Source organism: Streptomyces sp. NPDC052042, assembly GCF_044548345.1.
GTDB lineage: Bacteria > Actinomycetota > Actinomycetes > Streptomycetales > Streptomycetaceae > Streptomyces.
The window spans coordinates 115,343-173,013 of the sequence record NZ_JBIUBU010000005.1; the positions used below are offsets into that span (position 1 = coordinate 115,343).

The window sequence follows — 57,671 nt, forward strand, 5'->3', positions numbered from 1 at the left end:
CGGTCGCTTCCTGCCCGCTTCCTCGCTGGCGGCCCGCTTCGCCGGACTCGGCGCCGACCGGGCGTCCGAAGTGGGCGTCTACTGCGGCTCCGGTGTCTCGGGTGCCCATGAGGTACTGGCCCTGGCCGTCGCCGGGATTCCGGCGGCGCTCTACGCGGGCTCCTGGTCCGAATGGACCGCCGACGGAACCCGCCCGGTCGCCACGGGGCCCCAGCCCCTGTGATGCGAGGCGCACCGGCCTGAACGGTGGCAGCGGCCGGGGCGCCTCCCGGCCGCACGCGTCCCCCGGCCCGCAGGCGGGACATACGGCACGGGGGCCCGCACGCTGCGGCGTACGGGCCCCCGTCATCTGCGGTCGCCCCGCTCAGTCCTGTTTCTTCCGGCGCGTGCCGAAGACGATCTCGTCCCAGCTCGGCACCGCGGCCCGACGGCCCGGCCGGACGCCGTCCGCCTCGGCCTGGCGATCCGTGGTCCCGATCAGCCGGTCGCGGTGTCCGGCGACCGCACGCGGCATCAGCACGTCCGCATAGGCGGAACCGGCCCCCGCGGAGGCGGCAGCGGCGGGCGACTCGTCCGCCTCCGGTTCCAGGGCGGCCGGTTCCGGAACGGAGGGCTCGGGCCGCTCCGGGACGACCATGTCGCCGCGGAAGCTGGGAACCGCCTCCAGCAGGCTGGTCAGCGAATCGCGTTCGCCGGCCGAGACGCCGCCTGTGTGCTCGTCGGGGTCGGGCACGGGCGTCGGGGCGGACGGGCGGTCCAGGGAGCGGTCCAGCGGCCGGTCACGGGGCAGCCGGGCGATCCGGGGCACGAACGGGAAGGGCGGCTCGGGCGCGGCGACGTCGTCGGTCTCGCCGATCAGTGAACGTGCCTCGTCGTCCACGGCCTGGACCAAACGGCGCGGCGCGTCGTACGTCCAGCTCGCCGAGTGGGGCTCGCCCGCGACCCGGTAGACCAGCAGGACCTCCCAGGTGCCGTCGTCCCGGCGCCAGGAGTCCCACTGGACGGTCTCCTTGTCGGCGCCGCGCAGCAGCAGCCGCTCCTGCACCGCTTCGCCGAGCAGGGGGCCGGTGTTCTCGCCGGGACGGCGTACGGGGGTCTTCCGGGCGCGTTCGGCCATGAAGGCGCGCTCCGCGAGTACGGGGCCCTCGAAGCGGCGGACACGGTCGACCGGGATCCCGGCGAACTGGGCGACCTCCTCCGCGGAGGCGCCGGCCCGTATGCGCGCCTGGATGTCGCGGGGTCGGAGGTGGCTCTCCACCTCGATCTCGATCTGGCCGAGCCGGGCGCGGTCATTGCGCACGGCGGCTCGCAGCCGCTCGTCGATAGGAAGCGTGTACTCCGTGTTGTCCGCAGCCTTGAGCACCAGTCGTGTGCCGTCGTTGGAGACGGCCACGACACGGAGTTCGGGCATGGGGACCTCCCGGGTGGTGCCTGCCGACGTCACGTGCGTCGCTGCTTCCGCTAGTCGAGTGTGGCCTGCCCGGGTGCAGCCTGCCACAACATTGCCGTGTTGCCCGGTGTGTCGAGCGTGAGCCCTTGACCGCCGGTATGACACGGTGACCCATTGTGCAGCATGAAGCGACTTTTGGTCACATCATGTAGCCGGTCTCCATGCGATGCCGCGGCGCCGCCGGTCGAGTGCCTCCTGGTGGCCCCCTTCTCGAAGATCCCGGACACCCGTGCGGGGATCCGGGCCAGGGCTCGTCACAGTACTCCATTCGGGCCACGTGGGTGGACCGCCGCGCCGCCGAAGTTGTCGCCGACTGTGGCGGTTGAGCTACCCAGTTGGGCGCCGCGTGCCCCTCGCGCGTGTCTTGCTTCACAGAATCTCCCGAAGCGGAACTAATCGCTTCGCTCATATGTCCCTTCCTGATGGATGGTGGGAGAGATGTCAATCAAGGGCTGGAAATGGTGCAGAAGCCGGAAAGTGACACGGATCCCAAGGAAAAGCGCATAGACCTGAGCCTGCCGCAGGTGGCGGGCAGCGCCGTGGCGGCGGTCGCGGCGGCGGTGGCGGCTTCCCAGCTGGGCGTCTACGGGACGATCCTGGGCGCCGGGGTGATGAGCGTCGTCGCCACCTGTGGCGGTTCGGTCTTCCAGCACTTCTTCCGTCGCACGGGGGAGCAGCTCCGTGACGCCACGGTCCAGAAGAAGTATCAGGGCCGGGAGACGGCGGCACACGACCGGGGAACGGGAGGCGCGCGCGCCTCGCGGGGCGAACGGCGCGCGCCGGCCCCGGTTCCCGACGGAGCCGTGGACGCCACGACGGTGCTGCCCGCCGTGGACCCCACGACCGTGCAGCCCGCCGCCGACGCCACGACTGTGCTGCGCGCCGTGGGAGCCGATCAGGACCTCACCCGGTCGACGTCGGCGGAGCCGCTCGACGCGACCCGCCCGCTCGCGGCGGTCCACCCGGGTCGGGCCGGGGTGCTCGACGGAGCGTTCTCCGAGGCCACCACGCACGGCACCCGGCTCCGGGGCTGGAAGCGGTCCGCGGCAGGGGCGGCCGTGGTCTTCGCCGTGGCGATGGCCGGGATCACCACGTACGAACTGGTCTCCGGCGGTGACCTGAGCGGCGGCCGGGGAACCACCGTCGGCTCCGTCGTTCGCGGTGGCGGGCACGACTCCGGAACGGACGATCCCGCGCCGTCGATCAGCACCGACCCGGGCCGGGACCGGGCGCCGGGGGAGAAGAGCGGCCCGACCTCCGGCACGCTCCCGGGCGGCGGACAGAGCCGGGACCCCGGCTCCGGCCAGGGCGGCCGTGCTCCGGTCGACCCGGCACCCAGCCCCACGCGGCCCGGCGGCAGCGGCGACCGGACCGGCCCGTCCCCCGCGGCCACACCCGCCCCGTCGGCCCCCGGCGACGGCGGCGTCGCCCCGCAGCCCACGGGCGCCGGGGAGGCCCCGGCGCAGGGCGGGCAGGCCACCGCCGACACGGACACCGGCCCCTGAGGCCGAGGGGCGGCGCCGTCCGGCGCCGCCCCTTCCGGCGGGCGGAATCCGCTCGGAGCCGGCCACTGGTGCCGCTCCCGGCAACGGTTGCCCGTCGCGGCGCTCGGCACTTCCCCAGGCTCTCGGCCCCACCCGGGCAGGGGAGCCCCCATGGCTCGCCGCGTCGGCCGAAGGCCCGCGCAGCCCTTCCCCGGGCTTTCGGCTTCGTTCGAGCGGGGGAGACCCCGTCCGAGGGCCTCCGGCCGCCGTGCGGTCGCACGCACCGGACGACGCTCCTGCCGGGCGGACATCGCCGGTCACGGCACTACGTAAGGACTGTCCCGTAATCGCTGGCGGGCGCGGCGTCAGCTGCGGCGCCTCGCCGCGTTGTCGGAACGTCCGCATACGTCCAGCATGCGGACGGACCTCCGCCTTGCGATGCGCCGCATCCGACGCCGCGCGCTGATCCACTGGGGATTGCGGGACAGCCCTCAGTCGCCCAGCACCCGGCGCAGATAGGCGTTGCCGAACAACCGGTCCGGGTCCAGCCGGTCACGTACGGCGGTGAACTCGCCGAAGCGCGGGTACGCCTCGGCGAAGTACTCCGCGTCGCGGGTGTGGACCTTGCCCCAGTGCGGGCGTCCGGCATGGGCGGTCATGATCCGCTCGACGGCCGTGAAGTAGGACTGGTAGGGCGTGCCCCGGTACATGTGGACGGCGATGTACGCGCAGTCCCGTCCCGAAGCCGTGGAGAGCGCGATGTCGTCGGCGGGGGCGGTGCGCACCTCCACCGGGAAGCTGATCCGCAGCGGAGAGCGCTCGACCATCGCCCTGACCTCCCGCAGCACCTCCACGGCGGCCTCGCGCGGCACGGCGTACTCCATCTCCACGAAGCGGACCCGGCGGGGACTGGTGAAGACTTGGTAAGGAATGTCGGTGTACGTGCGGGCCGAGAGCGCGCGGCTGGAGACCTTGGCGATCGACGGGATGGCCGCGGGGAACGCCCGGCCGACCGAACAGGCCACCTGGAACACCCCGTTGGAGAGGAGTTCGTCCTCGATCCAGCCGCTGACCTTCCCGGGCGGCGCGGCCGGTCCCGCGCTGCGGTTGTTGCGCTTGGTGCTGCAGTTGCCGGTGTGCGGGAACCAGTAGAACTCGAAGTGCTCGTTCTCGGCGACCAGCCCATCGAAGTCCGCCATGATCCGGTCGAAGCCCATCGGCTCCTCGCGGGCCGTCAGCAGGAAGATCGGCTCGACGGCGAAGGTGATCGCCGTGACGACGCCCAGCGCGCCGAGCCCGATCCGGGCGACGGCGAAGACGTCGGCGTTCTCCTTCTCCGAGCAGGTCAGCACCCGTCCGTCGGCGGTGACCAGTTCGAGGGCGCGGATCTGCGCGGATATCGACCCCGAGTCGCGGCCGGTGCCGTGAGTGCCCGTCGATGTGGCACCCGCGACCGTCTGCTTCATGATGTCGCCCATGTTGGTGAGCGACAGGCCCTCCCGCGCCAGGACGGCGTTCAGCCGCTCCAGCGTGGTGCCGGCCCCGACCGTCACCGTCATCGCCTCGCGGTCGATCTCCCGGATGCCGGTGAGCAGGTCGGGCCGGATCAGCAGACCGTCGGTGGCCGCGACCGAGGTGAAGGAGTGTCCGGAACCGACCGCCTTCACCCGCAGACCGTCCTCGGAGGCCCGGCGCAGCGCCTCGGCCAGCTCGGGCACGGAGGCGGGGGTCACGGCCCGTCGCGGTTGTGCCGTGACGTTCCCCGCCCAGTTACGCCACGCGCTCGTCCTCCGCGCACCGGTTCCGGTCATCTTCCCCACGCCCTCCCGCAGCAGCCGGCACGCTGAGCCGGCGGTACCCCAGGAACGCCACCGCGGCCGCGAGCGCTCCCGCCACGGCGGGCACCGCGTACCCCGTCGCGGCCCCGAAGACGTCGACCGACCAGCCGGCGGCCGAGGAGCCGAGTGCCACGCCGACGGCGAGCCCGGTGCTGGTCCAGGTCATGCCTTCGGTCAGTGCGGTGCGCGGTACGTGCTGTTCCACGAGGGCCATGGTGGTGACCATCGTCGGTGCGATGGCGAGGCCCGCGACGAAGAGCGCCACGGCCAGGAACGGCAGGCTCCCGGCCAGTTGGAGGGGGATCATACTCACGGCCATCGCGCACACCCCCAGCAGCCACCGGACGGACGGCTTCCCGCCCAGCCGCAGCAGCCCGAAGACGGCCCCCGACACGCAGGACCCCAGGGCGTACACGGCCAGGACGAGGCTCGCCGCCGCCTTGTGCCCCTGCTCCTCGGCGAAGGCCACCGTCACCACGTCGATCGCCCCGAAGATCGCCCCGGTCGCCGTGAACGTCACCACGAGCACCCGGAGGCCCGGCGAGCGCAGCGCGGAGCCGCGGGTGTGCTGCTCGCGCGGATGCGGGACCGGTTCGGTGGCACGCTGTGCGGTCAACCAGTACACGCCGACCAGCAGGAACACGGCCGCGAGCAGCGGTCCCGCCTCCGGGAACCAGGACGTGGACAGGCCGATCGAGATGATCGGCCCGAAGATGAAGCACACCTCGTCGACGATCGACTCCCACGAGTACGCGGTGTGCAGCCGCTGCGGAGTGCCGCGGTAGATCTCCGCCCAGCGGGCCCGGATCATCGAACCCACGCTGGGCACGCAGCCGGCGCCCGCCGCGAAGACGAAGAGCGTCCAGTCCGGCATCCGCTGCTGGACGCAGACCAGGAGACCGGCCACCGCCGCGAGCGCGACGAGGGTGGCGGGCCGCAGCACCCGGCGCTGCCCGTGGCGGTCCACGAGCCGGGCGATCTGCGGTCCGATCACCGCCGCCGACATCGCCAGCGTCGCGGAGAGCGCCCCGGCGAGCCCGTAGCGGCCGGTGAGCTGGGAGACCATGGTCACGATGCCGATGCCCATCATGGACAGCGGCATCCGGCCGACGAATCCGGCCGCTGAGAACCCCTTGGTGCCGGGGGCGGCGAAGATCGCGCGGTAGGGACTGGGCAAGGAGGGCTCCGGAGCGGCGTGAGCGAGCGTGGCTGTCGGTGGGCGAGCGTGCCTGTCGCGCATGCATCGTCAATATGGCCGGTACAGCTTATGGCCGGATGACGGGTGGGGAACGGACCGGTACCGGCCGAGTGACCGGAACGGCCGCCGGGCCGTGGCAGGGTTCCCCCGGCGGGCGGTACCGGGCGCATGCCGCGCCGGGCCGGTGCCCGGTGGGACGTCGGTGGAGGCGCCGCCGGAGGCGAGTGGCAGGATCGGAGGCATGTCCGATCTGAGTGACCCCGCTCCCTACGACGCCCTGCTCCTGCTCTCCTTCGGCGGTCCCGAAGGCCCGGACGACGTGGTCCCGTTCCTGGCGAACGTGACCCGCGGCCGCGGCATCCCCGAAGAGCGGCTGAAAGAGGTCGGCAAGCACTACTTCCTGTTCGGGGGCGTCAGCCCGATCAACGCCCAGAACAGGGCACTGCTGGGGGCCCTGCGCGCGGACTTCGCGGAACACGGTCTGAACCTGCCGGTGTACTGGGGCAACCGCAACTGGGCGCCGTACCTCACCGACACCCTGCGCGAGATGGTCGCGGACGGCCGCCGTCGCATCGCCGTCCTCGCCACCAGCGCCTACGCCTCCTACTCCGGCTGCCGGCAGTACCGCGAGAACCTCGCCGAGTCGCTGGCCGCCCTGGAGGCCGAGGGGCTGCCGGTGCCCCGCGTCGACAAGCTTCGGCACTTCTTCAACCACCCCGGGTTCGTACGGCCCATGGTGGACGGCGTCCTCGCCTCCCTGGCCGACCTGCCCGAGGACGTGCGCTCCGGGGCGCACCTGGCCTTCAGCACGCACTCCATCCCGGTCTCCGCCGCCGACACCTCCGGCCCTGTCGAGGGGCACGGCGACGGCGGCGCCTACGTCGCCGCGCATCTCGATGTCGCGCGCCTGATCGTCGACGCGGTGCGCGAGGAGACCGGCGTCGAACACCCCTGGCGGCTCGTCTACCAGTCCCGCAGCGGCGCCCCGCACATCCCGTGGCTGGAACCGGACATCTGCGACCACCTGGAGGACTTGCACGGCGAGGGCGTCCCCGCCGTGGTCATGGCACCCATCGGGTTCGTCTCGGACCACATGGAGGTGCTGTACGACCTCGACACGGAGGCCGCCGCGAAGGCCGCCGAACTCGGGCTCCCGGTCCGCCGGTCCACGACCGTGGGCGCCGACCCGCGGTTCGCGGCGGCCGTGCGCGAACTGGTGCTGGAGCGCGCCGCCACCGAGCGGGGGTGCGCCCCGGAACGCTGCGCCCTGGGCGCGCTCGGCCCGAGCCACGACCTCTGCCCCGTCGGGTGCTGCCCCGCCCGGGCGCCCAAACCCGCCGCCGCGGGCGCCGACAGCCCCAGCTAGTGCCGCATCAGGCAACGTTCGCCCCGTCGCGACGTCCGGCACGCCCTCTCGCTGCACCCACCGAAAACCCGAGTACGTCCAGTATGAGGGTTTCCGGCCGGCACACCGAGAGCACGCACCGGACGCGCTCCTTGACGGGCAAACGTTGCCTGCCGCGGCACTAGTGCGGCACTGGTGCCGTGTCTGTCGAACCGGCGTCGTCCGGCCGGAGGCCGCGCGCCTCGCCCTTGCGGGCGAACGGCGCAATGTGCCGGACAGCGCCGTTCGGAGGGGCCTGTGACGGCGCCGTCGCTCCCGCCTTCCCCGGCCCGGTCCGAGGGGCCCGTCGTGGCCCATGCCGCCCCTGCAACCCCCGTAGTCCGCCGAGAACTGGAGAGCCGTGACCGACCCGACCCTGTCCGAACTGCTCGACCTCGCCCTGGAAGCCGCCCGTCGCGCCGGTGAGCTGCTGCGCGACGGCCGGCCGGCCGATCTGGGGGTGGCCGCGACCAAGTCCAGCCCGGTCGACATCGTCACCGAGATGGACATGGCCGCCGAGAAACTGATCACCGGTTTCCTCGCCGAGCGCCGACCCCGGGACGGCTTCCTCGGCGAGGAGGGCGCGAGCACACCGGGGAGCAGCGGCGTCCGCTGGGTCATCGACCCGCTCGACGGCACCGTGAACTACCTGTACGGCCTGCCCACGTGGGCCGTCTCCATCGCCGCCGAACGGGACGGCCAACGGGTCGTGGGCGTGGTGGAGGCCCCGATGCGCCGTGAGACGTACCGGGCGGTGCTCGGCGGCGGCGCGTATGCCGTCGGCGGGGCGTACGGCGAGAGCACCGCTCTGCGCTGCCGGCCCGCGCCGCCGCTCGACCAGGCACTCGTCTCGACCGGTTTCAACTACGTCGGCGAGGTGCGCGCGCATCAGGCGGAGGTGGCCCGGAAACTGATTCCGCAGTTGCGCGACATCCGGCGCGGCGGCTCCGCGGCCGTGGACCTGTGCGACGTGGCGGCGGGCCGCCTCGACGGCTACTTCGAGCGCGGGCTGCACCCGTGGGACCTGGCGGCCGGCGACCTCATCGCCCGCGAGGCGGGCGCGTACACCGGAGGCCGCCCCGGGCTGCCGGCCGACGGGGATCTGACGGTCGCCGCGACGCCGGGCGTCTTCGAACCGCTGCAGGCTCTCCTGGAGGAGTACGGCGCCTGGCACGACTGAGCCCTGTCCGGCACCTCCCGGTGGGCGCGAGGGCCCGCGAGGGGCTTGGGCGACAGAAGGGCCCCGACCGCCGTGACCCGGCGGCCGGGGCCCTTCCGCGACGGTTCAGGCGCCGGCGGTGCTGATCTTGACGCCGTGCTCGGCGGCGAGACGGTGCAGGTCGTCCAGTTCGCTCTGCTCGACGTCCGCGAGGAACTCGTCGCCTGTCTCCCGAGCCCTTGTGAGGTCGGATTCGGTCGTCCTGATCCGCTGCAGCAGACCTGCGGTGAAAGCGTCCATGATGCGCCCCCTGATCGTGGGTCGGTGGCACGGGGGTGTGCCCGGGGTTTCCCTCCGCACGGTGGCGGTAGGGCGGTGATCACGCGCTCTCCGGGGACGGAGTGGCCTGTGGCACACCACATTCGAGGCGTGATCTCGGGTGTGAATGCGTCCTCCCCGGCCCGAATCTCGAAGAAACCTCAACTGCCGCGGAAATCCGATGAATTCCTCGGTGGTGCTGGGCGGCGAGCGCCGTCTTACCGCCGGTTTATACGCGTTGCGGGCAGGATGGAGCAGCGCATGACCGTATCGATGAGCGCGCCCCTACACGCATCGTGGGCGCGTCGACACGTTCTGCGATTCCCTTGTGAAGTTCCGACTGTGAAGTCTTTGAGGAAGGACAGCGCCGTGCGCGTACTCGTCGTGGAGGACGAGCAGCTGCTCGCCGATGCGGTGGCCACCGGATTGCGCCGAGAGGCCATGGCCGTCGATGTCGTGTACGACGGCGCGGCGGCCGTGGAGCGCATCGAGGTCAACGACTACGACGTCGTGGTGCTGGACCGGGACCTTCCCCTGGTGCACGGCGACGACGTCTGCCGCCGGGTCGTCGAGCTGGGCGTCCCCACGCGGGTGCTCATGCTCACCGCGTCCGGGGACGTGAGCGACCGGGTGGAGGGGCTGGAACTGGGCGCCGACGACTACCTGCCCAAGCCGTTCGCGTTCAGCGAGCTCACCGCCCGCGTGCGGGCCCTGGGCCGGCGCACGACGGTGGCGCTGCCGCCCGTCCTGGAGCGGGCGGGCATCAAGCTGGACCCCAACCGCCGCGAGGTGTTCCGGGGCGGGAGCGAGATCCAGCTCGCGCCGAAGGAGTTCGCCGTGCTGGAGGTCCTGATGCGCAGCGAGGGCGCGGTCGTCTCGGCCGAGCAGCTGCTGGAGAAGGCGTGGGACGAGAACACCGACCCGTTCACCAACGTCGTCCGGGTGACCGTCATGACGCTGCGCCGCAAGCTCGGCGAGCCCCCGGTGATCGTCACCGTGCCCGGCTCCGGCTACCGGATCTGAGCGCCGATGCCCAGCGTCCCGGCGCCCCCGACGGCGCCCCCCAAGCCCACCTGGGAGCCGAAACAGCCGGAGCCGGCCTACTGGCTGCGTCCCACCATCCGCATACGGCTCACCCTGCTCTACGGCGGCATGTTCCTGATCGCGGGCATCCTGCTGCTCTCGATCATCTACATGCTCGCCGCCCAGGCGCTGCACGTGGGCAGCGAGCTGCCGTTCAGGATCGTGAGCGGCCGGATCGTCAGCGACGTGTGCAACTTCGGTACGAACCCCACGCCGGACGCCATCAACGCGGCGATGAACTCCTGCGTCAACCATCAGCGGCAGCAGGCGCTGGACACGCTGCTGAACCGGTCGCTGCTGGCCCTGGTGGGCCTCAGCGTGATCGCGTTCGCCTTCGGCTACGCCATGGCGGGCCGGGTGCTCTCCCCGCTGGGCCGGATCACCCGGACGGCCCGCCGGGTGGCCGGAACGGACCTGTCCCGCCGGATCGAGCTGGACGGCCCGGACGACGAGCTGAAGGAGCTCGCCGACACCTTCGACGAGATGCTCGACCGTCTGGAGCGCGCCTTCACGGCCCAGCAGCGCTTCGTCGGGAACGCGTCGCACGAGCTGCGCACGCCGCTCGCGATCAACCGCACGCTGCTGGAGGTGCACCTCTCCGACCCCCAGGCGCCGCCGGAGCTCAAACAGCTGGGGAAGACGCTGCTGGCCACCAATGAGCGCAGCGAACAGCTGGTGGAGGGCCTGCTGCTGCTCGCCCGCAGCGACAACCAGATCGTCGAGCGCAAGCCGGTCGACCTGGCCGAGGTCGCCTCGCGCGCCATCGACCAGACGCGCGCCGAGGCGGAGGAGCTGGCCGTGGAGATCCGCGGCGAGCGGTCCCCGGTCGTCGTCCAGGGCAACGGCGTTCTGCTGGAGCGGATCGCGTTGAACCTCGTGCAGAACGCCGTGCGCTACAACGTGCCGGAGCACGGCTGGGTGGAGGTCACCACCGCACTGCAGTCCGGGCACGCCGTGCTGGTGGTCTCGAACACGGGGCCGGTGGTACCCGCGTACGAGATCGACAACCTCTTCGAGCCCTTCAGACGGCTGCGTACGGAGCGGACGGGCAGTGACAAGGGGGTCGGTCTCGGACTGTCGATCGCGAGGTCCGTGGCACGCGCTCACGGCGGCCGTATTGTAGCGGAACCCCGTGAGGGAGGTGGCCTTGTGATGCGCGTCTCACTGCCCGTCTGAGTGGACGGGGCATCGCGGGCGGGTCCTGGGTTTTGTTCGCTTTGAGCGGAATTTTCAGGACCTGTGACCAAGGCATCCATGTGTGATCGATCACAGCGTCGAATTTCACCGCGTCAACGCTCCGTGATCGGCGCCCATGAGGGAAATCCCGCAAAAGCCGGGGTTTTCGGGGCCTGATATCACGGGAAGTACACGGGATGGCGCCCGTGAGGCGCCACGCGGGGGCAGTGTACGGTCCCCATCGCCACCCAGGCCGATCACTACCGAGCGGTCCTTTTGGGTGTCGATTGAGTAACAGACCTTGATGTGAGGCAAAATCTCCGCCTCGGGCCGGGCACAAGTCCGGCCTCTCACGCGTTACGTGCGCTGAGACACCGCAGACACCCAGAGGGGGAGAGCGACATGGCAACCGATTACGACACTCCACGCAAGACCGACGACGACGTCGACCAGGACAGTCTCGAAGAGCTCAAGGCGCGCCGGAGCGACAAGACGGCGTCCGCCGTCGACGTCGACGAGTTCGACGCCGCCGAGGGCCTGGAGCTGCCCGGCGCGGACCTGTCCAACGAGGAACTGGCCGTCCGGGTCCTGCCGAAGCAGGCCGACGAGTTCACGTGCATGAGCTGCTTCCTCGTGCACCACAGGAGTCAGCTGGCACGCGAGAAGAACGGCCAGCCGATCTGCCGCGACTGCGACTAGCCGAGTCGGCCGTGACAGGCGACAAACCGTTCCGGAAGCGAAGCTTGCGGCGCAAGAAGTCGTCGGAGGCGAACCAGGGCGGCACAGGCCCGGCGAAGGGCGCGACGGCGCCCGCCGAGCGGGCCGCCCTGTCCCCCTCCCCGGGCGAGCGGTATGACGAGCGAGGCCGAACGGCCTCGCTCGAAGCAGCCGCGGCATCCGAAGCGGTGACCGCGGACGCGGAACACGAAGGAGCCGGACCGGCCCACGGGGCCGGACAGCTCGACAGGAAGGGGCCCGCGAACGGAGCGGGCCGTCTGAGCGTGGTGAAACGGGGTGTGCGCAAGGGTGGAGAGAGCGCCAGAGCCGCGATCGGCCGCATCGTCGACCTGATCATCGAGTCCGCTCCCCGCATCCCCGTACGCGACCTCCCGACGCTGCGCAAGCAGTTCCCGGGCCTCGGGCCCGAAGAGATCGCCGACAAGCTCGTCGCCGGTGCGAGCAGGGCGAGCGCCACCGTCGGCGCCGGTATCGGCGCGGCGGCCATGCTGCCGGTGCCGCCCGCGCTGTTCACGGAACTGACGGCGGAGATCACCGGCGTGGCGGCGATCGAGCTGAAGCTCGTCGCCGAACTGTACGAGGTCTACGGGCTGCGCCCGCCGGGCGGACCCACCCAGCGCTCCGCGGCCTACCTCACGTCGTGGACGGAGGAACGCGGCATCGACATCATCCACCCGGCGACGATCAGCGCCGCGCTCGGCGGACCGGTGAAGCGCGAGCTGCGCCAGCAGATCGTGAAGCGCTCGGCGCGCGATCTGCCGATCCTGATCCCCTTCATGGTCGGTGCCGCCGTCGGCGCGGTGATGAACCGGCGGGACACCCGGAAGCTCGCCGAGAAGATCAGGAAGGACCTGCGCGGGTGTCAGGTTCCCTGGGACCGGCTGCCGGAACTGCCGCCTCTGGAACGGGCGCCCGGCCCACTTCCCGGACCGTCGGAGAACGTGCTCCCGGGATCGCCGGAGGAGCGGGAGAGCTGACCCGCGGCCCAACGGTCCCGTGCCCAGCCCGAGCCCTCTGGCCGGGAGCGGGAAGCCGCGGACCGGACCACCGCGCGGTCCCCGCGGACGGAACCGCCGGAGCCCCGGGTCAGGAACGCGCCGCGCCCAGGGCCGCCACCAGAGCCTCCGGCTCCCGGGTCGAGAGGTAGACGTACGGAGTGGGGTCCTGCGGGTCGGTGACCTCCACCCGCACCGCCGTCGGGATGTAGCTGCGCAGCAGCATGAACGCGCGGGGATCGGCCTTGTGCGAGCGCCACGCGCGCGCCTCCTCGGCCTCCAGCGCCTCGGCCTCGCCCAGCGCCGAGACCGGAATCCGCGCGTCCCCGGCCACCAGGGCGCCGGCCACCACCCGGATCCTGGCCGAGCCGTACGAACTCACCGCGATCGCCGACAGTGCCGTACCGCCCGCCAGACCGGCCAGCAGCGGCACGGTGCCGAGCGGCAGCAGCATCAGCGCGCAGGCGATGCCGACCAGAAGGGCGATGAGCCACCAGGAACGGGGCGCGGTGAGACGTTCGTCGAAGGGCTGGGCCGAAGGCTGCATGCGTCCAAGCTTGGCACGGTGCGCCCCCGCGTCGGCCGCGCGGGTAAGGTCTGCGCCTGTGAGTGGAACATCTGCGGCTCTGAATCCCCCCGCCGACGCGGTGAGACCGGTCCGGCACCCCGAGGCCCCGGCCCCCGGGGAGCTCCTCGGCGCGCACTACGACCACTGTTTCGGCTGCGGTGGGGCGCAGGCACACGGGCTGCACCTTCAGGCACGGGCCGGCGAGGGGGTGCGCGTCACCGCCGAGTTCACCGTGCAGGCGGCCCATCAGGGCGCCCCGGGCCTGGCACACGGAGGCGTCCTGACCACCGCCCTGGACGAGACGCTGGGCTCGCTGAACTGGCTGCTGCGGGTGATCGCGGTGACCGGGCGGCTGGAGACCGACTTCCTGTGCCCGGTGCCGGTGGGCACCGTGCTGTTCCTCGACGCCGAGGTCACCGCCGTGCACGGCCGGAAGATCTTCTCGCGGGCGACCGGTCGGACAGGCGGCCCGGACGGGCCGGTGGCGGTCCGTGCCGAGGCCGTCTTCATCGAGGTGGAGGTCGACCACTTCATCGAGAACGGCCGCCCGGCCGAGATCCGCGCCGCCATGGCCGATCCGGACCAGGTCCGGCGCGCCCGCGCGTTCGAGGTGAACCCCTGATGCGCCGGCCCGTGGACGTGCTGATCCGCCGCGTCGACCCGGAGGTGCCGATCCCGGCCTATGGGCACCCCGGTGACGCCGGAGTCGATCTGGTGACCACCGAGCCCGCCGAGCTCGCCCCCGGCGAGCGGGCGGTGCTGCCCACCGGGGTGTCCATCGCACTGCCCGACGGATACGCCGCGTTCGTGCACCCGCGCTCGGGCCTTGCCGCGCGCTGCGGCGTCGCACTCGTGAATGCCCCGGGGACGGTCGATGCCGGGTACCGTGGAGAGATCAAGGTGATCGTCATCAATCTCGATCCCCGCGAACCCGTGCAGTTCGACCGTTTCGACCGGATCGCTCAGCTGGTCGTGCAGCAGGTCGAGAAGGTGCGCTTCCACGAGGTGACCGAGCTTCCCGGCTCGGCCCGCGGCGAGGGAGGCTTCGGCTCCACCGGAGGCCATGCTTCCGGTGGAGCGGGTGGTGTCGGGGACGGGATCAACCGGGGCGGGAGCAGCTACGCTTCGGTCGTATCCGACCGGGAAGGACAATGACGTGTTCGGACGTCGCAAGAAGAGTGGTTCCGCCGAGGACGTGGCGGACGAAGCGCGCGAGGCCGAGCAGGTCGTCGACGAGCTCGATGGCACCGAAGCGGCCGACGGCCCGCGCCGGGTGAATCTCCCGCCGGCCCCGCGGCCGGACGGACCGTGGGACATCAGCGAGGTCTCCCGGCCCGGCGAGGGACGGGTCGATCTGGGCGGTGTGTTCGTGCCCGGTGTCGAGGGCATGGAACTGCGCGTCGAGGTGGCCGGTGACGCGATCGTCGCCGCGACGGTGGTGCTGCGCGACAGCGCGATCCAGCTCCAGGCGTTCGCCGCCCCCAAGAAGGAGGGCATCTGGGGCGAGGTCCGCGCGGAGATCGCCACGGGCATCACGCAACAGGGCGGGATCATCGACGAGGTCGAGGGCCCGCTGGGCTGGGAGCTTCGCGCCCAGGTCCCCGTACAGCTTCCGGACGGCACGAGCGGTGCGCAGCTGGTGCGCTTCGTCGGCGTCGACGGCCCGCGCTGGTTCCTGCGCGGCGTGATCTCCGGCCAGGGCGCCGTGCAGCCGGAGGCCGCAGGGCTGCTGGAGACGGTCTTCCGGGACACCGTGGTCGTCCGCGGCGAGGGGCCGATGGCACCCCGTGACCCGATCGTCCTCAAGCTTCCCAATGACGCCCAGATGGTGCCCGAGGGCGTCCAGCAGGAGGACCAGGAGACGTCCAGGTTCTCCGGTGGCATGGGTCAGCTCCAGCGCGGCCCGGAGATCACCGAGGTGCGCTGAGCGGTCGGCGTCGTACGGGCCGAGGCCCGGTTCGACCGAGTGCCGGTGGGCCGTCCCCCTTCGAGAGGGGGACGGCCCACCGGCTTTTCCGCGTTCTGGAGGCGAATTCCGGAACCGGGCGCGGAGAACCGTGGGGTGCGAGCCAGGCCCAGGGGGCGCACGAGGGGCGCGCGTCGGGGGCGCGTATGGGACACGTATATGCACCATCAAAGGCCACCCGAACGCCGTAAGGAAGCCATCAACGCACCGGGCAACGGCGTCGGTGCCGGGTTGGCTCAGGGGGTCAGGGAATCCGTACCTCATCCAGGAGCACTCACGATGGCTGATCTGGCCTTCGTCGTCGCCACGATCGCGGTGTTCGCGCTGGTGGCCCTCGTCGCCAAGGGGGTGGCCAGGCTGTGAGCGCAGAGAACGTCGTGGGCCTCGTCGTGGCCGTCGCCCTGCTGGGCTATCTCGTCCTCGCCCTGCTGTACCCGGAGAGGTTCTGAGCCCGATATGAGTCCCGTCCTCTCCGGAGTGCTCCAGGTCCTCGCGCTCATGGTGGCGCTGGGCCTGGTGTACCGCCCCCTGGGCGACTACATGGCCCGTGTCTACTCCTCCCGGAATCATCTCCGGGCCGAGAAGTGGATCTACCGGGCCATCAGCGTGAATCCGGACACCGAGATGCGCTGGCCCGCCTATCTGCGCGGAGTGCTCGCCTTCTCCGCGGTGAGTGTCCTCTTCCTCTACCTCCTCCAGCGGCTCCAGGGCGCTCTGCCCGGATCGCCCGGCTTCGCCTCGATCGATCCGGACCAGGCGTTCAACACCGCCGCGTCCTTCGTCACCAACACCAACTGGCAGTCGTACGCGGGCGAACAGGCCATGGGCCACGTCGTCCAGACCGGCGGCCTCGCGGTGCAGAACTTCGTCTCCGCAGCCGTCGGCATCGCCGTCGCGGTCGCCCTCGTTCGGGGCTTCGCCAGGTCACGCACCGGCGAACTCGGCAACTTCTGGGCCGATCTGGTGCGCGGCACCGTGCGCGTGCTGCTGCCGATCTCCGTGATCGGGGCGCTGGTGCTGGTCGCCTGCGGCGCCATCCAGAACTTCTCCGGCATCCACGAGGTCGGCCAGTTCACGGGCGGCTCGCAGCAGTGGAACGGCGGCGCGGTGGCCTCGCAGGAGGTCATCAAGGAACTGGGCACGAACGGCGGCGGATACTTCAACGCCAACTCGGCCCATCCGTTCGAGAACCCCGGCGGGCTGTCCAACCTCTTCGAGATCTTCCTGATCCTGGTCATCCCGTTCGCGTTGACCCGGGCGTTCGGCCGGATGGTCGGATCGCCGAAACAGGGCTACGCGATCCTGGCGGCGATGGGCACCATCTGGCTGGGCTTCACCACCCTGATGATGTGGACCGAATTCGCCCACCACGGGCCCGCGTTCGACCTCGCGGGCGGGGCGATGGAGGGCAAGGAGACCCGTTTCGGCATCGCGGGGTCGTCGATCTTCGCCGTGGCGACGACGCTCACGTCCACCGGCGCGGTGAACTCCTTCCACTCCTCGTACACCGGGTTCGGCGGCGGTATCGCGCTGCTGGGCATGCAACTCGGCGAGATCGCGCCCGGCGGCGTCGGGTCCGGCCTCTACGGCATGCTGATCATGGCGGTCATCGCGGTGTTCGTCGCGGGACTGATGGTGGGCCGCACCCCCGAGTACCTCGGCAAGAAGATCGGTACCCGCGAGATCAAGCTCGCCGCCTGCTACATCCTCATCACCCCGGCGCTGGTGCTCTGCTTCACCGCCCTGGCGGTCGCCCTGCCCACACCGCCCCACTCGATCCTGAACCCCGGCGCGCACGGGTTCTCCGAGGTGCTGTACGCGTACACCTCGGGCGCCAACAACAATGGTTCGGCGTTCGCCGGGCTGAACGCGAACACGCGGTGGTTCAACACCACGATCGCCCTCGCGATGCTGCTCGGCCGATTCCTGCCGATGGTGTTCGTCCTCGCGCTCGCCGGCTCGCTCGCCGGGCAACGGCCCGTACCGGTGACCGCGGGAACCCTCGCCACGTACAAGCCGCTCTTCAGCGGGCTGCTCGTCGGCACGGTCCTGATCGTCACCGCCCTGACCTACTTCCCGGCGCTCGCGCTGGGGCCGCTGGCCGAGGGGCTGGCGTCATGACCTCCCGTACGAAGCAAGAGGACCCGATGTCCCACGACACTCCGGCCCGGACACCGCGCCGGGACGCACCCACGGGCAAAGGACGTGTCGGCGGGGGGCTGTTCGACCCCCGGCAGATGCTCACGTCCTTCCCGGACGCAGTCCGCAAGCTCGCCCCCCGGTCGATGGCCAAGTCCCCGGTGATGTTCGTGGTGCTGGTCGGTTCGGTGTTCACCACCGTGCTGTCCTGCCTGAATCCGGGCGACTGGTTCGGCTGGGCGATCGCGGCCTGGCTCTGGCTGACCACGATCTTCGCCAATCTGGCGGAAGCGGTCGCCGAAGGGCGCGGCAAGGCTCAGGCCGACACCCTGCGCAAAGCCAAGACCGACACCGTCGCCCGGCGCATCACCGGCGACGGAGAGGAGCGGGTGCCGGGCACCGGATTGCGCGTCGGCGATCTGGTGGTCTGCGAGGCCGGCGACATCATCCCCGGCGACGGAGACGTCGTCGAGGGCGTCGCGAGCGTCGACGAGTCCGCCATCACGGGGGAGTCCGCGCCGGTGATCCGGGAGTCGGGCGGCGATCGCAGCGCCGTCACCGGGGGCACGAAGGTGCTCTCCGACCGCATCGTCATCAAGATCACCACCAAGCCCGGTGAGACCTTCATCGACCGGATGATCTCCCTCGTCGAGGGCGCCGCCCGGCAGAAGACGCCCAACGAACTCGCGCTGAACATCCTGCTCGCGTCCCTCACCATCATCTTCCTGCTCGCCGTCGTCACCCTCCAGCCGTTCGCGATCCACGCCGGACGGCAGCAGTCGATGATCGTGCTGACCGCGCTGCTCGTCTGCCTCATCCCGACGACCATCGGCGCCCTGCTCTCCGCGATCGGCATCGCCGGCATGGACCGGCTGGTGCAGCGCAACGTGCTCGCCATGTCGGGGCGTGCCGTCGAGGCCGCCGGGGACGTCTCGACCCTGCTGCTGGACAAGACCGGCACCATCACCCTCGGCAACCGGCAGGCGGCCGAGTTCGCCCCGGTCAAGGGCACCACCGCGGCCGAACTGGCCGACGCCGCCCAGCTGTCCTCGCTGGCCGACGAGACGCCCGAGGGCCGCTCGATCGTCGTGCTCGCCAAGGAGAAGTACGGCCTGCGGGAGCGCCACCACGGCGAACTGCGACAGGCCACCTGGGTCCCGTTCACCGCGCAGACCCGCATGTCCGGCGTGGACGTCGACGGGCGCGGGGTCCGCAAGGGCGCGACCGGTTCCGTCGTCGGCTGGGTCGGGGCGCGCGGTGGCAGCGTCGCCCCGGACGCGCGGGAGCTCGCCGCCCGGATCTCCGAGGGGGGCGGCACGCCGCTGCTGGTGGCGCTGGAGGACGAACGGGGCGCCCGCGTACTGGGTGTCATCCACCTCAAGGACGTGGTCAAGGAGGGCATGCGGGAGCGGTTCGACGAACTGCGCCGGATGGGCATCCGCACCGTCATGATCACCGGTGACAACCCGCTGACCGCGAAGGCCATCGCCGAGGAGGCGGGTGTCGACGACTTCCTCGCCGAGGCCACGCCCGAGGACAAGATGGCCCTCATCAGGCGGGAGCAGTCCGGCGGCAAGCTCGTGGCGATGACGGGCGACGGCACGAACGACGCGCCGGCGCTGGCCCAGGCGGATGTCGGCGTGGCCATGAACACCGGAACCTCGGCCGCCAAGGAGGCCGGGAACATGGTGGACCTGGACTCCAACCCCACCAAGCTGATCGAGATCGTGGAGATCGGAAAGCAGCTGCTCATCACCCGTGGCGCGCTGACGACGTTCTCCATCGCCAACGACGTCGCGAAGTACTTCGCGATCATCCCGGCGATGTTCGCGGCGGTCTACCCGGGCCTGGACAGGCTCAACATCATGCAGCTGTCCTCGCCGCAGTCCGCGATCCTCTCCGCGGTCGTCTTCAACGCGCTGATCATCGTCGCGCTGGTCCCGCTCGCCCTGCGAGGCGTGCGCTACCGGCCCAGCAGCGCCGACGCGATGCTCCGCCGCAACCTGGGGATCTACGGCCTCGGTGGCCTGGTCGCCCCGTTCCTCGGCATCAAGGCCATCGACATGATCATCTCCCTCGTCCCCGGGCTGCACTGAGCCCTCGCCCCGGGGCCGGGCCCGGCATCCGTCAGCGGCCCGCCCCCGGCCCCCGTCCGCGTGCCGGACCGGGCCTCGTCCCCGGGCCGGGCCGAGCCCCTGCGACCGGGGCGAACCGAAGGTTAGGAATCGGCTGAGCCACCATGAACCAATCCGTAGTGAACACCGCCCGGCTGCTCTGGGCCGGGCTGCGCGCCCTGCTGGTCCTCACCGTCGTCTGCGGCGTCCTCTACCCGCTCGCCGTGACGGTCATCGCCCAGGGCGTCTTCCCTCACCAGGCCAACGGGTCCGAGATCACCGAGAACGGCAGGGTCGTCGGCTCCGCGCTGATCGGACAGCGCTACGACCTGCCGCTGAAGAAGGGGCAGGCCACCGCGGCCCCGGACCTGAGATGGTTCCAGCCCCGTCCCTCCGCCGGCCTCGGCACCAACAGCGTCAACACCCGGTACAAGCTGCTCGTCTCCGGGGCGACCAACCTGGCCGGCGACAATCGGAAGCTCGTCGACCAGGTGAAGGCCGCCAAGGCCGCCGTCGTCAGGGACAACTCCGTCCCCGGCCATCCCGTCGACCCGGCCGATGTGCCGCCCGACGCGGTGACCTCCTCGGGCTCCGGCCTCGACCCGGGCATCTCGCCGGCATACGCGCGCCTCCAGACGCGCCGTGTGGCGGAGCGGAACCACCTCTCCGTCGCCCGGGTGGAGCGGCTGGTCGAGCGGCACACGGAGGAGCGGATCCTCGGCTTCGTCGGGGAGCCGACGGTCAATGTCCTCCAACTCAACATCTCCCTCCGGCAGTTGGCGCATGGGCGCTGAGTGAGGGGGAGGGGGATCGCGTCACCGCCTCCCGGCGGCGGGATCTCCTTCCCCGGCGCACCGGCCGCGGCAATCCGCTCGCCCCCGTCCTCCGGGCCGGATCGTGACGTCCGGGCCGTACGCCGTGATGACGGGCGTTCCGGCGGCCGCCCTGCCCTGGTGGCCGGTGAAACCGGGCGATGGCGACCGTGCCGAGACGGGCGGCCATCGGACTGCCATCGGACAGCCCTCAGGCTCGTGATTTCCGGGTTCTCGCTCATGCTCATCCGCTTTCCTGGTCGCCGCGGCCCTGGTTTCCGTCTTCTCGATCTCCGCCTTCCCGCTTGCGTGTTCTCGTCATTCCTGATGTCTGTTCGGTTTCCCGCCTTTCCGGGGTTTCCTTCCTTTCCCGCGTTGTTCTCTCTCTTGTCGTTCCTACTCATGTATGTGAGTCGGCCGGTTGACGGCTCATCAGTTCCGAAGAGCGGTGGCGGTGAGTTCCACAGCACGCCGATGACGGCATCGGCGCCGGCCTTTTCCGTCTTCGGATCGACATCGGCGAGGTCGTCGCACGTCTTGTGGACGCGGTCCGGATCACCGGTGCTGAAACCTGGCCAAGGAATCCCGGCTTCCTCGGGCGATTCCTGGTCCGAGCCACCGGCCCCGAGGCCGGACGCGGGGATGCCCCGCTCGGCGAGCACGCATCGGGCCCGGTGCCTCCGCGCCCACACGCGCACCGGAGCCGGCCGGAGCGGCGGGGGACCGCGAGCCGCCGGGGCCCGTGTGGTGGCGGTGGAGTCGGCGCCCCGCGGTCGCGGCGGTGGTCGCGGAGGGCCCGTGCGGCGGCGGGGGCCGCGTACCGGGACGGCGGCGGGCGCAGAGGCGTGACCGGGGCCGCTGTGACGGCTGCGGCGGCGGTCCCGGCAGGGGCCCTTCGTGGCGCCGTGCATGCACTTTCGAGAGCGGGGACTGGCCCCCGGCGGGCCGGTGCACCCCCGCGAGGCCGACCGGCCCGCCGCAAGCCCGTCGCGGACCCGTTGCGCCGTGATGAGCGCGAGCCCGGCGCCCGGCCCCGGGCGTCAGAATCCTGTCAATACGGCCCCCACCCCCACCCCCTGCCCCTTTTGTCGGGAAACGGCGGGGTAGCTTCGAGGTGGCTGCCGCAGCGGACGCAGTCGGGTTTCGAGAAGACAATGGGGCCATGGCACGCGGCAAACTTCGGATCTACCTGGGTGCGGCACCCGGCGTCGGCAAGACGTACGCGATGCTCTCCGAGGCCCACCGTCGCGTGGAGCGGGGCACCGACTGCGTCGTCGCCTTCGTGGAGCACCACGACCGCCCGCGCACCGAGGTGATGCTGCACGGTCTGGAACAGATCCGGCGCCGTGAGATCGAATACCGCTCCACCGTCTTCACCGAGATGGACGTCGACGCGGTCCTGGAGCGTGCCCCGGCCGTCGCCCTGGTGGACGAACTGGCGCACACCAATGTGCCGGGCTCCCGCAACGCCAAGCGCTGGCAGGACGTCGAGGAGCTGCTGAAGGCCGGGATCGAGGTGGTCTCCACCGTCAACATCCAGCACCTGGAGTCCCTCGGCGACGTCGTCGAGTCGATAACCGGGGTACGGCAGCGCGAGACCGTCCCCGACGAGGTCGTCCGGCGTGCCGACCAGATCGAACTGGTCGACATGTCGCCCCAGGCCCTGCGGCGCCGGATGGCCCACGGCAACATCTACAAGCCGGACCGGATCGACGCGTCCCTGTCCAACTACTTCCGCCCCGGCAATCTGACCGCCCTGCGTGAACTGGCCCTCCTCTGGGTCGCCGACCGGGTCGACGAGTACCTCCAGCAGTACCGCGGCGAGCACAACATCCGCACCACCTGGCAGGCCCGCGAGCGCATCGTCGTCGGACTCACCGGCGGCCCCGAGGGCCGCACGCTCATCCGCCGCGCTGCCCGGATGGCGGCGAAGGGCTCCGGCAGCGAGATCCTCGCCGTCTACATCGCCCGGAGCGACGGACTGACCTCCGCCTCGCCCAAGGAACTCACCGTCCAGCGCACCCTCGTCGAGGACCTCGGCGGTACCTTCCACCACGTCATCGGCGATGACATCCCGTCGGCGCTGCTCGAATTCGCCCGCGGGGTGAACGCCACGCAGATCGTCCTCGGCTCCAGCCGCCGCAAGGCCTGGCAGTACATCTACGGGCCAGGCGTCGGCGCCACCGTCGCCCGCGAGTCCGGCCCCGACCTCGACGTCCACATCGTCACCCACGAAGAGGTCGCCAAGGGCCGCGGACTGCCGATCGCCCGCGGCGCCCGGCTGGGCAGGGGCCGGAGCATCTGGGGCTGGCTGGTCGGGGTGGGCGGCCCGGCCCTGCTCACGCTGCTCCTGGTCGGGGTGGACAGCGGACCCGGCCTCGCCAACGACGTCCTGCTCTTCCTCTTCATGACGGTTCTCGCGGCCCTGATCGGCGGGCTGCTGCCCGCCCTGGCGTCGGCCGCTGTCGGCTCGCTGCTGCTGAACTACTGGTTCACGCCGCCCACCCACACCCTGACCGTGCAGGACCCGGAGAACTTCGTCGCCATCGTGATCTTCTTCGCGGTCGCGGTCTCGGTCGCCTCGGTCGTCGATCTTGCGGCCCGCCGCACCCATCAGGCGGCCCGGCTGCGCGCCGAGTCCGAGATCCTCTCCTTCCTGGCCGGCAGCGTGCTGCGGGGCGAGACCAGCCTGGACGCGCTCCTGGACCGGGTGCGCGAGACGTTCGGCATGGAATCCGTCGCCCTGCTGGAACGGCGCAGCGACGTCGATCCGTGGACCTGCGCCGGGAGTGTCGGGCCGGAGCCGGTGGCCCGGCCAGAGGACGCCGACGTGGACATGCCGGTCGGTGACCACATGGCGCTGGCGCTCTCCGGCCGGGTGCTGCCCGCCGAGGACCGCCGGGTGCTCGGCGCGTTCGCCGCCCAGGCCGCCGTCGTCCTGGAACGGCAGCGCCTGGTCGACGAGGCGGAAGAGGCCCGGCGGCTGGCTGAGGGGAACCGGATCCGGACGGCGCTCCTCGCCGCCGTGAGCCACGACCTGCGCACCCCGCTCGCCGCCATCAAGGCCGCCGTCAGCTCGCTGCGCTCCGACGACATCGCCTGGTCCCCGGAGGACGAGGCCGAGCTCCTGGAAGGCATCGAGAAGGGCGCCGACCGGCTCGACCAGCTCGTCGGCAACCTCCTTGACATGTCCCGGCTGCAGACCGGCACCGTCACCCCGCTGATCCGCGAGATCGACCTCGACGAGGTGGTTCCGATGGCGCTCGGTGGCGTCCCCGAGGGCAGCGTGGACCTGGACATCCCGGAGACCCTGCCGATGGTCGAGGTCGACCCCGGGCTGCTGGAGCGGGCCGTCGCCAACATCGTCGAGAACGCCGTCAAGTACAGCCCGGACGGAGAACGTGTCACCGTCGCCGCCAGCGCGCTCGGCGAACGCGTGGAACTTCGGGTGACCGACCGCGGTCCCGGTGTCCCCGACGACGCCAAGGACCGTATCTTCGAGCCGTTCCAGCGTTACGGTGACGCCCCGCGCGGTTCGGGCGTCGGGCTGGGCCTGGCCGTCGCCCGAGGGTTCGTCGAGTCCATGGGCGGCACACTGGGGGCTGAGGACACCCCCGGCGGGGGCCTCACCATGGTGCTGACCCTGAAGGCCACACCGGGACACGCCCAGGCCGCCCCCGGCCTGTCCGCGCGGGCCGTCCCGTGACCGTGTGGACCGCCCCGTGGTCTTCGCGGCGGTCACGCGGGACCGCCCGCACCGGAGAACGCCGCACAGCCGCACAGCAGAAAGGCAGGGCCCATGACCCGGGTGCTTGTGGTCGATGACGAGCCGCAGATCGTACGCGCCCTCGTGATCAACCTGAAGGCGCGCAAGTACGAGGTGGACGCCGCGCCCGACGGCGCCACCGCGCTCCAGCTCGCCGCCGCCCGCCACCCCGACGTCGTCGTCCTGGACCTCGGCCTGCCCGACATGGACGGCGTCGAGGTGATCAAGGGGCTGCGCGGCTGGACCCGGGTGCCGATCCTGGTGCTCTCCGCCCGCCACACCTCCGACGAGAAGGTCGAGGCACTGGACGCGGGCGCCGACGACTACGTGACCAAGCCCTTCGGCATGGACGAGCTGCTGGCCCGGCTGCGCGCCGCGGTACGCCGCGCCGAACCGGTCGGCGGGCAGGGCTCCGACGACGTCGTGATCGTCGAGACCGGGGAGTTCACCGTCGACCTGGCCGCGAAGAAGGTCCACCGCGCGGGCCGCGACGTGCGGCTCACCCCCACGGAGTGGCACCTCCTGGAGGTCCTGGTCCGCAACAGCGGCCGACTGGTCAGCCAGAAGCAGCTGCTCCAGGAGGTGTGGGGGCCCTCGTACGGCACCGAGACCAACTATCTGCGGGTCTATATGGCGCAGCTGCGGCGCAAGCTGGAGGCCGATCCCTCGCACCCCCGGCACTTCGTCACCGAACCGGGGATGGGCTACCGCTTCGAACGCGACTGAGCTGGCCGCACCCGCCGTGCGTGCCTCCGGACGGGTCCGCGGGAGGTGCCCCGGGGCGTGCTGGTCGGACGTACCGGTGGTCGTGCCGTCGGGACGTACCGGTGGACCGGCCGTCGCAGGGACGGACGTGCCCGCCGACGTGCGGGTGCGTGCCGTGGGGCGGCCCGCCCGGCCACCGTTTCGGTAAACCGTTCGAGTGAGACCGGACACCCACTCGGAGGACCGGGGACCGGTACCCTTCGGGTATGAGTGCTGTTCCTCGATTCGAGAGATCCGGCAAGCCCGGCAAGGCGGAGAAGCCTTCCGGCCGCTTCCGGCGGATGCTCGACCGACTGTCCAGCTCCCAGGAGGACCTGGAGTCCGAGGAGCTGCAGGAGGACTCACAGGCTTCGGGGTGCACGCGGATCTCCGACTGCACCGACCGACAGATAGTGAAGGTGACTGGTACCTTGCGGACCGTCACCCTGCGGCCACGCGCCGGAGTGCCCGCCCTGGAGGCCGAGCTGTTCGACGGCACCGCACCGCTTGATGTGGTCTGGCTGGGCCGGCGCTCCATCGTCGGCATCGAACCGGGTCGCAAGCTGATCGCCTCGGGCCGGATCGCCATGAGTCATGGACGCCGGGTGCTGTTCAACCCCAAATACGAACTCCGACCACTCGGCAAGGAGTAGCCGGTGACGTCTCTCGACAAGCCGACGTCCGACACGGACCGCACCACTCGCACCGACCCCCCGGAGGCCGAAGCGAAAGCGGTCACCGAGGCCGCGCTCTTCGAGGCCTTCGGCGGCGTCCGGGGGATGGTGGAGACAGTCCTTCCCGGGCTGCTCTTCGTCACGATCTTCACGATCAACAAGGACCTGCACGTCTCGGCCATCGCGGCCCTGGTGGTGTCGTTGGCCCTCGTCGCCGTTCGACTGGTCCTCAAGGACACCGTCAAGCACGCCTTCAGCGGGGTCTTCGGCGTCGGCTTCGGCGTGGTCTTCGCGATGATGACCGGCAATGCCAAGGACTTCTACCTGCCGGGCATGCTCTACACGCTCGGTCTGGCCCTCGCCTACCTGGTCACCGCCGTCGCCGGGGTGCCGCTGATCGGCCTGATCCTCGGCCCGGTCTTCAAGGAGAACCTCTCCTGGCGCACGAGGAACCCGGGCCGCAAGAAGGCGTACGTCAGGGCGAGTTACGCCTGGGGCCTGATCCTGCTCGCCAAGTGCGTGATCCTCTTCCCGCTGTACTGGTGGGCCGACACCACCCAGCTCGGCTGGGTCCTGGTCGCCCTGAAGATCCCGCCCTTCCTCCTCGCCGTCTACCTGACCTGGGTCTTCCTCGCCAAGGCGCCGCCGCCCATCGACGTCTTCGCCGAGATGGAGGCGGAGGAACGGGCCGAGGAGGCTCGCAAGGCGGAGGCCCACCGGGGGGCGGAGGCGGCCGCGGTGAGCCGCTCCCAGGAGTTCTGAAACCGCCGACCGCGTCGGCGGACCGAGGGCCCGGAACCGTGAGAAGAGGTTCCGGGCCCTCGGTGTCGGCCCTGTGCTGTGCCTTGCAGCGGCGGGCCGTGCGTCGTACGACCCCGGCAGGGCATACGTCGTCGTACGGCCCGGCACGGCATCAGTCCTCCGAGCCGCCCCGGCGAACCGACAGCAGGTCCTCCAACTGCTCCTCGCGGGCCTGCGCGGCCACGAACAGCAGCTCGTCACCGGCCTCCAACGTCTCCTCCACGCTCGGTGTCAGAACCCGCTGTCCGCGGATGATGGTGACCAGCGAGGTGTCCTCGGGCCAGGCCACATCGCCGACCTGGGTGCCGGCCAGCGCCGACTCCGGGGGCAGCGTCAGCTCGACCAGGTTGGCGTCGCCGTGGCTGAAGCGCAGAAGCCGGACGAGATCGCCGACGCTCACCGCCTCCTCGACCAGGGCCGACATCAGACGAGGCGTGGAGACCGCCACGTCGACGCCCCATGCCTCGTTGAACAGCCACTCGTTCTTGGGGTTGTTGACCCGGGCGACGACCCGCGGCACGCCGTACTCGGTCTTCGCGAGCAGGGAGACCACCAGGTTCACCTTGTCGTCGCCGGTCGCGGCGATCACGACACTGCAGCGCTGAAGGGCCGCCTCGTCGAGCGAGGTGATCTCGCAGGCGTCCGCCAGCAGCCACTCCGCCATCGGCACCCGCTCCACCGAGATGGCCGTGGGCGCCTTGTCGATGAGCAGGACCTCGTGCCCGTTCTCCAGCAGCTCGCCCGCGATGGAACGGCCCACCGCACCCGCACCGGCAATCGCGACACGCATCAGTGACCACCCTCCTCGGGCCCTTCGGCGAACGCCGCCTCGACCTGCGCGATCTCGTCCGTACGCATCATCACGTGGACCAGGTCGCCCTCCTGAAGCACCGTCTGAGAGTCGGGCAGGATGGCTTCGCCCAAACGGGTGAGGAATGCCACGCGGACGCCCGTCTCCTCCTGAAGCGTGCTGATCTTGTGGCCGATCCAGGACGGGGTGGTGTGCACCTCCGCGAGCTGCACACCACCGCTCGGATCGCGCCACAGGGGCTCGGCGCCCGACGGCAGCAAGCGCCGCAGCATCTGGTCCGCGGTCCAGCGCACGGTGGCGACCGTCGGAATGCCGAGACGCTGGTAGACCTCGGCGCGCCGGGGATCGTAGATCCGCGCCGCGACGTTCTCGATGCCGAACGTCTCGCGGGCCACCCGGGCGGCGATGATGTTCGAGTTGTCACCGCTGCTCACCGCGGCGAACGCGCCGGCTTCCTCGATCCCGGCCTCACGGAGGGTGTCCTGATCGAAGCCCACACCGGTGACGCGCCGTCCGCCGAAGCCCGATCCGAGGCGCCGGAACGCCGTGGGGTCCTGATCGACGACGGCGACCGTGTGCCCCTGCTGCTCCAGGGTCTGCGCGAGAGCGGCTCCCACTCGCCCGCAGCCCATGATGACAATGTGCACCTTGTGCCTACCTCGCAGTCCTGATCATCCGGCTGACCTGCGAAAACACCCTGCTCACACTTCTTCCTCAGCTTGCCGGGCAAAACAACGGGGCAACGGTCCGTCCCGTTGCCCAGGATGAGCTTATGCGGCGGGGGGCGCGACGCCTCATCCGACCGTGCTTTCGCCGCGCCCTCGGCAGAGCTGAGAAGAACCCCCGGTTTCGGTCGGTCCCGCCTGCCGGAGAAGCGACTCGTTCCGGCCACGGTTGCGCACCGTCCGGCTCCGCCGCGTCCGCCGTACTCCCGCCGCGTTCCGCCGTGTATTCCGGGTGTGTGTGGCCGACGTGGTGCAGCACCCTTGAGTTCCAGCGATACAGACATCTAACATTTCAGTTCATGGAGACCTTGCCGACCCTGCGTCCTGTCCGACGAACCCTGCTGCGGGACTCGGCGTACGAGTTGATCCGGGACGCCATCGTCCGTGGCGAGATCCCGCCCGGCGCCCCCGTCCGCGACGCCGATCTGGCCGAACGGCTCGGACTGTCCCGGGCCCCGGTCCGCGAGGCGCTGTCCCGGCTCACCGGCGAGGGGCTCGTCGAGTCCAAGCCGCAGAGCTACACCCGGGTGACCCGTCTGGTCCCGCGCGACGTCCGGGACGCGGCAGCCGTCGTCCGGGCCATGCACGAGCTGGCCGCCCGGACGGCCGTGCCCCGCCTCGCGGACGCGGATCTCACTGCCATGCGTGAGGCGAACGACGAGTTCCGGGACGCGGCCCGCCGGGGCGACGTGGCGGACGCGCTGCGCGCCGACGACCGGCTCCACGACGTCCTTGTCACCGCCTGCGCGAACCGTGCGGTGGCCGCCACCGTGGAGCGGTACACCCCGCTGATCCGGCGGTTGGAGTGGCGGCAGTTCGGCACCGCGAGCGCGGCGCACGGGTCGGCGGAACTGCACGACCGGCTGATCGACGCGTGCGCGGCGCGCGACGCCGACGCGGCGGCCCGGATCACCGCCGAGATCTGGCGGGCGCTCGAACAGCTCGCCGACGACCCGCCCGGCGAGCCCGCCCACGATGCGTCCGGCGCAGGCGAGGCCGACCCGTCCGTCCGGCCGCCCGGAGGACGCCCGGGGTGAGGCTGTCCCGGGCTCCTCGGCGCGCGTACGACTGCTGAGGAGCACCTCGCCGCGTCAGGGAGCCCGATGACATCCGGTACTCCGATGGCCCCCGGTACTCCGACGACACACGGCACCCGAATGAGATCCGGTGCTCCGATGACATTCGGCATCCGGGCGCCCCTCCGCCTCGCGGCGCACCGCACCGTGCCGCTCCGCCGATCCACCGGTGATGACAGCACGGCCCCGGGCCGCGGCTCCGGACCGGCCGCACCGAAGCCCCCGGCACCCGCCACGCGCACCGCACCTCACCGACTCGCACGCACCTCACCGCACCCCCACGCACCGCACCGCACCGCGCCACCGGCCACACGGCCGCAGGTTCCGCACCGGGTCCATCCCCGACCTCCGTCCCCAACGAGCCGATTCCGTACCTGCCCGAGGGAGCCCCTGATGTCCGCAGCCCACATCTCCTCGTACACCCGCCACCCCCTCCTCTTCGGACCCTCGCCCGTCCACCGCCTCGACCGCCTCACCGGCCATCTCGGTGGCGCCGACGTCTGGGCCAAACGGGAGGACTGCAACTCGGGTATCGCCTACGGAGGCAACAAGACCCGCAAGCTCGAATACCTCGTCGCGGACGCGCTCGCGAAGGGGTGCGACACCCTCGTCTCCATCGGCGGCGTCCAGTCCAACCACACCCGCCAGGTCGCGGCGGTCGCCGCCCGCACCGGGCTCCGGTGCGTACTCGTCCAGGAGAGCTGGGTCGACTGGCCCGACGCGGTCTACGACAAGGTCGGCAACATTCTGATCAGCCGCCTGGCCGGAGCCGATGTGCGCCTGGTGCGCGCCGGATTCGGCATTGGCGTCAAGGACAGCTGGGAACAGGCGCTGCGGGAGGTCGAGGCGGCTGGTGGCAGGCCGTACGCCATCCCTGCCGGAGCATCCGACCATCCGCTCGGTGGGCTCGGCTTCGCGAACTGGGCGTACGAGGTCGCCGAGCAGGAGCGCGCGCTCGGCGTCTTCTTCGACACGGTGGTCGTCTGCTCGGTGACCGGCTCCACCCAGGCCGGCATGGTCGCGGGCTTCGCCGCCCTCGAAGAGGCCGGCGGCCGGCCGCGCCGTGTCCTGGGCATCGACGCCTCCGCCGAACCGGACCGCACCCGCGAGCAGATCGCCCGGATCGCGGCGGACACCGCACGGCTCATCGGGGTGCGCCGCGAACTGACCGCGGACGACATCGAACTGGATGTGCGCTACCACGCGGGCACCTACGGTATTCCCGACGATGCCACACTCGATGCGATGCGGATCGCCGCCCGCACCGACGGAATGATCACCGATCCCGTCTACGAGGGGAAATCGATGGCCGGAACGATCGATCTCGTATCCCGCGGCGAAATCCCCCGGGATTCCACCGTTCTTTATGCGCACCTCGGCGGCCAGCCCGCGCTCAACGGCTACAGTGCCTTGTTCCCGGCCGGCTGAGTGCAAGGATTTCGTTAAGAATTTCGTGGCGGATTCGGCTGGGCGCAGGGAAATGGCGGGCCGAGGCCCGGACAGGCCTGCGGCTTCCATACGAAACGCCTACGATCCTCTGCGTGTCCAAACTGACCGACTTGCCCAAACGGATTCTGATCGGGCGGGCGCTGCGCAGTGACAGGCTGGGAGAGACGCTCCTTCCCAAGCGCATCGCACTTCCCGTCTTCGCATCCGACCCGCTGTCCTCGGTGGCGTACGCACCCGGTGAAGTCCTCCTGGTGCTGTCCATCGCGGGCGTGTCGGCCTACCACTTCAGCCCCTGGATCGCGCTCGCCGTCGTCGTCCTGATGTTCACGGTCGTGGCGTCGTACCGGCAGAACGTGCACGCCTATCCGAGCGGTGGTGGCGACTACGAAGTCGCCACCACCAACCTCGGGCCCAAGGCGGGGCTCACCGTGGCCAGCGCCCTGCTCGTCGACTACGTGCTGACCGTCGCCGTGTCGATCGCCTCCGGGGTGGAGAACCTCGGATCCGCTGTCCCGTTCATCGTCGAGCACAAGACGGCGGCCGCTATCGCGGCCATCGTGCTGCTCACGCTGATGAACCTGCGCGGTGTCAGGGAATCGGGCAAGCTCTTCGCCATTCCCACGTACCTCTTCGTGGCGGGCGTCTTCATCATGATCATCTGGGGCGCGTTCCGGGGACTGGTCCTCGGCGACACCATGCACGCCCCGACGTCCGGCTTCGAGATCAAGGCCGAGCACCAAGGACTGGCCGGTTTCGCGCTGGTCTTCCTGCTGCTGCGGGCGTTCTCCTCCGGCTGTGCCGCGCTCACCGGTGTCGAGGCGATCAGCAACGGCGTGCCCGCCTTCCGCAAGCCGAAGAGCAAGAACGCGGCGACGACCCTCGCGATGATGGGCCTGCTGGCCGTCACCATGTTCTGCGGCATCATCGCCCTGGCCATGGCCACCGATGTGAAGATGGCGCAGAACCCGGCCACGGACCTCCTCCACAACGGCACTCCGGTCGGCCCCGACTTCGTCCAGGACCCGGTGATCTCGCAGGTCGCGGCGGCGGTCTTCGGCGACGGCACGTTCTTCTTCATCATCCTCGCGGCGGCCACCGCCCTCGTGCTCTTCCTGGCCGCCAACACCGCGTTCAACGGCTTCCCGGTGCTCGGCTCGATCCTGGCCCAGGACCGCTACCTGCCCCGCCAGCTCCACACCCGCGGCGACCGGCTCGCCTTCTCCAACGGCATCGTGCTGCTCGCGGGCGCGGCGATCCTGCTGGTCTGGGTCTACGGAGCGGACTCGACCCGGCTGATCCAGCTCTACATCGTCGGCGTCTTCGTCTCCTTCACGCTCAGCCAGATCGGCATGGTCAGGCACTGGAACCGCCACCTGGCGACGGAGAGGGACCAGGCCAAGCGCCGCCACATGGTGCGCTCCCGTGCGATCAACACCTTCGGCGCCTTCCTGACCGGCACGGTGCTCGTCGTCGTGCTCGCCACCAAGTTCGTCCACGGCGCCTGGGTCGCGCTGCTCGGCATGGTGATCTTCTTCGCGACGATGACCGCCATCCGCAAGCACTACGACCGAGTCGCCGAGGAGATCGCGGCCGACGAGACCGCGGCGGACGAGAGGGTGAGGCCCTCCCGCGTCCACTCGATCGTCCTGGTCTCCAAACTCCACCGGCCCACCCTGCGCGCCCTCGCCTACGCCAAGCTGATCCGCTCGGCCACGTTGGAGGCGGTCTCCATCAGCGTCGACGCGGCCGAGACCAAGGCGCTCAAGGACGACTGGGAACGGCGCGGCATCGATATCCCGCTGAAGATCCTCGACTCCCCGTACCGCGAGGTGACGCGCCCGGTCATCGACTACGTGAAGAACCTGCGCCGGGAGAGCCCGCGCGACGTGGTCAGCGTGTACATCCCCGAGTATGTGGTCGGCCACTGGTACGAGCACCTCCTGCACAACCAGAGCGCTCTGCGCCTCAAGGGGCGGCTGCTGTTCACCCCGGGCGTGATGGTGACGTCGGTGCCGTACCAGCTGGAGTCCTCCGAGGCGGCGAAGCTGCGGGCCAGGAAGCGCGCCGAGTGGAGCGCGCCGGGCTCCGTGCGCCGCGGACCCGTGGAACGCAGGCCCAAGGAACCCGCGAACAAGCCCTGACCGGAGCCGGTGCCGCCCGCTCCCGGTCGGCACCGGCACGCGTCGGCCTGCCCGGCCCGCTCGTGGTGAACGGCCGGACGACGACCCACGTAGAATCGTGGGTCGTCGTCCGGCCAACCCGTGTCGTTGCCCGGCTGTCCCCCGAGACCTGGAGCCACCCCCTCATGCAGAACGAACCCACGTCGTCGCTGGTCGGGGAGGAGTACGAGGTCGAGGTCGGGCCCGTCGCACACGGCGGCCACTGCATCGCCCGCACCGCTGAGGGCCGGGTCCTCTTCGTACGCCACACGCTCCCCGGCGAGAGGGTCGTCGCCCGGGTCACCGAGGGCGCGAGCGACTCCCGCTTCCTGCGCGCCGATGCCGTACGCATCCTCGAACCGTCCAAGGACCGCGTCGAGGCCCCGTGCCCGTACGCGGGCCCCGGAAAGTGCGGAGGCTGCGACTGGCAGCACGCCAAGCCCGGTGCCCAGCGCAGGTTCAAGGGCGAGGTGATCGCCGAACAGCTCCGGCGCCTGGCCGGCCTCACCCCGGAGGAGGCGGGCTGGGACGGCACCGTCATTCCGGCCGAGGGCGACAAGCTCCCGCCGGGCGAGGTGCCGGCCTGGCGCACCCGCGTCCAGTACGCCATCGACGAAGACGGCCGCGTCGGTCTGCGCAAGCACCGCTCGCACGACGTGCAGCCCGTCGAGCGCTGCCTGATCGCGGCCCCCGGCGTCACCGAACTCGGCATCGAGAAGCGGGAATGGTCCGGCATGGCCTCGGTGGAGGCCATCGCCGCCACCGGCTCCCACGACCGTCAGGTCATCCTCACCCCGAGGCCCGGCGCCCGACTGCCGCTCGTCGCACTCGACAAGCCCGTCTCGGTGATGCGCGTCGACGAACGCGATGGCGGCGTCCACCGCGTGCACGGTCGCGCCTTCGTCCGCGAACGCGCCGACGACCGCACCTACCGCGTCGGCTCCGGCGGCTTCTGGCAGGTGCACCCCCAGGCCGCCGACACGCTCGTCCGCGCCGTCATGCAGGGCCTGCTGCCCCGCAAGGGCGACACCGCCCTCGACCTGTACTGCGGCGTCGGCCTGTTCGCCGGCGCCCTCGGCCAGCGCGTCGGCGAGAAGGGCGCGGTCCTCGGCATCGAGTCCGGCAAGCGCGCCGTCGAGGACGCCCGGCACAACCTCAAGGACCTGGACCGGGTTCGCATCGAGCACGGCAAGGTCGACCAGGTCCTCCCGCGCACCGGCATCACCGAGACCGATCTCATCGTCCTGGACCCGCCCAGGGCCGGCGCCGGCAAGCAGACGGTCGCCCGCCTCACCACCCTCGGCGCCCGCCGCATCGCCTACGTGGCCTGCGACCCGGCCGCCCTCGCCCGCGACTTGGCGTACTTCCGCGAGGGGGGTTACCGGGTGCGGACGCTGCGGGCGTTCGACCTGTTTCCGATGACGCACCATGTGGAGTGCGTCGCGATCCTTGAACCGGCCGCGAAGGGTTCCTGACCTGCGGTTTCGGGCGTGCGCATGATGTGCGGTGTGGGCGTTGCGGGCGATATCCTGACGCTGAAATGGTGCTCGTGACGCTCATTTGGCGCTCGTCCTGATGGGGTGTCAGGTAAACTGTTGGGCAGGTCAGGTCCTGTCGTGACGAGAGTTGATGGGGTGCCACCGAGAACGCGGCCCGCACCGTCCAACCCATGGGGGACGCCCTCGACCGGCTGGTGGCGCGTGCCGCCGACCCCGAGGTGACCGGCTCGCCACGCGGCCCTGCGGCACGCCGTGATCAATCGCAAGGGCAGCCATCCGATCCTGGACTATCCTGCCGGGCTCGCCTATCACCTCATGGGCTTCGACATCCCGGCCTTCACACCCATCTTCGTGATGAGCCGCATCACGGGCAGTGCCGCCGCCTCGTCCACGGCGACCGGATTGGCCGGCGTCTGGCTGGCCACCTGGCGTCCAGATCGCTGGGCACTCGCACGGCCGGCTCCACGGAGTTGAGGCCGATCACCTGCGCGCCCGCTCCAGCAGGGCCTCTTGGGACACCCGGCCGCCCAGCACGGTCACGTTCTGGGCCGTTTTGATCCACGTCGAGCCGCCGATCCCGCGCAGTGAGAGCCGCAGGTGTCGTGCGGCCTCTCGGTGAAGCGGTGACGGTCACGGCCCTTGAGGAAGATCTCGCCATGCTTGAGCAGCACGCACGAGCCCTGCGGGCCGGACGCCGTGCGCGCGGCGGGCACGCTGGGTTCGCCGGACTTGTCAACCTCTCAGAAGTCCCAGTCGTCGTCGGCGGTGTCCTCCGCTTTGCCCATGACGTACGACGATCCGGAGCCGGAGAAGAAGTCGTGGTTTTCGTCCGCACCCGGTGAAAGGGCGGCCAGGATCTCCGGGTTCACCTCGGTCTCCTCCGCGCCGAAGCGGGCCGGGTAGCCGAGGTTCATCAGCGCCTTGTTGGCGTTGTACCGGACGAAGACGGCCACGTCGTCCATCAGCCCGAGCGGCTCGTACAGTTCACCCGAGTACTGGAGCTCCAACTGGTACAGCTCCTCCAGCAGATCGTATGTGAACGCCCGCATCTCCTCCTGCCCGGCGGAGTCGAGCTTCTCCAGGCCGCGCTGGTACTTGTAGCCGGAGTAGTAGCCGTGCACCGCCTTGTCGCGCAGGATCAGCCGGATCATGTCGGCCGTGTTGGTGAGCAGGGCGTGCGTGGAGAAGTGCAGCGGGAGGTAGAAGCCCGCGTACAGCAGCAGCGACGACAGGAGCGTGGAGGCGACCTTCCGCTTGAGCGGGTCGTCGCCGTAGTAGTACTTCAGGACCGTCTTGCAGCGCTGCTGGAGAACGTCGTTGCCGACGGCCCAGCGGTATGCGTCGTCGATCTCCGGGGTGTTGGAGAGGGTGGAGAAGACGGAGGAGTAGCTACGGGCGTGCACGGCCTGCATGAAGGCGATGTTGGTGTAGACGGCCTCTTCGTGCTCGGTGCGGGCGTCCTGGATCTGGACGATCTCACCGACCGTGGCCTGCACGGTGTCGAGCATGGTCAGGCCGGTGAACACGCGCATGGTGAGCGTGCGTTCCTCGACGGTGAGCCGCTGCTGCCAGGCGTTCACGTCGTTGGAGAGCGGTACCTTCTCGGGCAGCCAGAAGTTGGCCGTGAGCCGGTTCCACACCTCCAGGTCCTTCTCGTCGGTGACGCGGTTCCAGTTGACCGGTCGCAGCCGGGCGGCCGGGTCGTGGCGGTAGGAGGGCGGCGTGACCGACAGCTCGGTCAGCGGGGCGGGAGTCGTGGTCATGGTGCGTGCTTCCAGGAAGTCGGTAGGGGGCGGCGTCACAAGGTGCAGGACAGGCAGTTCTCGATCTCGGTGCCTTCCAGGGCCTCCTGACGCAGCCGGATGTAGTAGAGGGTCTTGATGCCCTTGCGCCAGGCATGGATCTGCGCCTTGTTCAGGTCGCGCGTGGTGGCCGTGTCCCGGAAGAAGAGGGTGCAGCTCAGGCCCTGGTCGACGTGCTGGGTGGCCGCCGCGTAGGTGTCGATGATCTTCTCGTAGCCGATCTCGTACGCGTCCCGGAAATACTCCAGGTTGTCGTTGTCCATGTGCGGCGCCGGGTAGTAGACGCGGCCGAGCTTGCCCTCCTTGCGGATCTCCACCTTCGAGGCGATCGGGTGGATGGAGGCGGTCGAGTCGTTGATGTAGCTGATGGAGCCGGTCGGCGGCACGGCCTGGAGATACTGGTTGTAGATGCCGTGCTCCCGCACGGACTCCTTCAGCTCGCGCCAGTCGGCCTGCGTGGGCAGGGTGATCCCCGTATCGGCGAACAGAGCCCGGACCCGCTCGGTGGCCGGCTCCCACACCCGCTCGGTGTACTTGTCGAAGTAGGAGCCGTCGGCGTACGCGGTCTTCTCGAAGCCGTCGAAGGCGGTGCCGCGCTCGATCGCGATGCGGTTGGAGGCGCGCAGGGCATGGAAGGCGACCGCGTAGAAGTACATGTTGGTGAAGTCCACCCCTTCCTCGCTGCCGTAGTGGATGTGCTTGGAGGCGAGGTAGCCGTGCAGGTTCATCTGGCCGAGGCCGATGGAGTGGGAGAGGTCGTTGCCGTGCGCCACGGACGGCACGGCGTCGATGTTCGACTGGTCGGAGACGGAGGTCAGGCCGCGCACAGCGGTCTCGATGGTCGCGCCGAGGTCGGGGGAGGCCATCGCGGCGGCGATGTTGAGCGAGCCCAGGTTGCAGGAGATGTCCTTGCCGACCGTCTCGTAGCCGAGCGAGGCGTCGTACGTGCTCGGTGTGTTGACCTGAAGGATCTCCGAGCACAGGTTGGACATGTTGATCCAGCCCGGGATCGGATTGGCCCGGTTCACCGTGTCCTCGAAGAGCAGGTAGGGGTAGCCGGACTCGAACTGGAGCTCCGCGATCGTCTTGAAGAACTCACGTGCGCTGAGGGTGGTCTTGCGGATGCGCGGGTTGGCGACCATCTCGTCGTAGTGCTCGCTCACGGACAGGTCGGCCAGCGGCTTGCCGTACTCGCGCTCGACGTCGTACGGCGAGAACAGGTGCATGTCCTCGTTGCGCTTGGCCAGTTCGAAGGTGATGTCCGGGACGACCACGCCGAGCGAGAGCGTCTTGATGCGGATCTTCTCGTCCGCGTTCTCCCGCTTGGTGTCCAGGAACCGCATGATGTCAGGGTGATGGGCGTGCAGGTACACCGCGCCCGCGCCCTGGCGCGCGCCGAGCTGGTTGGCGTAGGAGAAGGAGTCCTCCAGCAGCTTCATCACGGGCACGACGCCGGACGACTGGTTCTCGATCTTCTTGATCGGGGCGCCCTGTTCCCGCAGGTTCGTCAGGAGCAGCGCCACTCCGCCGCCCCGCTTGGACAGCTGCAGCGCGGAGTTGATGCCGCGTCCGATGGACTCCAGGTTGTCCTCGACACGGAGGAGGAAGCAGGAGACCAGCTCGCCGCGCTGGGCCTTGCCCGCGTTGAGGAAGGTGGGGGTGGCGGGCTGGAAGCGGCCGGTCATCATCTCGTCGACCAGGCGGGAGGCGAGCGTCTCGTCGCCGGCGCCGAGGAACAGGGCGGTGGCGACGACCCGGTCCTCGTACCGTTCCAGGTGGCGGGAGCCGTCGAAGCTCTTCAGCGTGTACGAGGTGTAGTACTTGAACGCGCCCAGGAAGGTGCGGAAGCGGTGTTCGTGGGCGTACGCCTGTGCGTAGAGGCCCTCCAGGAACTCCCACCGGTAGCGCCGGATTGACGCCTCCTCGTAGTAGTCGTGTCCGATGAGATAGTCGATCTTCTCCTTCAGCGATCCGAACTCCACCGTGTTCGGGTTCACGTGCTGGAGGAAGTACTGCCGGACGGCCTCGCGGTCCTTGTCGAACTGGATGCGGCCGTCGCAGTCGTACATGTTCAGCATGGCGTTCAGCGCGTGGTAGTCCTTGCGCGTGCCGACCGACTCGCGCTGGTCCGCGGGGACCGTGATCGCCGTGGTGAGGGTGTTCATGCTGCCTGTCGCTCCGCCGTCCGACTGGTTGACGAGTGTCGTGTCCAAAATTCCTGCAGCCCTTCCCTCACGGCGCGGACGTCGCGGTCCGTGCCGAGCAGTTCGAATCGGTACAGCTCCGGGACCTGGCACTTCGCCGAGATGACCCGGCCGGCCAGGCAGTACTCGGCGCCGAAGTTGGCGTTGCCGGAGGCGATGACTCCGCGCAGCAGTGCGCGGTTGGCCTCGATGTTCAGAAAGCGGATCACCTGTTTGGGGACCGCGCCGGCGCGTTCGCCGCCGCCGTAGGTCGGCGTGATCAGCACATACGGCCCGTCCACCCGCGGCATGCCCTCATGGCGTGGGTGCAGGGGGATGCGCGTGGCCGGCAGGCCCAGCTTCTCCACGAAGCGCCTGGTGTTCTCCGAGACGCTGGAGAAATACACGAGACCGCTCATCGGCCGCCGCCTCCTCTCGCTCGCTCCCGTCATCGCCCGAGGACCGGGAGGGGAGGAGCGGCGCGGCACGTACGGCGAGATGGGGCGGCGGACAATACGCCTCACCCGGAACCGTGCGTCTGCCACCTGGCCCTCCCTCGGGGCCTCGGAGCGCGCACACCGCTGTCCGGCGTACGCACCGGTGGCAGGTCTTCGGACTCGCGGGCGTGTCTCGTGTCGTACGAGATCCCTACTGGCCGTCGCTTCCCAGGCCCGGCAGGTCGGGCCCAGTGCGTATGACGGCGGTCGTTCCCGCTCACCGCTGCGGGGCAGTCCCGGTCTTGCACCGGGTTCCCTCTTGCGACGCCGAACACAGGAGTGCCCGGCGAACCACCAGCACCATCAACACTACATCTAGAAGATGGTGAGCGTGCACGCCCCAGATATTGTGTCGCACGAGAAACTTAGGTATACCTAAGTTCTGGTGCGGTCGGACGGGCGCCGGCCTCTTGGAGTGCGTCCTGCCCCGGTGATGGTGCGTAGCTGTTGTGCGCGTCGGCGTATCTCGGTGACCAGTACCGGCTCGGGATGTGGGGGGTTGGAAGGGGGCCTGATCTCCTCTGGCTCGGGTGACGCGTCGGCGTCGAGCGCCTCGGCCACGGAGTCCAGGAACTCGCCCAGGTCGGCCAGCGTGTCACGCAGCATCCGCATCTTGGCGGTCTGGCTGCCGAGCTGTCTGCGCATGGCCAGCAGGCTCTCGAACTGCTTCTCGGACATGGCGATCATGGGCCTGCCGTCCACGACGACCTGTCGCGGTTTGCCGCGCACCGTTGGCCCCCCTTCCTGCCTTGGTTTTGGCGGTGTTGTGGGACGGGCCGGGACGCTTGTGGCGTCCCGGCCCACTGGGTTTCTCGGTCAGGAGGCGGGCAGCTCACTCCGGACGGTGCGGGCGGCGGCGACGAGGTTCTCCAGGGAGGCGCGGGTCTCGGGCCAGCCGCGGGTCTTCAGGCCGCAGTCGGGATTGACCCACAGCCGTTCGGCGGGGATGGCCTCCAGCCCGGTGCGCAGGAGGTCCGCTGCCTCGTCGGTGCTCGGGATGCGCGGGGAGTGGATGTCGTAGACGCCCGGTCCGGCCTCGCGGGGGTAGCCGTGGGCGGCGAGTTCGTGGGCGACCTGCATGTGGGAGCGGGCGGCCTCCAGGCTGATGACGTCGGCGTCGAGGTCGTCGATGGCCTGGACGATGTCACCGAATTCGGCGTAGCACATGTGCGTGTGGATCTGGGTGTCCGGCCGCACACCGCCCGTCGTCAGACGGAACGCTTCGGTGGCCCACGCCAGGTAGTCGGCGTGGTCGGCGGCCCGCAGCGGCAGCGTCTCGCGCAGCGCGGGCTCGTCGACCTGGATGACCGAGGTGCCGGCCGCCTCCAGATCGGTGACCTCGTCGCGCAGGGCGAGGGCGACCTGGCGGGCGGTGTCGCCGAGGGGCTGGTCGTCGCGGACGAAGGACCAGGCGAGCATGGTGACCGGCCCGGTGAGCATGCCCTTGACCGGGCGGTCGCTCAGTGACTGCGCGTACGACGTCCAGCGCACCGTCATCGGCTCGGGGCGCGAGATGTCCCCGGCCAGGATCGGCGGACGCACGTACCGGGTGCCGTAGGACTGGACCCAGCCGTGCTGCGTGGCGAGGTAGCCGGTGAGCCGCTCGGCGAAGTACTGCACCATGTCGTTGCGTTCGGCCTCGCCGTGCACCAGGACATCGATGCCGGCCTTCTCCTGGAAGGCGATGACCTCCTGGATCTCCGCCCTGATGCGCTCCTCGTACCCGGCCGTGTCGATCCGCCCGGCGCGCAGGTCGGCGCGGGCGGTGCGCAGTTCACCGGTCTGCGGGAACGAGCCGATGGTCGTCGTGGGCAGCAGCGGCAGTCCGAGGTGGGCGCGCTGGGCGGCTGCCCGCTCGGCGTACGGCTGGGAACGGCGCGCGTCGGCGGCCGTCACGGCCTCGGAGCGGGCCCGGACGGCGGGGTCATGCGTGATCGGCGAGTTTGCGCGGGAGGCGAGGTCGGCCCGGTTGGCGGCGAGTTCGGCGGCGATCGAACCGGTGCCGTGGGCGAGGCCCTTGGTGAGAGTGATGATCTCGGCGGTCTTCTGCTTGGCGAAGGCCAGCCAGCGCAGGATCTGCGGGTCGATGTCCCGCTCGGCAGTGGCGTCCAGCGGCACGTGCAGCAGGGAGCAGGAGGCGGCGACGTCGACCCGGTCGGCGAGCCCGAGAAGGGTGCCGAGGGTGGACAGCGACTTCTGCAGGTCGTTGATCCAGATGTTGCGGCCGTTGACGACACCGGCGATCAGGCGCTTGCCGGGCAGTCCGCCGACGGCGGCCAGGGCGTCCAGGTTGGCGGCGGCGGCCTCGGTGAAGTCCAGCGCCAGCCCGTCCACCGGTGCCTTGGCCAGCACCGGCAGGGCGTCGCCGAGCCGGTCGAAGTAGGAGGCGACGAGCAGTCTGGGCCGGTCGGTGAGGGCGCCGAGTTCGCGGTAGGCGCGCTCGGCGGCGTTCAGCTCGGCCGGGGTGCGGTCCTGCACGAGGGCGGGCTCGTCGAGCTGGACCCACTCGGCACCGGCCGCGCGCAGGTCGGCGATCACTTCGGCGTACACGGGGAGCAGCCGGTCCAGGAGGGTGAGCGGCTCGAAGTCGGCGGGTACGCCGGGGGCGGGCTTGGCGAGCAGGAGGTAGGTGACCGGGCCGACCAGCACGGGCCGTGCGGTGAGGTCCTGGGCGAGGGCTTCCTTCAGTTCGGCGACCTGCTTGGTGGAGTCGGCCGTGAAGACGGTGTCGGGGCCCAGTTCGGGGACCAGGTAGTGGTAGTTGGTGTCGAACCACTTGGTCATCTCCAGCGGAGCGACCTCCTGGGTACCGCGGGCCATCGCGAAATAGCCGTCCAGGGCGTCGGCGTCGACGGCGGCGCGGTGGCGTTCGGGGATCGCACCGACCATGACGGTGGTGTCGAGGACGTGGTCGTAGTACGAGAAGTCGCCGGTCGGGACTTCGTGGATGCCGGTGTCGGCGAGCTGCTGCCAGTTGGCGCGGCGCAGTTCGGCGGCAGTGTCCCGGAGGGCGTCGGCGGTGACGCGATCCTTCCAGTAGCCCTCGATGGCCTTCTTCAGTTCACGGTTCTGACCCTGGCGGGGGTAGCCGTACACGGTGGCCCGTGCTGCCGCGGCTGCGGACTTCGCTGTCACGGAGATCTCCTTCGCGAGATGAATCCCTGAGATCCCGGAGACGGGACGAGAGCGCGAAGGGAATGACGAACCGGACGGCCACGACCCCGCGCGGCAAAAGCACGGTCGTTCCGTCTGGTGTGTACGCCGACCCGCCCTCGAGGTCACCGGGATGTCCGCGCACGGATGGTCCGCACGCGGGCAGTTGGCAGGTCTTCGGACTCACGGGCACGCCCTCCGTCACGGAGGACACCTACTGGCCGTCGCTTCCCAGGCCCGGTACGTCGGACCCAGTGCGTATGACGGCGGTCGTTCCCGCTCACCGCTGCGGGGCAGTCCCGGATTCCCACCGGGTTCCCTCTTGCGACACCCCGCCTGGCGGACGGGGCGAACCAGCTGCTGCGGTCAGCCTACGGGGTCGTGCCAGGAAGGGAAGAGCGCCGTCCGGCATCCGGAAGGCGGGACAGGGCATGCGGCGGGTGGCACGGTGAAGGGGCGGGAGGCGCCGCACTTGCGCTTCCCGCCCTTTCTCGGTCGCGCCGCGCGGGACCTTCACCCCTGCGGCGTCGCGGGCCCCTCAGCCCGCGTCGTACCAGGCCCTCAGCCCTGGTCGTACGTGTGGAACCCCTGGCCGGTCTTCCGGCCGAGCAGTCCCGCCTGCACCATCCGCTGGAGCAGCGGCGGCGGCGCGTAGAGGGGTTCACGGAACTCGTCGTAGAGCGACTCGGCGATCGAGGCGACGGTGTCCAGGCCGATCAGATCGGCGAGCTTCAGTGGTCCCATCGGGTGGGCGCAGCCCAGTTCCATGCCCGCGTCGATGTCCGTGGCCGTGGCGAACCCGGACTCCGCCATCCTGACGGCGGAGAGCAGGTAGGGGACGAGCAGGGCGTTGACGACGAAGCCCGCCCGGTCCTGGGAGCGGATGACCGTTTTGCCGAGCGTGCGGGCCGCGAAGTCCTCCACCAGAGCTGTCGTCCCGGCCGACGTGTGCAGCGAGGTGACCACCTCGACCAGCGGCAGGACGGGGACGGGGTTGAAGAAGTGCAGGCCCACGACCCGGTCCGCGCGGGATGTCGCCATGCCCAGCCGCATGATCGGCAGGGAAGAGGTGTTGCTGGCCAGGACGGCCGCAGGATCTTCCACGATCTTGTCCAGGGCGGCGAAGACCTCGGTCTTGGCATCCGGATTCTCGATGACGGCCTCGACGACGAGCTGCCGGTCGCCCAGGTCGTCCAGGCTGCCGGAGAAGACGAGCCGGGCGTGAGCACCGTCGGCGGCCTCGCGGCTCAGCTTGCCGCGCCGTACGGCACGGTCCAGGGAGGCGGCGATCCGGTCCCTCGCGACGCGGGCGGCGACCGCGTCCACCTCGCAGACCACGGTGTCCAGCCCGGCCCTCGCGCACACCTCGGCAATCCCCGCCCCCATCTGCCCGCCGCCGACCACGCCGACGCGCGTGATGGCCGCGTTCACGCCTGTACCTCCGGCCTGCGCACGAGATGGCGGGTGTAGGCGTCGGGGGTGAAGAACAGCGGCAACTCGCCTGTCAGCGCGGTACGTTCGAAGAGTGCGCGGATGTCCTCGGCAGGCGACAACGGGTGCTCGGCGCCGAGCACCATGATCTCGTCGGCGAGCAGCCCCATCACTGTCTCGCGGTCGATCACCCGGTGCCGCAGCCACTGCCAGATCTGCACACGGGCGATCTCGGCGGTGGCCGCGTCCTCCATCAGCCCGTCGATGGCACCCGCGCCCTGCCCCCGTAGCCAGGCAGCGTAGTACCGCAGCGCGACGGCGATGTTGGTGCGCACGCCGTCAGGGGTGGGCGGGCCGCTGATGCGGCGCACGGACAGCAGGTCGGCCGGGGTGACCTCGACGTCGTCGCGGGTGCGGTCGAGTTGGTGGGGCCGTTCACCGAGGACACCGTCGAACACCTCACGGCAGACGGGGACGAGTGCCGGATGGGCGACCCAGGAGCCGTCGAAGCCGTCCTCGGCCTCCCGCTCCTTGTCCAGCCGGACCTTGGCGAACGCGGCCTCGTTCGCGGCCGGGTCCTTGCCGGGGACCTGTGCGGCCATGCCGCCGATGGCGTGGGCGCCGCGCTTGTGGCAGGTGCGGACGAGGAGTTCGGTGTAGGCCCGCATGAAGGGCGCGGTCATCGTCACCTTGGCGCGGTCGGGCAGCAGGAAGTCGCTGCGGTGCCCGAAGGTCTTGATCATGCTGAAGAGGTAGTCCCAGCGGCCGGCGTTCAGTCCGGCGCTGTGCTCGCGCAGTTCGTAGAGGATCTCCTCCATCTCGAACGCGGCGGTGATCGTCTCGATGAGCACGGTGGCGCGGATCGTGCCGCGCGGGATGCCGAGCAGCTCCTGGGCGAGGACGAACACGTCGTTCCACAGCCGGGCCTCGTACCGGTTCTCCAGCTTCGGCAGGTAGAAGTACGGGCCGTACCCGGCGTCGATCTGCCGCTGCGCGCAGTGGAAGAAGTACAGCCCGAAGTCGACGAGCGCGGCGGGTACCGGGCGGCCGTCGAACTCCAGGTGCTCCTCGTCCAAGTGCCAGCCGCGCGGTCGGACCATGATGGTGGCGAGCTGTTCGCCGAGCCGGTACTCCTTGCCCTCGGGCGTGGTGAAGTCGATCCGGCGCTCGATGGCGTCCAGGAGAGTGAGCTGTCCGCCGATGATGTTGTCCCACAGGGGCGCGGTGGCGTCCTCGAAGTCCGCCATCCACACCCGGGCGCCGGAGTTGAGTGCGTTGACGGCCATACGGCGGTCCGGTGGCCCGGTGATCTCCACCCGCCGGTCGGTCAGACCGGGCGCGGGCGGCGCCACCCGCCAGCCGTCGTCGGCCCGGACCGCGGCGGTGACCATGGGGAAGTCGAGGGGCGAGCCCGCCGCCAGTCGCAGGACCTGCCGGCGGCGTTCCTTCATCAGGTCCCGCCGACGCGACTCGAACGCCTCGACGAGGCGGCCGAGGAAGTCCAGGGCGGCGGGGGTGAGGATCTCGTCGTGCCGGTGACGGGGCGCGGCGAGGACACGGACCTGCTGGGTGAGTGCGGTGGTGGTCATCGGGCTCTCCTGAGAGGTGGGAGCGGAGGGGACGGAGACTGTTCGTCCCCTCCGCCGGCCGGGGTCGGCCGGCGGAGGGGCGTCCGGCTCGGTGGCCTAGTGCCGCATCAGGCAACGTTCGCCCCGTCGCGACGCCCGGCACGCCCTCTCGCTGCACCGGCCGAAAACCCGGGTACGTCCAGTACGAGGGTTTCCGGCCGGCACACCGAGAGCACGCACCGGACGCGCTCCTTGACGGGCAAACGTCGCCTGCCGCGGCACTAGTGGAACTGCTCTTCCTCCGTGGACCCAGTCAGGGCGGTGGTGGAGGAGGCGGGGTTGACGGCCGTGGAGACGAGGTCGAAGTAGCCGGTGCCGACCTCGCGCTGGTGCTTGATGGCGGTGAAGCCCTGTGCCTGCGCGGCGAACTCCCTCTCCTGGAGGTCGACGTAGGCGGTCATGCCGTGCTCGGCGTAGCCCCGGGCGAGGTCGAACATGCCGTGGTTGAGCGAGTGGAACCCGGCCAGGGTGATGAACTGGAAGCGGTAGCCCATCGCGCCCAGCTCGCGCTGGAACTTGGCGATCTGGTCGTCGTCCAGCGCTGCCTTCCAGTTGAAGGACGGCGAGCAGTTGTAGGCCAGCATCTGGTCCGGGTACTGCGCGTGGATCGCCTCGGCGAACTCGCGGGCCTGCGCCAGGTCCGGGGTACCGGTCTCCACCCAGATCAGGTCGGCGTAGGGGGCGTAGGCGAGGCCGCGCGCGATGACCGGCGCCATGCCGTTGCGGACCCGGTAGAAGCCCTCCGCGGTGCGTTCCCCGGTGACGAATTCGGCGTCGCGCTCATCGACGTCGGTGGTGAGCAGATTGGCGGCGAGGGCGTCGGTGCGGGCGATGATCACCGTGGGCACGTCGGCGAGGTCGGCGGCGAGACGGGCCGCGTTCAGGGTGCGGATGTGCTGCGAGGTCGGTACCAGGACCTTGCCGCCGAGGTGGCCGCACTTCTTCTCGGAGGCGAGCTGGTCCTCGTAGTGGATGCCTGCGGCACCGGCGGCGATCATCGCCTTGGTCAGCTCGAAGGCGTTCAGCGGGCCGCCGAAGCCGGCCTCCGCGTCCGCGACGATCGGCGCGAGCCAGTCGGTCGTGTCACCGGCGCCCTCCGCGGTGGCGATCTGGTCGGCCCGCAGCAGGGCGTTGTTGATCCGACGGACCACCTGGGGGACGGAGTTGGCCGGGTACAGGCTCTGGTCGGGGTAGGTGTGGCCGGCCTGGTTGGCGTCGGCGGCGACCTGCCAGCCGGACAGGTAGATGGCCTGGAGCCCGGCCTTCACCTGCTGCACCGCCTGGCCGCCGGTGAGCGCGCCGAGCGCGTGGATGTAGTTCTGCTCGTGCAGCTGCCGCCACAGCCGTTCGGCGCCGCGCCGGGCCAGGGTGTGCTCCTCACGCACGCTGCCGGACAGGCGTACGACGTCCTCGGCGGTGTAGGTGCGCTCGATGCCCTGCCAGCGCGGATCGGTGTCCCAACGGCGGGTCAGTTCCTCGGCCGCTTGGATGCTCGCTTCTGCCATGACTGTCACCGTCTCCTCGGTCTGTGCTGGCTGCCAATCCCGCCGTCCGGATGAACAGAGGTGGCACTGCGTGTCGTATGGCTCAGGGTGCGGCCCGCCGTCACCGGGAGGTGGAGCTGAGCAATGTTGCCGGTGCAGATCGCTGCCACTGCCGGGGTCTCCGACGTCAGGGAGGAAATCGTGCCCCGATTCCGGGCTGTGACCGCCTGATCCGGCGGGCCGCACTACGACTTTGGCACTGGCACTGAGTGTCATCAAGCTGGGATCGGTGCCAATCTGTGCGAATCTTCCCGCCACCTTTTGCCAATCTTGCGAAGGGTTCAGGGATGGATCGCTCCCGTACGCTGACCGGAGTGGGATCACGGTGCGGAGGAGGGGTTCGGTGAGCAAGACATACGCGGGCGCGCGGCTGCGGAGGCTGCGCCAGGAGCGTCGGATGAGCCAGGCGGATCTCGCCCGGGTCTTGGGCATCTCTCCGAGCTACCTGAACCAGATGGAGCACGACTCGCGCCCCCTCACCGTGCCCGTCCTGCTGCGGCTGACCGAGGCGTTCGGTGTGGATCCCGGGTTTTTCTCCGAGCGCGACACCACACGCCTGCTGGCCGACCTCCGTGAGGCGCTTGCCGGCGAGATCGCCGAGGCCCGGGTGTCCGCCGACGACCTCGGTGACCTGGCCGCCCGACTGCCGGGCGTCGCCAAGGTCCTGCTCGACCTCGGCCGCCGCAACCAGGAGCTGTCCGAGCGCCTGGCCGGAGCGGCGGACGGCCGGGACGGAGATCGGGGAACCGGCTTCTCGCCGCATGAGGAGATCCGCGACTTCTTCTACCGCCGCCAGAACTACCTGCACGAGACCGACCTCGCCGCCGAGAGGCTGGCCGATGAGATCGGCATCCGGCCTGGGGAGGTGATCGGGGCCCTCACCGCGAGACTCGCAAAAGCACACGGTATTCACCTGGCCGCCGAGCCCGGAGCGCGGCTGCACCGCTATGACGACAGAAGCCGCGCCCTTCACCTGTCCGCGCGACTGCGGCCGGGGCAGCGCGCGTTCCGCATGGCGACTCAGCTGGCTCTGCTGGAACACGGTGAGGATCTCGACCGGTTGGCCACCGAGGACTTCTCCACCGGATCGCCCGCACACGCGCTCGCCCGTATCGGAATCGCGAACTACTTCGCCGCCGCCCTGATCCTTCCCTACTCCGCCTTTCACACGGCGGCCGAGGACGCCCGGTACGACATCGAGCGTCTCACCGACCACTTCGGTCTCGGCTACGAGACCGTCTGCCATCGGCTGAGTACCCTTCAACGACCGCGGCTGCGTGGTGTCCCGTTCTCCTTCGTACGCGTCGACAGAGCCGGCAATCTGTCCAAACGCCAGTCGGCGACCGGCTTCCACTTCTCCCGCGCCGGCGGAACATGCCCCCTGTGGAACGTCTACGAGGCGTTCTCCTCGCCAGGCCGCATACACGTCCAGATCGCCGAAATGCCGGACGGACAGCGCTTCCTGTGGACCGCGCGCGCCGTCACCCGGCATCGCGGCGGGTGGGGTGAGCCCGGCAAGACCTACGCCATCGGGCTCGGCTGCGAGATCCGCCACGCCCACCGCCTCGTCTACTCCGACGGCCTCGACCTCACCAACGCCTCCGCCGCGACCCCCATCGGCATGGGCTGCCGCGTCTGCGAACGCCTCGACTGCTCCCAACGGGCTGCACCACCATTGGGCCGACCGCTGCTCATCGACCAGAACAGCAGCACCTTCGTGCCCTACCCGGTCGAAAACGATCAGCCTGCCGACTGACCACGACCGGGGCCTGTCGGCAGGGGTACTACCGAACCGATCGGGACCTTGGTGCCTTGGCCTGCCTCAACGCGGCTTCGACACGCATCGCGTCGGCGGTGGCTCCGACATCGTGCACACAAGTGCAGGGCAGGGGCCGACTACGCGATCACCAGATGTTCTTCGGCGTCGAGACCTACCTGCGCTTCCGCGACCGGGTGGCGGACGCCGGGTGCACGACGCCGATCAGCCCGGAGATCCTGCCGGTCACCACGATCCGCTCGCTGCTCCGCATCCCCAGCCTCGGAACCGCCGTGTTCCCGCCGCGGCTCGCCGAGAGGATGCTCGCTATCAAGGACGACCCCAAGGCGGTGGACGGCACGGACCCTCCCGGCCCGCAGGCGATGACGGCCCGCCGGTGGGCCGTAGATGCGCCATTCACGGTGAGAACTCGTCTCCCGGCACCGGCCACCTCGACGGCAAACTCGTCAACAGGGCCGGCTATAGGCTGTCTGACCAGCCGGTACTGGCCCGGCCGAGGTTGGATCGGCACGACGGGAGTGGGAATGTCTCGGGAATCGGTGGCGTCGGTGCGTGTCCCTCGGCCCGGTCTGCCCGTGGAGCAGGTGCTCTTGGACCTGGATGATGACGCGCGAGCACTCTATGTGCGGCTGGCCACCGCTGGTCGGCTGCCGCTGGCCGAGGTGGACGATCGCGTCCTCAGGCCGTTGCTGCGCTCGGGCCTCGTCGTGCGAGCCGAGGGGATGGTCGAAGCGAGGGCGCCGCGTGGCCCGCTGGAGGCAGCCGCGCAGTCGTACACGCAGCTGGCAGCGCGCATCCGAGAGATCGGCGAGGAGCTGACGGATGTGTGGAACGCGTCCCGGCGAGCGGACGTGGGCGTCGACATCGCGACCGGTGCGATCGCGCTGCAGGAGTACGCGGACCTCGTCAGCTCCGCGACGACCCGGATCGACGCGCTGACCATGGCTCCGCGCAACGATCGACCGATCGCGACGGCGGGCGGCGTCTTCGAGGTGCTGGCACGCGGGGTCGAGGTCAGGGTCGTGTACGACAGACGACTGCTCGAGTCTCCCGAGGCGATCGAGGTGGTGGAGACGTGCATGGCGGCCGGCGAACAGGCGAGGGTATTTCCCGGCGTTCCGATCAATCTCGTCATCGTCGACGACGTGGTCTCCGCCAACGTCACCTCTGATGGTGATGAGGAGGTGCACGTCGCCAACATTCGGAATCGTCGGCTCGTCGCAGGGCTGCGAAGCGTGTTCGCGTCCTACTGGCAGCTGTCGTTGCCGCTCGCCGACGAGAGTCTTGTGCTGGACGGCTCGCAGGACTTCCGGCATCTCGTGCGCTTGCTGAGCATCGGGCTGACCGACCGGTCGATCGCGCGGGAACTCGGAGTGTCCGAACGCACTGTGGGCCGTCGGGTCACTCGACTGCAGGAGCTGCTCGGAGCGGATACCCGCTTCCAGCTGGGACTGCAGATAGCCAGACATGGCTGGGTGTGACCCGACGGCCGACGTACCGTGTCAGAGGTTCCGCTCATGGGGCGATGCCTGCTGTACGCCGCTCCAGCATGCACCTCTCGGCGTTGCTGTCGCTCGACAGGCGATCCAGCAAGCCATCGCTCCGGCGCCTTGCGAGGCACGCACCGGATGCGACGCTCGCGACGGCAGCCCTATCTGCGCAACCTCTTGGTTCCTCAGCGCGCGTCGGGAGCGACGATCTCGGGCAGCACCTTCTCGAAGGAGTCGGCGACCGTCAGGCTCGGGAGGATGTGTCCTTGGTTGTCATCATTCTTGACGAGGTCGGCAGCCCAGGCGGAGCTGCGGTAGCGCTGGTTGGGCGTGCCGTGGTGCCCGGGGCTGGAGAAGCTGCAGTCGCCGACGTTGTAGAACGTCTGGAGATCCTGCAGGGTGTACGCCTTGTTGAGCGACTCGCCGCGCTTGTGGACCGTGAAGTACGTGGCCAAGGCATCGGCCATCAGCTCCGTACGGCGGGTGCGCTCGGCCTCGTCGGTGATGTCGGTCTCGAAGAGGTTGTCCGAGTACTGGACCTGATGTCCGAACTCGTGGGCCAGCACCGCACGTCCGCCGACCCGGCCGAGGCCGAGCTCGTTCCACATCTGGAGGATGCCCTGTCCCATCGCCACACGCCGGGTGATGCCGAGCGTGTCGAGCATCTCCTTCGAGTCACCGGCATGGGCGGGGTCGATCGCGAACGCGTTGAGCGAGAACATCGGGTTGTCGACGCCGCCCGGGAATCCGTTGAGCTGGCCCGAACTGAGACCGCCCTCGACACCCAGCTGGAGGAAGAGCGCGCCGAGCGCGCTGACCTTGCCGAGGCCGTCGTACACGTACTGACGATCGGCCGAGGCGTCGGGGCCGAGGACCTTGCCGTCGAGCGAGACGAGCCCGACGTTGCTGGTGTCGACGTCCCAGAACCGCTGGAGGTTCGTGAACGTGCGAGCGAGCTCGTTGGTGTTCGCTCCGTCGGGTCCAAGAGCGGTGTCATGGGGGTTGGTGGGCGTCTTCATCAGGGTCCAGTACTGGACCAGAAGGTCGGGCGACATACCCAGGAAGCCGTTCTGGTACCAGTTCCACGAGGCAGGGTCGATCTGCGCGATCTGACCGCGGGCCCACTCGCGGAAGTCCGTGGTCGAGCACTCGTAGCCATCGGGGTTGATGGCCCAGGAGGTCCACTCGTTGTCGACGCCGGCATCGGCGAGCACTGCCTTGACCTGGGCCAGGGACTTTGCGGCGGCCGCGACGAGTGCCTCGTCGGATGAGCCCGCCTCCTCGGCGGCTGCTCGAGTTTCGGCATCGAGATCGAGGCCGGCGATGTAGTCGTTGAACTCCTGGCGCAGTTGCGAGACGTCTGCGGACTGAGCTGCTCCGTTGGGCGCGGTCGCGGCGACGGTGGCCGCGTCGGGGGAGTTCGCGGTGGCTGCTGTCGCGCCGCTGAGTGACATGGTGACAAGCGACGCGACAGCCAGGGTCGCCAGGATGGGACGCTTCATCCGTACTGACTCCTCAATGTCGCCAGGCTCGGTGTGCCTGGGCGTGATCGGCATTCAAACGACGCTGAGCAGGTCAGTGGAAGGCCTGCGCAGTGGCTGGGACCAGACATGTCCGATGTTGGACAGGCCGTGTGGTGGTTCGCCTGATCTGTCAGTTCCTGAGCCTCGATCCACCGACGTGCTCTGAAGGTGATCTCTGGACCGCGAGCTGCGGCGGGCGAACGAGGTCCTGCGGACGGCCTCGGCTTTTTCGCCGCGCAGCTCGACCCGACCCGGCCCACTTCCATCAGGGGCGTCTCGGTGCTGTCGGCCAGGAGACACTCGCGGTAGTAGTCCAGGAGGCCGGTCCAGGCAGGCTGTGAATGAGCGGACTTCGCGGTATGCGGCTGTGGCGGCTCCTCGGCGCCGGGGCGAGGCCGCCGACTCAGGGGGTCGAGGATCGGGGCTCGGCCGAACGGACTGTCCGCGATGACGATTCGGTCGTCGACGCCGTGCGCGGAGTGCACCGGCACCTGACGGCCGCCCTGGGCGCGCATGCGCCGAGGGGAAGGTGCCGGGGGCCGCGGTGGTTCCGGACGGCGCGCGGGGGACGGGCCACCATCGGGCGGTCCCGTGCACCCCCGCCGCCGGACAGTCCCCGCGCCGGTTCCTCACGTCGAGTCCCCGCGCCGGTTCCTCACGTCGAGTTCAGCGCCACCGTCGGGTGGACGCGTGAGGCGCGGATCGCCGGATAGAGGCCCGCGACCACACCGATCAGCAGCGTGGCGGCAAAACCGCCCGCCAGGGACCAGGGCGGGATCACCGCCGTCCACCTCTGGGCCCGCGCGAAGCCGTACGTCGCCGCCGCGCCCAGCAGCGCGCCCGTCGCCCCGCCCAACGCCGACAGCAGCAGCGACTCGGTCACGAACTGGAGCCGGATCGCGTTGCGGGTCGCGCCCAGCGAACGGCGCAGGCCGATCTCCTGTCGGCGCTCCAGGACGGAGATGACCATGGTGTTGGCGACGCCCACCCCACCGACCAGGAGGGCCACCGCACCCAGGCCGAGCATCAGGGTCGTCAGGCCCTCGTCGGTGGCGGCCTTGGCGGCCAGCGCGTCCGAGGGCCGGGAGATCTTGATGCCCGACTCGTTGCCGGGGCTGATGCTGCGGGCCAGGATCGCCCGTACGTCCACCACCGAGGCGTCCGTGGAGCGCTCGAAGACGGTGGTGGGGTGGCCGTCGAAGCCGAAGTAGCGTTCGGCGGCGGGGAATCCGACCATGGCCACCCGGTCCAGGTTGGGGACCAGTTCGAGCGGCTTGAGGATGCCGACGACGGCCACGCGCATGTCGTTCATCATGATCGTCTCTCCGGTGCGGGTGATGCCGAGGCGCTGTGCCGCCACTGCGCCGAGCACCGTCGTCGGGAGGCGTTCGCCGGCCGGGGTCAGCCAGACGCCCTTGTCGACCTGGCCGCCGAGCGCGGCGAGCAGGTCGGCGCGGACCGCCTGGGCGGTGACGCCCGCGGTGCGCTCCTCGGGGACCACGTCGCTGCGGCGGATGCGGGCGTCGATGTCGGCGCTGGCCGTGGCGTGCTGCACCGGGCCGATGCGCTCGACCATCGCGACCGCGTTCCTGGGGAGTTTGATCTCCTGCCCCATGGCGTCCTTGCCCGCCTCCGCGGTGAGGAGGTTGGTACCGAGGCGGTCGAGACGGGCCATCAGATCCGCGCGGCTCGACTCGGACAGTCCGACGACCGCCACCATGGTCGCGATGCCGATGGCGATGCCGAGCGCCGAGAGCACCACACGCGCACGCCGCGCGCGCAGGCCGACCGCGCCGACGCGCAGGACGTCACCGGGGGAGAGGCGGGCGGGTTTGAGGTCGTTCTTCATGAACCGGCCTCTTCCGCGAGTGGGCCGAAGGGCGCGTCGGAGCGCGTGTCCGAGACGATCTCGCCGTCCCTGAAGCGGACCCGGCGCGGCAGCGCGTTCGCGATTTCGTTGTCGTGGGTGATCACGCAGATGGTGGTGCCGGATGCGTTCAGCTCGTGCAGCAGCTCCATGACGATCTGGCCGGACGCGGTGTCCAGTGCCCCGGTCGGCTCGTCCGCCAGCAGCAGCCGGGGGGCTCCCACCAGGGCGCGGGCGATGGCCACGCGCTGCTTCTCGCCGCCGGACAGTTCGTTCGGCGTGTGCGAGCGGCGGTGGTCCAGCCGCACCTCGGCCAGCGCCTCCCGGGCACGGGCTCGCCGTTGTCTCAGCGGGATGCCCGCGTACAGCAGCCCGTCGGCCACGTTGTCCACCGCGTCGCGCCCCGCCGCCAGGTGGAAGTGCTGGAAGACGAAGCCGATGTGGCGGGCGCGCAGTGCGGAGAGCCGGGAGTCGGAGAGCTTGGACACGTCGTAGCCGGCGACCCGGACGGTGCCGGTGGTGGGCTTGTCGAGGGTGCCCATGATGTTGAGCATCGTGGACTTGCCGGAGCCGGACGGGCCGACGACGGCGAGGAGTTCGCCCTCCTCGACGGTGAGGCTCACTTGGCGCAGGGCGCGGACGCCGCCGGGGTACGTCTTGCCGGCGTCCCGCAGTTCGATGACCGGGGCCGGGGTCATGACTTCGCCACCCCGACCTTCAGGCCCGCGCGCACGCCCGGACCGCTGACCTCGATCAGTCCGTCGGCGGTCATGCCCGTCTCCACCCGCACCATCCTCGACGTGGCGCCCTCGACGACCTGGAGACCGTAGCCGCCGTTCTCGCCCCGCAGGGCGACGACCGCCTCGACGGGGACCGCGAGGACCCCCTTGTGCGCCTCGCTGACGAACTTCACGCTCGACGGTGCCTTGGGGTCCTCGCCGGACGCGGCGCCCGTCCCGCCGTCCAGGACGACCTCGACGGTGATGCCGTCCTCGGCGCCGCCGCCCCCGGCCTCGGAGGCCTCGGGGCGCACCGTCCCGGCGACGTGGCCGGCCACGGTCTTCCCACTGGGCAGGGTGACCTCGACCTTGGTGCCGCGTGAGGTGAGCGCGCCGTCGGTCTGGTCGAGCTGCGCCCGTACGACGGGTTTGGTGGAGGCGACCGTCAGGACCGGAGCGTCCGGGCCGACCTGGTCGGCGAGCGCCGCGTCGGCGGAGACCACCTTGACCGGGCCGGGCTGGAAGACCACATCGCCCCGGCCGACCCTGCCGGTGGGGTCGCGGTTCAGGGACTTCTGCCACTGCTTGACGGCGGCCGCGGTGTCCTCGTCGTAGCGGACGTCGACGTACAGCCGCGATCCGTACCCCAGGTCGCGCAGATTGCGCTCCAGTTGGAGTACGTCGCTGCCCCGGTCGCCGACCTTCATCTCGCGGAACATCGGGACCGGCCCGTAGAGGAGGGTGACGGGCTTGTCGTTCAGTTCGTACAGGGCCTGTCCGCTGGTCAGCGTCTTCCCTTCGGTGGCGGCGACCGTGACGGTCCCTTCGACGGCGGACTTGACGGCGCGGCGCTGCGCGAAGTCGAGCCGGCCGTCGACCGTCTTGGACCGCACGAGGTCGGTGCGTTCGACGGTCGCGGTGGCGGGCGGCAGCTCGCCGCGCCTCCCGGAGGCGCCCGCGTCGCCGCCGCCGCCGAGGAACAGAACACCCCCGGCGACGGCGGCGGCGGTCACCGCGCCGAGCCCGACGAGTACGGAGCGGCGTTTCACTGCATGCCTTCCACGCTGTCGATCAGCTTCGACTGGCAGGCCTCGCGGGCCTTCTTGTACGACGGCGAATCGCGGTCGAGGACCGGGGAAGCCGGGTTCGGGTCGCCGCCCGGCTGGGCGTGGCCGCCGCTCATGGTCGGGTTGGTGAACCTGGAGACGCCGTTGTCCCGCATGCACTGGGCGTGCGCGAGCATCGACTCGTACCCCTTCTGTTCGTCGCGCTCGGGCTCAAGGGCGAAGGTGGCCTGCATCTCGGGGACGCAGACCTGGTTCCGCCCGCCCTTGTACGCCTCGTTCTGGCCCGGCCGGGAGGCGATCTCCTCGACCTTCACCCAGTCGAGATAGCCGCTGAGCTTGGGGTCGGGGAAGTCCTTGTAGCCGCCCTTGACGCGCATGCACTGGACGTACTTCATCTGGGCGTCGTAGAACTCGCTCCTGCCCCCGGACCGGCTGCCCGGTTGCTTCTCGTCCTTCGAGGTATCCGTGTCCGACGTGCTCGGCGCCTCCGGTACGTCGGCGATCGGCGTGTTCTTCCTCGCCCCGTCGGCGCTGTCATCCCCGCCGCAGGCGGCGGACAGGGCGAGTACAGGCGCGGCGACGAGGGCCGCGATGCGCAGCCGGACGGCGGCGCGTGAGGTTGTCCTGGGGAAGCTCATGGGCCCCACGCTCGCCGCCCCGGATGATGGCACGTCCATGGCCATGCGATGGGACGGTAACAATGCCCCTGACCTGCGGATCCGTTCCCCGCCGGACGAGGCGGAACGAGCGTGGCCGTGCCCGTCAAGGCGCTGCCCTCGGCAGGGCGATACCGATACCGCGGGGGAGTCCGGCAGCCAGGAGAAGAGCGTCGCGAGCAGCCTCGGCGTGTACATCGCTTTTCGGTCGGACAACCGTTCATAACAGCGGCAATATGTAGGTGAGTTCCTTCATTGCATGTATGGGCGGAAAAAGATGGACGCTCCCATGGGCGTAGATCGTACCCATTCCCTCCGGCGCGTTCACTCTGCACGTAGGTTGCTAGTGTGTGTGGGGTGAAGGCGTCCACGTGGCGACCGGTGTACGGGGGAGCGGCAGCACATGGCATGGGATGAATGGGAACAACTCAAGAACAATGCCGCGGAGAATCGCTCCGCACATATGCGGCTCAACCAGATACCGGCCGACGGGGGAGGCGGCGCGGCTGACGGTGACCTGGTCGTACACGACGACGAACTGGGAAAGCTGGGCAACATCGCGTACGAACTGCGTCAGAAGTTCGGCACGGACAGCGACTTCGCCCGCCCCAGTACGTTCAGCGCGTCGATCGAGCTGTTCAACGACGGCCTTGACATGGGTTCCGCGCTGACCGAGCTGCACGATGCGTGGAACACCCAGACGGCGACGTTGAAGGAGGCGTGCGCGCACATCTCGAATCACTTCGATTTCACACGCGCGCAGCATTCCAAGGACGAAGTCTATATCGATACGACGATGAGGAACGCGGGCGGCGACCTGATGTCCGTGTCGAAGATCAACGACTACATCAAATAACGGCTGTCCCGCAGTCTTTGGTGGGCGCCCATCAAAGATTACGGACAGCCTTTGGCTTCGCGCGTCGATCAGTGAAGGAAAGCTACGGGGGTCGGGCGGCGTATGGCAGCGGAAATGATGACAGCGCAGGAACTCACGGATCTGCGTCTGGGGACGTTGGACACCGCGGTGTCCGACTGGGAGAAGATGCACACGAAGCTCGAGACGCTGGCCACCGGGGAGGGTGGGGGGACGAGCGCCAAGGGTCTTCGGGCGCAGGCGGATGCTGCGGACTGGAAGGGGGCCAACGCCACCATCTCCAAGGAGTTCGTCACCAAGATCGCTGCCGAGTTCCAAGACGTGGCCGGTCAGGCGAAGAGCGTGCTGGGTATCCTGCGCGACGCCAGTGCCGCCTTCAAGGAACACAAGGTGGCACTGCGGACGGTCATCGACGACGTCGCCAAGACCAACATCTACATCAATGCCAAGGGCGGTGCTGTCGCCTCCGTCCCCTCGGGCGCGGCGGCCGGTGACGCCGACATCCATACGCCGACCGATGAGGAACTCGCCGTCGCGGAGCGCCGGGTGAAGCGGGTGCTCTGGGAGGCGAGCGAGACCGACCGCATCGCCGCACGGGCGTTGCGCGCTCTCGCGAAGAACAAGTACGACTTCTCCGGAGACGGTCCGGGCGGGCTCAAGGAGGCCGACGACCGGCAGGGCAAGGCGGATGCCGACTACTGGGCGAAGAAGGCCCGGGAGACCAACCCCGGGGAGTGGAGCGACGAGGACGTCGCGCGCTTCAACGAGACCCTCAGGTACCAGCGCGACAACCCGGGCTTCAGCGAGCGGTTCGCCACCACGCTCGGCGCCGAGGGGACGCTCCAGTTCTGGCGGGACATGGCAGCGCCGCCCGGTGGTGCGGTCGACGGTGAGCGGGCCAAGACACTCGCCGAGGTCCAGACCAACCTGAGCATGACCTTGGCCACCGCGACGCACAGCGACAGCCCCGCCATGGAGACCTGGAAGCGCGAGGTGATCGCGGCCGGTGACAAGCCGTTCCCGATCCAGGGACTGCCGATGGGCCCCAACGGCTTCCAGGTCATGAGCAGTCTGATGGGCAAGGGCAAGTTCGACGACGAGTTCCTGAACGACTACGGCAAGGGCTTGCTGACGTACGAGCGCGGGTTCCGCGGGGACCCGGAGGTCATCTGGCGCGACAGGACCGACCTCACCTACCCGCCCACGGACGAGCCCAACGACCCGTTCGTCGGCTTCATGGAAAGCCTCGGACACAACCCCAAGGCCTCGCTGGAGTTCTTCAACGACTCGACGACGGTGGGCGGCAAGGACCTCGACAACTGGGACTACCTGGT

General features: G+C 70.1%; 48 protein-coding genes, 1 pseudogene and 2 riboswitches (2 of these 51 running past the window's edge). Of the genes and pseudogenes, 29 read left to right on the plus strand and 20 right to left on the minus strand.

Translation table 11 applies throughout. The features are described 5' to 3' along the window. Positions 1 to 223, plus strand: partial view of a sulfurtransferase gene (locus tag ACIHCL_RS11720; RefSeq protein WP_399860036.1) — the 3' end only. It extends 605 nt beyond the left edge of the window; the window shows 223 of its 828 coding nt (coding positions 606–828); the start codon falls outside the window, past its left edge; the stop codon is at positions 221 to 223. A 141-nt stretch (positions 224 to 364) separates the two neighbouring features. Here the strand turns inward: ACIHCL_RS11720 and sepH are convergent, their stop codons facing one another. Further along, positions 365 to 1,411, minus strand: a complete 1,047-nt coding sequence (sepH, locus tag ACIHCL_RS11725; protein ID WP_399860040.1) for a septation protein SepH — start codon at positions 1,409 to 1,411, stop codon at positions 365 to 367. 497 nt (positions 1,412 to 1,908) lie between these two features. Between sepH and ACIHCL_RS11730 the strand changes: the two genes are divergently transcribed. Continuing rightward, a complete protein-coding gene (locus ACIHCL_RS11730; RefSeq protein ID WP_399860042.1) occupies positions 1,909 to 2,955 on the plus strand; it encodes a hypothetical protein in 1,047 nt (348 codons plus the stop codon). Positions 2,956 to 3,425: 470 nt separating this feature from the next. On the opposite strand, the gene ACIHCL_RS11735 is transcribed toward ACIHCL_RS11730, so the two are convergent. Both ACIHCL_RS11735 and ACIHCL_RS11740 read right to left on the minus strand, forming a co-directional pair. Beyond that, the gene (locus tag ACIHCL_RS11735) at positions 3,426 to 4,745 is read right to left on the minus strand and encodes a D-arabinono-1,4-lactone oxidase (RefSeq protein ID WP_399860045.1); all 1,320 of its coding nucleotides are present in this window, start codon (positions 4,743 to 4,745) and stop codon (positions 3,426 to 3,428) included. Further along, complete coding sequence (locus ACIHCL_RS11740) at positions 4,705 to 5,949, minus strand: MFS transporter (protein ID WP_399860048.1); 1,245 nt, start codon at positions 5,947 to 5,949, stop codon at positions 4,705 to 4,707. The genes ACIHCL_RS11735 and ACIHCL_RS11740 overlap by 41 nt, the downstream gene beginning before the upstream one ends. A 262-nt stretch (positions 5,950 to 6,211) precedes the next feature. Here ACIHCL_RS11740 and ACIHCL_RS11745 point away from each other — a divergent pair, with 262 nt between their 5' ends. Both ACIHCL_RS11745 and ACIHCL_RS11750 read left to right on the plus strand, forming a co-directional pair. Then, positions 6,212 to 7,336, plus strand: a complete 1,125-nt coding sequence (locus ACIHCL_RS11745) for a ferrochelatase (RefSeq protein WP_399860050.1) — start codon at positions 6,212 to 6,214, stop codon at positions 7,334 to 7,336. A 379-nt stretch (positions 7,337 to 7,715) separates the two neighbouring features. Next, positions 7,716 to 8,534 (plus strand): inositol monophosphatase family protein, encoded by an 819-nt coding sequence (locus ACIHCL_RS11750; RefSeq protein WP_399860053.1) that lies wholly within the window; start codon positions 7,716 to 7,718, stop codon positions 8,532 to 8,534. A gap of 105 nt (positions 8,535 to 8,639) precedes the next feature. Here ACIHCL_RS11750 and ACIHCL_RS11755 read toward each other — a convergent pair whose 3' ends face one another. After that, a complete protein-coding gene (locus ACIHCL_RS11755; RefSeq protein WP_399860056.1) occupies positions 8,640 to 8,813 on the minus strand; it encodes a hypothetical protein in 174 nt (57 codons plus the stop codon). 387 nt (positions 8,814 to 9,200) lie between these two features. On the opposite strand from ACIHCL_RS11755, the gene ACIHCL_RS11760 reads away from it, so the two are divergent. The 4 genes from ACIHCL_RS11760 to ACIHCL_RS11775 all read left to right on the plus strand — a co-directional run bounded on the left by ACIHCL_RS11760 (position 9,201) and on the right by ACIHCL_RS11775 (position 12,805). After that, a complete protein-coding gene (locus ACIHCL_RS11760) occupies positions 9,201 to 9,854 on the plus strand; it encodes a response regulator transcription factor (protein ID WP_399860059.1) in 654 nt (217 codons plus the stop codon). Positions 9,855 to 9,860: 6 nt separating this feature from the next. Beyond that, positions 9,861 to 11,090, plus strand: coding sequence for a sensor histidine kinase (locus tag ACIHCL_RS11765; RefSeq protein ID WP_399860062.1), 1,230 nt, complete (start codon positions 9,861 to 9,863; stop codon positions 11,088 to 11,090). Between the two features lie 402 nt (positions 11,091 to 11,492). Continuing rightward, the gene (locus ACIHCL_RS11770) at positions 11,493 to 11,789 is read left to right on the plus strand and encodes a DUF4193 domain-containing protein (RefSeq protein ID WP_003965732.1); all 297 of its coding nucleotides are present in this window, start codon (positions 11,493 to 11,495) and stop codon (positions 11,787 to 11,789) included. Positions 11,790 to 11,800: 11 nt separating this feature from the next. Next, complete coding sequence (locus tag ACIHCL_RS11775) at positions 11,801 to 12,805, plus strand: hypothetical protein (RefSeq protein WP_399860064.1); 1,005 nt, start codon at positions 11,801 to 11,803, stop codon at positions 12,803 to 12,805. 109 nt (positions 12,806 to 12,914) lie between these two features. Here ACIHCL_RS11775 and ACIHCL_RS11780 read toward each other — a convergent pair whose 3' ends face one another. Then, a complete protein-coding gene (locus ACIHCL_RS11780; protein ID WP_399860066.1) occupies positions 12,915 to 13,370 on the minus strand; it encodes a DUF3093 domain-containing protein in 456 nt (151 codons plus the stop codon). Positions 13,371 to 13,428: 58 nt separating this feature from the next. On the opposite strand from ACIHCL_RS11780, the gene ACIHCL_RS11785 reads away from it, so the two are divergent. The 12 genes from ACIHCL_RS11785 to ACIHCL_RS11840 all read left to right on the plus strand — a co-directional run bounded on the left by ACIHCL_RS11785 (position 13,429) and on the right by ACIHCL_RS11840 (position 26,368). Then, positions 13,429 to 14,013: a PaaI family thioesterase gene (locus ACIHCL_RS11785; protein WP_399860068.1), complete on the plus strand. Its 585-nt coding sequence runs from the start codon at positions 13,429 to 13,431 to the stop codon at positions 14,011 to 14,013. Then, complete coding sequence (gene dut, locus ACIHCL_RS11790) at positions 14,013 to 14,546, plus strand: dUTP diphosphatase (RefSeq protein ID WP_399860071.1); 534 nt, start codon at positions 14,013 to 14,015, stop codon at positions 14,544 to 14,546. The genes ACIHCL_RS11785 and dut overlap by 1 nt, the downstream gene beginning before the upstream one ends. Before the next feature lies 1 nt (position 14,547). Beyond that, positions 14,548 to 15,318, plus strand: coding sequence for a DUF3710 domain-containing protein (locus ACIHCL_RS11795; RefSeq protein WP_399860074.1), 771 nt, complete (start codon positions 14,548 to 14,550; stop codon positions 15,316 to 15,318). 198 nt (positions 15,319 to 15,516) lie between these two features. Then, positions 15,517 to 15,720 carry a hypothetical protein gene (locus ACIHCL_RS11800; protein ID WP_399860077.1) on the plus strand — a complete coding sequence of 68 codons (204 nt, stop codon included), beginning with the start codon at positions 15,517 to 15,519 and terminating at the stop codon, positions 15,718 to 15,720. After that, the gene (gene kdpF, locus ACIHCL_RS11805; RefSeq protein ID WP_383646317.1) at positions 15,717 to 15,806 is read left to right on the plus strand and encodes a K(+)-transporting ATPase subunit F; all 90 of its coding nucleotides are present in this window, start codon (positions 15,717 to 15,719) and stop codon (positions 15,804 to 15,806) included. Before ACIHCL_RS11800 ends, kdpF begins: the two co-directional genes overlap by 4 nt. A gap of 7 nt (positions 15,807 to 15,813) precedes the next feature. Continuing rightward, complete coding sequence (gene kdpA / locus ACIHCL_RS11810; protein ID WP_399860079.1) at positions 15,814 to 17,478, plus strand: potassium-transporting ATPase subunit KdpA; 1,665 nt, start codon at positions 15,814 to 15,816, stop codon at positions 17,476 to 17,478. Continuing rightward, complete coding sequence (kdpB, locus tag ACIHCL_RS11815; protein WP_399860082.1) at positions 17,475 to 19,592, plus strand: potassium-transporting ATPase subunit KdpB; 2,118 nt, start codon at positions 17,475 to 17,477, stop codon at positions 19,590 to 19,592. Before kdpA ends, kdpB begins: the two co-directional genes overlap by 4 nt. Before the next feature lie 143 nt (positions 19,593 to 19,735). After that, positions 19,736 to 20,404 (plus strand): potassium-transporting ATPase subunit C, encoded by a 669-nt coding sequence (locus ACIHCL_RS11820; protein ID WP_399860084.1) that lies wholly within the window; start codon positions 19,736 to 19,738, stop codon positions 20,402 to 20,404. Positions 20,405 to 21,584: 1,180 nt separating this feature from the next. Continuing rightward, complete coding sequence (locus ACIHCL_RS11825) at positions 21,585 to 24,128, plus strand: ATP-binding protein (protein WP_399860087.1); 2,544 nt, start codon at positions 21,585 to 21,587, stop codon at positions 24,126 to 24,128. A 93-nt stretch (positions 24,129 to 24,221) separates the two neighbouring features. Then, complete coding sequence (locus ACIHCL_RS11830) at positions 24,222 to 24,914, plus strand: response regulator (protein ID WP_399860089.1); 693 nt, start codon at positions 24,222 to 24,224, stop codon at positions 24,912 to 24,914. Positions 24,915 to 25,159: 245 nt separating this feature from the next. Continuing rightward, complete coding sequence (locus ACIHCL_RS11835; protein WP_399860091.1) at positions 25,160 to 25,585, plus strand: OB-fold nucleic acid binding domain-containing protein; 426 nt, start codon at positions 25,160 to 25,162, stop codon at positions 25,583 to 25,585. 3 nt (positions 25,586 to 25,588) lie between these two features. After that, positions 25,589 to 26,368, plus strand: coding sequence for a DUF3159 domain-containing protein (locus ACIHCL_RS11840; protein WP_399860093.1), 780 nt, complete (start codon positions 25,589 to 25,591; stop codon positions 26,366 to 26,368). Between the two features lie 151 nt (positions 26,369 to 26,519). Here ACIHCL_RS11840 and ACIHCL_RS11845 read toward each other — a convergent pair whose 3' ends face one another. Both ACIHCL_RS11845 and ACIHCL_RS11850 read right to left on the minus strand, forming a co-directional pair. Beyond that, the gene (locus ACIHCL_RS11845) at positions 26,520 to 27,197 is read right to left on the minus strand and encodes a potassium channel family protein (RefSeq protein WP_399860095.1); all 678 of its coding nucleotides are present in this window, start codon (positions 27,195 to 27,197) and stop codon (positions 26,520 to 26,522) included. Then, positions 27,197 to 27,865 carry a potassium channel family protein gene (locus tag ACIHCL_RS11850; RefSeq protein ID WP_399860097.1) on the minus strand — a complete coding sequence of 223 codons (669 nt, stop codon included), beginning with the start codon at positions 27,863 to 27,865 and terminating at the stop codon, positions 27,197 to 27,199. The genes ACIHCL_RS11845 and ACIHCL_RS11850 overlap by 1 nt, the downstream gene beginning before the upstream one ends. Positions 27,866 to 28,251: 386 nt before the next feature. Between ACIHCL_RS11850 and ACIHCL_RS11855 the strand changes: the two genes are divergently transcribed. The 5 genes and pseudogenes from ACIHCL_RS11855 to ACIHCL_RS11875 form a co-directional block, all read left to right on the plus strand. Next, entirely contained in the window at positions 28,252 to 28,980 is a 729-nt protein-coding gene (locus ACIHCL_RS11855) for a GntR family transcriptional regulator (RefSeq protein ID WP_399860552.1), read from the plus strand. Positions 28,981 to 29,412: 432 nt separating this feature from the next. Beyond that, the gene (locus ACIHCL_RS11860) at positions 29,413 to 30,447 is read left to right on the plus strand and encodes a 1-aminocyclopropane-1-carboxylate deaminase (protein ID WP_399860100.1); all 1,035 of its coding nucleotides are present in this window, start codon (positions 29,413 to 29,415) and stop codon (positions 30,445 to 30,447) included. 113 nt (positions 30,448 to 30,560) lie between these two features. After that, positions 30,561 to 32,609, plus strand: a complete 2,049-nt coding sequence (locus ACIHCL_RS11865) for an APC family permease (RefSeq protein ID WP_399860102.1) — start codon at positions 30,561 to 30,563, stop codon at positions 32,607 to 32,609. Positions 32,610 to 32,773: 164 nt separating this feature from the next. Next, a complete protein-coding gene (locus tag ACIHCL_RS11870) occupies positions 32,774 to 34,102 on the plus strand; it encodes a class I SAM-dependent RNA methyltransferase (protein WP_399860104.1) in 1,329 nt (442 codons plus the stop codon). A gap of 194 nt (positions 34,103 to 34,296) precedes the next feature. Then, positions 34,297 to 34,507, plus strand: a pseudogene (locus tag ACIHCL_RS11875) (citrate/2-methylcitrate synthase); the annotation flags it as partial. Between the two features lie 359 nt (positions 34,508 to 34,866). Here ACIHCL_RS11875 and nrdF read toward each other — a convergent pair. The 8 genes from nrdF to aceA all read right to left on the minus strand — a co-directional run bounded on the left by nrdF (position 34,867) and on the right by aceA (position 46,325). Further along, entirely contained in the window at positions 34,867 to 35,889 is a 1,023-nt protein-coding gene (gene nrdF / locus ACIHCL_RS11880; protein WP_399860107.1) for a class 1b ribonucleoside-diphosphate reductase subunit beta, read from the minus strand. Between the two features lie 35 nt (positions 35,890 to 35,924). Next, on the minus strand, positions 35,925 to 38,093 hold the full coding sequence (gene nrdE / locus ACIHCL_RS11885) for a class 1b ribonucleoside-diphosphate reductase subunit alpha (protein ID WP_399860110.1): 2,169 nt from the start codon (positions 38,091 to 38,093) through the stop codon (positions 35,925 to 35,927). Beyond that, positions 38,090 to 38,530 (minus strand): class Ib ribonucleoside-diphosphate reductase assembly flavoprotein NrdI, encoded by a 441-nt coding sequence (gene nrdI, locus ACIHCL_RS11890; protein WP_399860112.1) that lies wholly within the window; start codon positions 38,528 to 38,530, stop codon positions 38,090 to 38,092. The genes nrdE and nrdI overlap by 4 nt, the downstream gene beginning before the upstream one ends. 165 nt (positions 38,531 to 38,695) lie before the next feature. Beyond that, positions 38,696 to 38,919: riboswitch (cobalamin riboswitch) on the minus strand. Positions 38,920 to 38,983: 64 nt separating this feature from the next. Next, on the minus strand, positions 38,984 to 39,337 hold the full coding sequence (locus ACIHCL_RS11895) for a hypothetical protein (protein ID WP_399860115.1): 354 nt from the start codon (positions 39,335 to 39,337) through the stop codon (positions 38,984 to 38,986). A gap of 87 nt (positions 39,338 to 39,424) precedes the next feature. Continuing rightward, positions 39,425 to 41,743: a 5-methyltetrahydropteroyltriglutamate--homocysteine S-methyltransferase gene (metE, locus tag ACIHCL_RS11900; RefSeq protein ID WP_399860118.1), complete on the minus strand. Its 2,319-nt coding sequence runs from the start codon at positions 41,741 to 41,743 to the stop codon at positions 39,425 to 39,427. A gap of 168 nt (positions 41,744 to 41,911) precedes the next feature. Beyond that, positions 41,912 to 42,134, minus strand: a riboswitch (cobalamin riboswitch). 188 nt (positions 42,135 to 42,322) lie between these two features. Next, positions 42,323 to 43,192 carry a 3-hydroxybutyryl-CoA dehydrogenase gene (locus ACIHCL_RS11905; RefSeq protein WP_399860121.1) on the minus strand — a complete coding sequence of 290 codons (870 nt, stop codon included), beginning with the start codon at positions 43,190 to 43,192 and terminating at the stop codon, positions 42,323 to 42,325. Next, complete coding sequence (gene aceB / locus ACIHCL_RS11910; RefSeq protein WP_399860123.1) at positions 43,189 to 44,781, minus strand: malate synthase A; 1,593 nt, start codon at positions 44,779 to 44,781, stop codon at positions 43,189 to 43,191. Before aceB ends, ACIHCL_RS11905 begins: the two co-directional genes overlap by 4 nt. Before the next feature lie 260 nt (positions 44,782 to 45,041). Next, positions 45,042 to 46,325, minus strand: a complete 1,284-nt coding sequence (gene aceA, locus ACIHCL_RS11915) for an isocitrate lyase (protein WP_399860126.1) — start codon at positions 46,323 to 46,325, stop codon at positions 45,042 to 45,044. 382 nt (positions 46,326 to 46,707) lie between these two features. Here aceA and ACIHCL_RS11920 point away from each other — a divergent pair, with 382 nt between their 5' ends. After that, positions 46,708 to 48,120, plus strand: coding sequence for a short-chain fatty acyl-CoA regulator family protein (locus ACIHCL_RS11920; protein WP_399860128.1), 1,413 nt, complete (start codon positions 46,708 to 46,710; stop codon positions 48,118 to 48,120). 155 nt (positions 48,121 to 48,275) lie between these two features. Further along, a complete protein-coding gene (locus tag ACIHCL_RS11925; RefSeq protein ID WP_399860130.1) occupies positions 48,276 to 49,622 on the plus strand; it encodes a methylenetetrahydrofolate reductase in 1,347 nt (448 codons plus the stop codon). A 194-nt stretch (positions 49,623 to 49,816) separates the two neighbouring features. On the opposite strand, the gene ACIHCL_RS11930 is transcribed toward ACIHCL_RS11925, so the two are convergent. From ACIHCL_RS11930 to ACIHCL_RS11950, 5 genes are all read right to left on the minus strand, one after another. Then, positions 49,817 to 51,133, minus strand: coding sequence for a hypothetical protein (locus ACIHCL_RS11930; protein WP_399860132.1), 1,317 nt, complete (start codon positions 51,131 to 51,133; stop codon positions 49,817 to 49,819). Positions 51,134 to 51,809: 676 nt separating this feature from the next. Further along, positions 51,810 to 53,003, minus strand: a complete 1,194-nt coding sequence (locus ACIHCL_RS11935; protein WP_399860134.1) for an ABC transporter permease — start codon at positions 53,001 to 53,003, stop codon at positions 51,810 to 51,812. After that, positions 53,000 to 53,719 (minus strand): ABC transporter ATP-binding protein, encoded by a 720-nt coding sequence (locus ACIHCL_RS11940; RefSeq protein ID WP_399860135.1) that lies wholly within the window; start codon positions 53,717 to 53,719, stop codon positions 53,000 to 53,002. Before ACIHCL_RS11940 ends, ACIHCL_RS11935 begins: the two co-directional genes overlap by 4 nt. Further along, positions 53,716 to 54,789, minus strand: a complete 1,074-nt coding sequence (locus ACIHCL_RS11945) for a peptidoglycan-binding protein (RefSeq protein ID WP_399860137.1) — start codon at positions 54,787 to 54,789, stop codon at positions 53,716 to 53,718. Before ACIHCL_RS11945 ends, ACIHCL_RS11940 begins: the two co-directional genes overlap by 4 nt. Then, positions 54,786 to 55,445 carry a hypothetical protein gene (locus ACIHCL_RS11950; protein ID WP_399860140.1) on the minus strand — a complete coding sequence of 220 codons (660 nt, stop codon included), beginning with the start codon at positions 55,443 to 55,445 and terminating at the stop codon, positions 54,786 to 54,788. Before ACIHCL_RS11950 ends, ACIHCL_RS11945 begins: the two co-directional genes overlap by 4 nt. Before the next feature lie 421 nt (positions 55,446 to 55,866). Between ACIHCL_RS11950 and ACIHCL_RS11955 the strand changes: the two genes are divergently transcribed. Beyond that, positions 55,867 to 56,319 (plus strand): hypothetical protein, encoded by a 453-nt coding sequence (locus tag ACIHCL_RS11955; protein WP_399860143.1) that lies wholly within the window; start codon positions 55,867 to 55,869, stop codon positions 56,317 to 56,319. 114 nt (positions 56,320 to 56,433) lie between these two features. Next, a protein-coding gene (locus ACIHCL_RS11960) for a hypothetical protein (RefSeq protein WP_399860146.1) crosses the window boundary here: on the plus strand, positions 56,434 to 57,671 show its 5' portion. 928 nt of this gene lie beyond the right edge of the window; only the first 1,238 of its 2,166 coding nucleotides appear in the window; the start codon lies at positions 56,434 to 56,436; the stop codon falls past the right edge of the window.

Bases quoted from the DNA above. Each gene is read 5' to 3' on its own strand.
- nrdF (WP_399860107.1), bottom strand. From the start codon at position 35,889: ATGACCACGACTCCCGCCCCGCTGACCGAGCTGTCGGTCACGCCGCCC.
- aceA (WP_399860126.1), bottom strand. From the start codon at position 46,325: ATGGCAGAAGCGAGCATCCAAGCGGCCGAGGAACTGACCCGCCGTTGG.
- nrdI (WP_399860112.1), bottom strand. From the start codon at position 38,530: ATGAGCGGTCTCGTGTATTTCTCCAGCGTCTCGGAGAACACCAGGCGC.
- ACIHCL_RS11835 (WP_399860091.1), top strand. From the start codon at position 25,160: ATGAGTGCTGTTCCTCGATTCGAGAGATCCGGCAAGCCCGGCAAGGCG.
- aceB (WP_399860123.1), bottom strand. From the start codon at position 44,781: ATGACCACCACCGCACTCACCCAGCAGGTCCGTGTCCTCGCCGCGCCC.
- kdpB (WP_399860082.1), top strand. From the start codon at position 17,475: ATGACCTCCCGTACGAAGCAAGAGGACCCGATGTCCCACGACACTCCG.
- ACIHCL_RS11830 (WP_399860089.1), top strand. From the start codon at position 24,222: ATGACCCGGGTGCTTGTGGTCGATGACGAGCCGCAGATCGTACGCGCC.
- ACIHCL_RS11950 (WP_399860140.1), bottom strand. From the start codon at position 55,445: ATGAGCTTCCCCAGGACAACCTCACGCGCCGCCGTCCGGCTGCGCATC.
- nrdE (WP_399860110.1), bottom strand. From the start codon at position 38,093: ATGAACACCCTCACCACGGCGATCACGGTCCCCGCGGACCAGCGCGAG.
- ACIHCL_RS11755 (WP_399860056.1), bottom strand. From the start codon at position 8,813: ATGGACGCTTTCACCGCAGGTCTGCTGCAGCGGATCAGGACGACCGAA.
- ACIHCL_RS11925 (WP_399860130.1), top strand. From the start codon at position 48,276: ATGTTCTTCGGCGTCGAGACCTACCTGCGCTTCCGCGACCGGGTGGCG.
- ACIHCL_RS11845 (WP_399860095.1), bottom strand. From the start codon at position 27,197: ATGCGTGTCGCGATTGCCGGTGCGGGTGCGGTGGGCCGTTCCATCGCG.
- kdpA (WP_399860079.1), top strand. From the start codon at position 15,814: ATGAGTCCCGTCCTCTCCGGAGTGCTCCAGGTCCTCGCGCTCATGGTG.
- ACIHCL_RS11825 (WP_399860087.1), top strand. From the start codon at position 21,585: ATGGCACGCGGCAAACTTCGGATCTACCTGGGTGCGGCACCCGGCGTC.
- ACIHCL_RS11930 (WP_399860132.1), bottom strand. From the start codon at position 51,133: ATGAAGCGTCCCATCCTGGCGACCCTGGCTGTCGCGTCGCTTGTCACC.
- ACIHCL_RS11765 (WP_399860062.1), top strand. From the start codon at position 9,861: ATGCCCAGCGTCCCGGCGCCCCCGACGGCGCCCCCCAAGCCCACCTGG.
- ACIHCL_RS11800 (WP_399860077.1), top strand. From the start codon at position 15,517: ATGCACCATCAAAGGCCACCCGAACGCCGTAAGGAAGCCATCAACGCA.
- ACIHCL_RS11935 (WP_399860134.1), bottom strand. From the start codon at position 53,003: ATGAAGAACGACCTCAAACCCGCCCGCCTCTCCCCCGGTGACGTCCTG.
- ACIHCL_RS11745 (WP_399860050.1), top strand. From the start codon at position 6,212: ATGTCCGATCTGAGTGACCCCGCTCCCTACGACGCCCTGCTCCTGCTC.
- sepH (WP_399860040.1), bottom strand. From the start codon at position 1,411: ATGCCCGAACTCCGTGTCGTGGCCGTCTCCAACGACGGCACACGACTG.
- dut (WP_399860071.1), top strand. From the start codon at position 14,013: ATGCGCCGGCCCGTGGACGTGCTGATCCGCCGCGTCGACCCGGAGGTG.
- ACIHCL_RS11940 (WP_399860135.1), bottom strand. From the start codon at position 53,719: ATGACCCCGGCCCCGGTCATCGAACTGCGGGACGCCGGCAAGACGTAC.
- ACIHCL_RS11870 (WP_399860104.1), top strand. From the start codon at position 32,774: ATGCAGAACGAACCCACGTCGTCGCTGGTCGGGGAGGAGTACGAGGTC.
- ACIHCL_RS11955 (WP_399860143.1), top strand. From the start codon at position 55,867: ATGGCATGGGATGAATGGGAACAACTCAAGAACAATGCCGCGGAGAAT.
- ACIHCL_RS11860 (WP_399860100.1), top strand. From the start codon at position 29,413: ATGTCCGCAGCCCACATCTCCTCGTACACCCGCCACCCCCTCCTCTTC.
- ACIHCL_RS11780 (WP_399860066.1), bottom strand. From the start codon at position 13,370: ATGCAGCCTTCGGCCCAGCCCTTCGACGAACGTCTCACCGCGCCCCGT.
- ACIHCL_RS11730 (WP_399860042.1), top strand. From the start codon at position 1,909: ATGGTGCAGAAGCCGGAAAGTGACACGGATCCCAAGGAAAAGCGCATA.
- ACIHCL_RS11735 (WP_399860045.1), bottom strand. From the start codon at position 4,745: ATGACCGGAACCGGTGCGCGGAGGACGAGCGCGTGGCGTAACTGGGCG.
- ACIHCL_RS11770 (WP_003965732.1), top strand. From the start codon at position 11,493: ATGGCAACCGATTACGACACTCCACGCAAGACCGACGACGACGTCGAC.
- ACIHCL_RS11820 (WP_399860084.1), top strand. From the start codon at position 19,736: ATGAACCAATCCGTAGTGAACACCGCCCGGCTGCTCTGGGCCGGGCTG.